A 57,671-nucleotide genomic window follows, 5' to 3' on the forward strand; every position below is an offset into this window, starting at 1 on the left:
GCCCTACTGACGCTGTTGGCATCGATGCCTCTTCGTCGAGTAATTCGTCGGCATCTTCCCGAACGCCAGAAAATCGATCCCTGAACCGTCAGCAGTGTTCAGTTCACCGGAGCGGCCGGCGCTGTATCGGGGGCGATTCCGTCGTGAGCTATCAGTGCATTGCTCTTCTCGAGCGCGGGGCCTGATGCAAGTAGGTCGAGCATCTGCCAAGGCGCGCGATCAGGCGTTCGCGTCAATCCGAGCGCGCGAGCGGAGGTTTCGTCCGGTACGCCGTACTTCACACCGGTATCGGCTACGTAGAACACTCCGTCGTGCCTGGTGCTGTTCGTCTCGATTCCGGTCGCTTGAACAAATCCGCCGAATCCCTGTTCGACATGGACGTTGTCGAGATTGTCACCCGATCCGTCCGCCTGCGCCAAGGACACCAACTTGCCACCCTCCGGGATCGGAACCTGCAATCCAGCGACAAGTTTCAGCGTTGCAGAACTACTTTCGCCGCCCTCGACTGCAGGTGCGGGAGCCCATTCCAGACAGCCGACAGGTGCGCCGTGATCATCGACGATCTCCGGAACCACCCGCGGCAACAAGTCGACGGCCAGCTCACTCACCGAGGGAATACGACTGATGGCATCAGGGGTGACGCTCGCGATCCCGGTGGCGCCCTGCGAATCCGAAAAGTAGATCAGTTGGGCGAGCGCCGCACCGATCTTCTGGATCCCGTTCTCGAGTACCACGTAGTACTGCGGGTCCGCACCCACCGAAACCTGGACGACGGAGCCGACAGTCTTGTTCTGCAGAGGAAACCGGGGCGCCGATCCCAGTTGGCGGATTCGCGGAGCCTCGATGCGCGGAACTTCGGGAATCGAATTGAGGAATCCGATACTGATCGGTCGCGCCTGTGCTCCTTCCAGGCCCAAAGCCCGCATTATCGCCGGATCGTCCACATCGATTTCCGCTCGCTTCCCGTCGTACACGAGAAAGTGATCGGAACCCGACTTCACCAGGAATGCACGGTCATTCGTCAGATATGTCGTGTTTTCGCCGACATTGGACGAGCCGACCAGGACCGAAGTCGTCAACGATTTTCTCCCGTCGGATCCGACGGAATCGCACACCGTCCACGCGGCGTTGGTAGGGTCGGCCGATTCCGGCAGCGCGGACGGTGCGCCGGGAATGCCGACGAGCGCGCCCCGGGGTTTCGCCTCGACCTCGGATGCCTTGACTATTGCCGGTTTTCCTGGCGAACCCAGAATCAGTCGTGCGGAGGCCAAGTTCAGCACAGGGCGAAACGTACCCTCCATGGCGACGAACATCGCGCCCGATTCCTTTGCAACGACGATCTCTGCATCGCCGATTCTGTCCTGTGGCCGAAACAGAGCGAGTACAGCGCAACCCGCCAATCCCAGTGCAGCGAGGACTATTCCGACGGTGAACGCGCGCGACTGTGATCGCATCGGATCGTGAAGCATCCGCACGTCTCGTCTGACCAGCGCATGTTCCATCCGCCTGACCAAGAATCGGTACCCGTTGACCTGCCAGCGCGTGGTAGGTGTCGCAGCCATCATTCCCCCCGTGCCTTACATCCCCTTGCGAAGACACAGTACAGTTCCGCTGGGGCGGAAATTTTCGGGTAGTTCGCAGGTCAGGTATCGGGGAGGAACCGTGGACCGATCGCGGTTGAAGCATTGGCCGTCGTCACACAGGATTTCGACGCGCGAGTTCGTGCCGGCACAGATTTTCGGAATCGGTGCGGGCGGAATCGCGATGGCCAGTGGGCTCGATTGGTTCTGGGCGCTGGCAATCGGTTGTGTGGTTGCCGGATCAATGCTGCTTCATGTGGGCGGTTGGTCGGTAATGTCCTGGATTGTCAGGTACTTTCGCTATCTGCACCGCAAGGACGTCGACCGCAGCACGATCGTCAGTTTTCACACTCCCTCCGAGCAGTCCATCGGGCTCCGAGTGGACGGATCTTCGCTCGTCGCTGTCGTCGAGATCGCTCCCCCACGCGACTACCTGACCAGGATCGGCCGACATTCGTTCGACGCTTCCCACCTTCTGCCCACGGCAGCCCTCGCCAATTGTCTCTATCAGCACGACATCTCACTCACCGGCATCGACATCGTCAGTCACGGATACCGCGCCGCGTCGGGAACGCCTGCCACCGAAGTCTACGAACGTCTCATCGGACCACTACCAGCCACCGCCACCAGAAGTGTTTGGCTTGCACTACGTTTCGACGCGCTGGAGGGTGGTGCAGCAGTCGAACGCCGGGGCGGGGGCGAACAGGGCGCCGGCCGCGCGATAGCTGTTGCCGCCAATCGTGTCATCCGGGTGCTCGATTCAGCGGGGTGCAAGGCGCGGATCCTGACCGCACCGGAGATCGCGTCGTCCACTGCCCAGGTGACAAGAGGAGTGGCCGGCCACGAGGTCACCGAAACGTGGCGAAGTACCCCCTTGCCTGGCGTGTCCAACGTCGGATTTGGGATCGAACCCCGTTTCATCACCACTGCGACCCTGACCCGAGTGTGGGCAGTGGCAACGGTCGGGACGTCCGTGACAATTCGGTTACGACCCACCGGACAACGCGGAGAGGCGAAGGTCAGTGCGACATGTCGCTTCACCACGCGCAATCCACCTGAGAACGCACCGCTGGCCGGTTTGGTCTCGCTACGCGGGCGCCAGCGCGACGGATTGCTGACCAACTTGCCAACCGCATTGGCCGCGCTGGACGGCATCACGCCGGGCGTTCGCATGGACGGGGGCACACTCGACTCACTCGCTCTACCCCTTGCCGGGTGCGGCCAACTCATCGGCTCGGACCGAAACGGGCACGGTGTCGCGGCCAGAATTTCGGGGCCGGGCGTCAACACCGTTCTTGTCGCCGGCGAACTCTATCTGGCTCAGCAGTTGATCTTTCGAGCCATCGCGACCGGCGCACTGGTACTCGTCCACACCGATCGACCGCAAGCGTGGACCGCGCTCACCGACTCGATGGGAGTGCCTGACCGACTCCGCGTGTCCGGGCAGGGCGGTGGGCCTGAGGGCGCCTTCAACACTGTCGTGTTCGACGGCGTCGAGGGGTTATCTCCGCGTGCCGGCGTGACCGCAATCTATGTGTACGGACATCCACGCCAATGGCCTCGGGTCGACCCTGAAATCTCGATAGTCCAGCCATTCGCACTCGGTGACAAGATCACGGTCGAAACCGGCCGTACACGCGTCGACCTGACTCTGGTGACCATCGCTTCCGAGACATCGTTCATCGGCCGTCCACGAGCCGGCGACGCTCACCAGATGGCGTGATCGCGTATGTCCAAGATCAGCCGGGATAGGGATCACTTGCACGTTGCATCCGCAATCCGCTTCCCCACCAATCCAATTCACGAATCATCTTCTCGCTTGCATCGATCGCAATCGAATCGACGCCGTACGGCTCGTGTCCGAATTGCTTACGCACCCGGTGGATGGTCACGCTTTGACGCACCGAGACCATGTGCAACTCCGCCACCACTTGCCTCAGTTGCTCGACGGCCCGAACACCACCTGAAATCCCGCCGTAGGACACGAATCCGATCGGCTTGGCACGCCACTCGTGTTTCACCGAATCGAATGCGGTCTTGAGAGCAGCCGGATACCCGTGGTTGTATTCGGAGGTCACGGCGACAACAGCGTCGGCGCGCCCGATTCGCCGGCGGAAAACCTCCGTGGCAGGTGAATCCGAGAAATCCTGGGGCAACGACAGCTCTCTGAGGTCGATCACCGATACGTTCCACGACGGGTTCGCGGTTGCGCGCTCGACAAACCAGTCCGCCACTGCTCGTCCCATTCGCCCCTCGCGGACCGAACCTACGATGACTTCGACGTTCAAAGGTGCCATGAACGTCGATGCTAGCGACTGATCACGCAGTGATCCCGTCCGTGATGAGTGCTGCCAGTTCCCGATAAGCGCTGGCATCGTCCAGACCAGTTGCCCGGTAGACCGCGCGTTGCTGGATCCGAACCATCGTCGCCGCAGCGGCATCGGCGACAAATGATGCGTGTACCTGCCGGAAGGCGCCCGAATCGACTCCCTCGACGATGAGCGATCGCACACGATCAGCAGCGATCGACGTGTTCTTCTCGTAGACCTGGCTCGCCGACACCGATTCGGCCAGGTCTTCCATGAACTGACTGGACGCCGCGGACAGCCGATCACCCACTGCTTCGAGATACACCGCGACTCGACGAGTCGGGGCCGTTTCGGCGGCGACTGCACTCTCCACTGCATCGGTCGCCGCCCGGAAGAAGTGCACTGTCACAGCCCGCACCAGATCCTCTTTGCCGGCCGCCACGGTGTACAAGGTGCTCTTGGAGCAGTGCAGACGAGCTGAGATCTCGTCGAGCGTGAGGTGGGCGAAACCCTCACTCAAGAACAGTTCTACCAATTGATCGAACAACTCTGCCCTGCGCGCAGTCGTCTTGTGAACCAGCCTTGCCATACCTAGAACAGTACTGCAGTATCGTTCTCAGTACTATTACCTAGCTAGGAGCCGACCGTGCCCGTCGAACGCCTGATGCCCAGCCAAGAAGCTCGCGATCTCATCGAACTGACGCGTGATGTCGCGGACAAGGTACTCGCGCCCAAGGTCAACGAATACGAGAAGGCCGAGAAGTATCCAGACGGAGTGTTCCCCGCACTCGGACAGGCGGGTCTGCTGAGCCTTCCGTATCCCGAGGAGTTCGGCGGCGGCGATCAGCCGTACGAGGTGTACCTCCAAGTGCTCGAAGAGATCGCCTCACGCTGGGCAGCGGTTGCAGTGGCGGTGAGCGTGCACAGCCTGTCGTGCTTCCCGCTGTTCACCTTCGGCACCGACGAACAGAAGAAGCGCTGGCTACCGGACATGCTGGGCGGCAACACCATCGGCGCGTACAGCCTTTCCGAAGCGCAGGCCGGATCCGACGCCGCCGCGTTGTCGTGCAAGGCGACGCCCACCGACGGCGGCTACCGCGTCAACGGCTCGAAAGCCTGGATCACCAACGGCGGCAAGGCGGACTTCTACAATCTCTTCGCACGCACCAGTGACGACGGTTCACGCGGCGTCTCCTGCCTCCTGGTGGACAAGGACACCGAAGGCCTCAGCTTCGGAAAACCCGAAGAGAAGATGGGGCTACGCGCGGTCCCCACTGCCTCCGCGAATTACGACGACGCCTTCATTCCTGAGGAGCGATTGATCGGTCAGCGCGGCCAGGGGCTGCCGATCGCCTTCAGCGCTCTCGACTCCGGCCGACTCGGAATCGCCGCCGTTGCCGTCGGAATCGCTCAAGGCGCGCTCGACGACGCGGTCGCTTACGCGAAGGAGCGCAAGGCATTCGGCAAGCGGATCATCGATCACCAGGGACTCGGTTTCGTGCTCGCGGACATGGCTGCCGCAGTCGACTCCGCGCGAGCCACCTACCTCGATGCAGCCCGCCGCCGCGACGCCGGAGTTCCGTATTCACGCAACGCGAGCGTCGCCAAGCTCGTGGCCACCGACGCGGCAATGAAGGTCACCACCGACGCCGTTCAGGTATTCGGCGGGTACGGATACACCCAGGACTTCCCCGTCGAGCGCTACATGCGCGAGGCCAAGATCACGCAGATCTTCGAGGGCACCAACCAGATTCAGCGATTGGTCATCGCGCGCCAACTGGCGGGATAGCCCCCCGGTACGAATGCCCTCCCACACAGAGTGGGAGGGCATTTTGCATGGTGAAGTTCAGTCGCCGCAGCATCCACCCGAAGACGGAATCTCGCGGGTCTCACGGGTAATCGCGTTGCGGGCAGCCAGTTCCGAGTAGTCGGGGTAGTCCACGCGGACCAACGAAAGTCCGTGCGCCGGCGCAACGAGGATGGAACTGGACCGCGAAGTTTCGTCGAGCAAACCTGCCACCCAGTCGGCGGTGCGCCGTCCCTCACCGACGGAGAGGACTGCGCCGACAAGACTGCGAACCATCGACCAGCAGAACGCATCGGCATTCACGTACGCCGTGAACACCGTGCCCTCTTGGGTCCAGTCGAAACGCTGCAGCTCCCGCACCGTCGTGGCGCCTTCTCGACGCTTGCAGAATGCCGCGAAGTTGTGCAGACCCAGCAGCCGATTCGACGCTTCCTGCATCGCTCCGAGATCGAGTGGTTTGGGATACGAGACGGTGTCGCGTGCGCGTAGTGGTTCCACTCCGAACGCCGCGTTGGTCACCCGGTACTCGTAATAGCGTCGCATCGCGGAGAAGCGCGCATCGAAGTCACCCGGAACCACCGATATCTGTTTGACCCGAACGTCCTTGGGCAGAAATCGTGCAAGTCTGCGCACGAGTCGCGACGGATCGTCCGGGAGCAACTCTCCCGGAACGTCGACGTGCGCTACCTGACCGGTGGCGTGGACACCGGCGTCGGTTCGACCGGCAACGGTCAACTGAACCGGGCGTCGAAGCACCGTTCCCAACTTGTCTTCGATCTCACCGCACACGGTGCGCAGATCGGTCTGGCGGGCCCAACCCGAGAAGTCGGTGCCGTCGTAGGAGATGTCGAGCCGCAATCGAGCGAGCCCGCCGTCCCCGATGGGGGCGGCGGGCTCGTTCGATTCAGCGTGTGCCGAAACCAAGGGAGACTAGTCCTTCTTGGCCTCTTCGGCCTCGGGAGCGTCGGCCGCAGTTGCGGTCTCGTTCTCGATGGCCTCGACGACTGCGTCAGCGTTCTCGACCTCAGCGTCGGTCGCGTCGGCCTCTACGGCCTCGACGACGTTCTCTGCGGCGGGAGCTTCCTGCGAGGACTTGACGCGACGAGCGCGGTCAGCCTCGGAGGTGACGGTCTTTTCCTTGACGAGCTCGATGATTGCCATCGGAGCGTTATCACCCTTGCGGGGGATCGTCTTGATGATGCGGGTGTATCCACCGTTACGGTCCGCGTAGAACGGGCCGATCTCGGCGAACAGGGTGTGAACGACATCCTTGTTGCGGATGACCTTCAGCACCTCACGACGGTGAGCCAGCGTGCCGGCCTTCGCGTGCGTGACGAGCTTCTCGGCGTAGGGGCGCAATGCCTTGGCCTTGGACTCGGTGGTGGTGATGCGACCGTGCTCGAAGAGCGCGGTAGCCAGATTGGCGAAAATCGCCTTCTGGTGGGAAGCCGACCCGCCGAAGCGGGCACCCTTCTTGGGCTTGGGCATGATGATCTCCTAGTAAAGGACCTGAGCTGCTACAGCTGTTCGGTCTCGGCGTAGTCCTCGGTACCTTCGGCATCGCCGAAGGAACCGGCATCAGTGTCACTCCACGTTCCGGTGGCGGCGTCGTAGCCGGCAACGGTGGTGGGATCGAAGGATGCGGGGCTGTCCTTGAGGGACAGGCCGAGCGAATGCAGCTTGACCTTGACCTCGTCGATGGACTTCTGTCCGAAGTTGCGGATGTCGAGCAGATCGGACTCGGTACGGCCGACAAGCTCACCGACGGTGTGAACACCTTCGCGCTTGAGGCAGTTGTAGGAGCGGACCGTGAGGTCCAGATCCTCGATGGGGAGTCCGAAGGAAGCGATGTGATCGGCCTCGGCAGGCGAGGGTCCGATCTCGATTCCTTCTGCTTCGACGTTCAGCTCACGGGCCAGGCCGAAGAGCTCAACCAGGGTCTTGCCCGCCGAAGCGAGCGCGTCCCGTGCGGTGATGGAGTTCTTCGTTTCCACGTCGAGAACGAGCCGATCGAAGTCGGTGCGCTGTTCGACGCGAGTGGCCTCCACCTTGTAGGTGACCTTGAGCACCGGCGAGTAGATCGAGTCGACCGGGATACGGCCGATCTCTGCGCCGGACGCCTTGTTCTGAACGGCGGGGACATAGCCACGACCGCGCTCGACTACGAGCTCGATCTCCAGCTTTCCCTTGTCGTTCAGGGTGGCGATGTGCAGATCAGGGTTGTTCACGGTGACGCCTGCCGGGGGCACGATGTCGCCTGCAGTAACAGCGCCGGGGCCCTGCTTGCGGACGTACATGGTGACCGGCTCGTCCTCTTCGGAGTTCACGACGAGGCCCTTGAGGTTCAGGATGATGTCGGTGACATCTTCCTTCACGCCCGGGACGGTGGTGAACTCGTGGAGAACGCCGTCGATACGGATGCTGGTGACAGCAGCGCCGGGGATCGACGAGAGCAGCGTGCGGCGCAGCGAATTGCCGAGCGTGTACCCGAAACCTGGCTCCAGGGGCTCGATGACGAACTTCGAGCGGTTATCAGCGATGACCTCTTCGGTCAGCGTGGGTCGCTGAGAAATGAGCATTGGTATTTCCTCCTGTACGGACGTCCACTATTTGACGCCCACGATGGGAAAGGGCCTGCGGCCCTGTGAGTGGTTGAGGAGTCCGGAGACTCCTCAACCACTCACGGGGTGCGAAGCGCCTTACTTCGAGTAGTACTCGACGATGAGCTGTTCCTGCAGAGCGATGTCGATCTGCGCGCGCTCGGGAAGCTGGTGAACCAGGATCCGCAGACGCGAGCCGACAACCTGCAGCCACCCGGGAACCGGGCGATCGCCGACGGTCTCACGCGCAACCTGGAACGGAAGCGTGGAGAGCGACTTCTCCTTGACATCGATGATGTCGTACTGCGAGACGCGGTAGCTCGGGATGTCGACCTTCTTGTTGTTCACGAGAAGGTGACCGTGCGTGACCAGCTGACGTGCCTGACGGCGCGTGCGAGCGAGGCCTGCGCGGTACACGACGTTGTCGAGACGCGACTCGAGGATGCGAAGCAGGTTCTCGCCGGTCTTGCCGGGGCGGTTGTTCGCCTCCTTGTAGTACAGGCGGAACTGCTTCTCCATGACGCCGTAGGTGAAGCGAGCCTTCTGCTTCTCCTGCAGCTGGAGCAGGTACTCGCTCTCCTTGATACGCGCGCGGCCGTGCTGTCCGGGCGGGTACGGGCGACGCTCGAATGCCTGGTCGCCTCCAACGAGGTCGACGCGCAGACGACGCGACTTGCGGGTGATGGGTCCGGTATAACGTGCCATTTTCTTCTACCTATCCTTCCCGCTATACCCGACGCCGCTTGGGCGGACGGCAGCCGTTGTGCGGCTGGGGGGTTACATCGGAAATGGTGCCGACCTCGAGGCCAGCAGCCTGGAGGGAACGGATTGCGGTCTCGCGACCGGATCCCGGTCCCTTGACGAAGACGTCAACCTTCTTGACACCGTGCTCCTGCGCCTTACGGGCAGCGCTCTCAGCAGCAAGCTGAGCGGCGAAGGGAGTCGACTTACGCGAACCCTTGAAGCCGACGTGTCCCGAAGACGCCCAGGAAATGACATTTCCGGCGGGGTCCGTGATGGACACGATGGTGTTGTTGAAGGTGCTCTTGATGTGAGCGGCGCCGTGCGGGATGTTCTTCTTATCCCTGCGACGCGTCTTCTGGGTCTTCTTCGGACCGGTGCTACGTGACTTCGGGGGCATTACTTCGCCTTCTTCTTGCCGGCAATGGTGCGCTTCGGACCCTTACGGGTACGGGCGTTGGTCTTGGTGCGCTGACCACGCACGGGCAGACCACGACGGTGGCGCAGGCCCTGGTAGCAGCCGATCTCGATCTTGCGACGGATGTCGGCCTGAACCTCGCGGCGAAGGTCACCCTCGACCTTGAGCGACTCCTCGATGTACTCGCGGAGCTTTGCCAGGTCCTCGTCCGAGAGGTCCTTGCTCCGGAGATCCGGGCTGACGCCGGTGGCGTCAAGGATTTCCTTGGAGCGGGTACGGCCGATGCCGTAGATGTATGTCAGTGCGATCTCCATGCGCTTTTCGCGAGGAAGATCAACACCAGAGAGACGTGCCATGGTGGCATTTCCTTATCGGTGTGCGGAGGTCTGCTCCCAGCCCTTCCCCTGTGCCTCTTGCCGAGTACCGACGCCCGAAGGCGCAGATGATCTCATCAACTAACTCAGTGGGGCCCCGGCCTCCGTGCCGGGGGTGAACCATTGTCCGACCTTGGCGATCGGTGAACGATCGCGTGGGGTCTCGTCAACAATGGCTGGTACTGGGAGGTCTTCTTTGCTTGTTGCCAAGCAGATCTTCGAAAAGCTAGATCTAGCCCTGACGCTGCTTGTGACGCAGGTTCTCGCAGATCACCATGACTCGACCGTTACGGCGAATCACTTTGCACTTCTCGCAGATCTTCTTGACGCTCGGCTGAACCTTCACGTCTTCTGATCTCCTGTTTTGTCGCAGCCCGCCGCGATGAACCGCGGCAGACATACTTCTCCCTGACCCAGGTCAGGTCCGGGAAGTTCGTTACTTGTAGCGGTAAACGATGCGTCCGCGCGACAAATCGTAGGGCGAGAGCTCTACGACAACGCGATCTTCCGGGAGGATGCGAATGTAGTGCTGACGCATCTTTCCGCTGATGTGGGCGAGGACCTTGTGGCCATTCTCGAGCTCAATGCGGAACATCGCATTGGGCAGCGGCTCGACTACTCGTCCTTCGACCTCGATGGCCCCGTCTTTCTTAGCCATATCCTCCGCGATCCGTTTGGTTTGGCATGCTTCGTGCATCGGCTTCCGTTACATTGGCACGCAATGGAAAGATCGTCGGCAGTTCGAAAGCCCGATCCCGGAGTGATCCGAGCGTAGGCACACGAACTATCGACGCGCATAGCGCACCGCCTAGCCATGTTACGCGATGTAAACGACCAGGCCAAATGCGCCTCCGGTCAGGGTGACGACACAGACCGCTCCCCCACCGAAAAAGTCCCAGCCTCGAAATGAGGCTGGGACTTCTCGAACATGAATCATGCTCGCTGCCAACACTTGTCAGCGACTGTGTCGACTACTCCGGCCGGAGTGTCAGAATCCGCGGACCGTCTTCGGTCACTGCGACAGTGTGTTCCCAGTGCGCCGCACGGGACCCGTCGGTCGTCACAACGGTCCAGTCGTCGTCGAGAATCACCGTGTCGGTGGTGCCGAGCGTGAGCATCGGCTCAATCGCCAGGCAAGATCCGACAACCAGTTCAGGACCCTTACCCGGGGCACCTTCATTGGCGAGGAACGGATCCATGTGCATTTCCCGGCCGATTCCGTGTCCGCCGTATCCGTCGACGATGCCGTAGGAACGACCGTGCAACTTCTCGGCGGCATGAGTACCGACCTCGATCGCGTGCGAAACATCCGTCAGACGGTTGCCGGCGATCATTGCCGCGATCCCGGCTTCCATGGAAAGCCGAGTGGCTTCGCTGAGCTCCTGATCGGCGACGCTGATCTCACCGACACCGAACGTCCAAGCGGAGTCACCGTGCCATCCGTCGAGGATCGCGCCACAGTCGATGGAAACCAGGTCGCCTTCAGCCAGGATGTCCTGAGCTGAAGGGATTCCGTGAACGACGCGATCGTTGACCGAAGAGCAGATCGAGCCGGTGAAGCCGTGGTACCCGAGGAACGAGGGCACGGCGCCGGCGTCACGAATGACGGATTCAGCGACCGCGTTCAATTCCAAAGTGCTGACACCGGGCTTCGCCGCAGCGCGAACCGCCACCAGCGCCGAACCCACGATCGCGCCGGCAGCAGCCATCGCGTCGAGTTCGCCCGCGGAGCGGAACGGAACAACCTTGCGTTTGCGCCCGAAGACCATTACTTACCCAACGCTGCCAGTGCGCGAGCGTTGACCTCTTCGACCTCGCCGATCGCGTCGACGGAGACGATGCTGTCCTTGTAGTAATCGAACAGCGGTGACGTCTCGTCGCGGTAGACCCGGAGTCGGTTGCGAATGACGTCCTCGGTGTCGTCTGCACGACCGCGGGCGAGCATACGCTCGACCACGATGTCCTCGTCGACGACGAAGGAGAGGACACCGTCGAGCTTGGTGTCGAGATCCTTCAAGATTCCCTCGAGTGCCTGAGCCTGTTCGACCGAGCGCGGAAATCCGTCGAGAAGGAAACCGTTTGCTGCGTCCGGTTCTGCGACGCGAGCCTTCACCATGTCGTTGGTGATCGAGCTCGGTACGAGTTCGCCGGCGTCGATGTACTTCTTTGCTTCCACACCGAGAGCGGTGGCCTGACCGATGTTCGCGCGGAAGAGATCACCCGTGGAGATATGGGGAACGCCGAACTTCTCGGACAAGATAGCGGCCTGGGTGCCCTTGCCGGCACCGGGAGGACCAAGGAGGACAAGTCTCACTTGAGGAACCCTTCATAGTTACGCTGCATTAGCTGACTCTCGATCTGCTTCACGGTGTCCAGGCCGACGCTGACCATGATCAGCACCGCGGTGCCACCGAACGGCAGGTTCTGCGCGCCGCCGCCATTCCCGATGTCGAGGAACAGGTTGGGCAGAACAGCAATGGTGCCGAGGTAAATCGCACCCGGAAGGGTGATGCGACTCAGCACGTAGTTGAGGTAGTCCGCGGTCGGCTGACCGGGTCGGATACCGGGGATGAAGCCGCCGAACTTCTTCATCTCGTCGGCGCGCTCTTCGGGATTGAAGGTGATGGCGACGTAGAAGTACGTGAAGAAGACGATCAGGCCGAAGTAGATCGCGATGTACACCGGGTTGGCCGGATTCACCAGGTAGGTGTTGATGAGGCGCTGCCACCAACTGGGGTCGACCGCTGTACTGGCCGAAGTCAGCTGTGCAATCAAGTTCGGGAGGTACAGCAGTGAAGACGCGAAGATCACCGGGATGACGCCGGCCTGGTTCACCTTCAGAGGCAGGTAAGTCGAGGATCCGCCGTACATCTTGCGTCCGACCATCCGCTTCGCGTACTGCACCGGGATACGACGCTGACCCTGCTCGACGAAGACGACACCGGCGATGATCAGCAGCGCTGCGAGGCAGACGAAGGCGAAGACCAGCGGACCACGGCTGTCGAGGATTGCCTTGCCCTCGCTCGGGATACGCGATGCGATACCGGCGAAGATGAGGAGGGACATACCGTTGCCGACGCCACGTTCGGTGATGACCTCGCCGAACCACATGACCATGGCAGCACCGGCAGTCATGACCAGCACGATGATGACAAGTCCGAAGATCGACTTGTCGGCGATGATGTCGTCACAGCCCTGGAGCAACTGTCCGCGTGCCGCAAGAGCGACGATGCCGGTCGACTGCAGGATTGCCAGAGCAATGGACAGGTAACGCGTGTACTGCGTCATCTTGGCCTGGCCGGACTGGCCTTCTTTCCGAAGTTCCTCGAACTTCGGAATCACCACGGTCAGGAGCTGCACGATGATGCTCGCCGTGATGTACGGCATGATGCCGATCGCAAAGATCGACATCTGCAGTAGAGCGCCGCCGGAGAACAGGTTGATCAGCGAGTAGATACCTGCTGAGTCACCGGAGTTGGCGATATCGATGCACTGACGCACACGGCCGTAGTCGACACCTGGGGACGGGATGAGAGCGCCGACCCGATACAGAGCCACCAAGCCGAGGGTGAAGAGGATCTTCCGCCTCAGGTCTGGGGTCCTGAGGGCCGAGACGAAGGCGGAAAGCAAAGATCCTCCTGGCACGACGGTAGGGAGACAGATCGTTTTGACCTGTCGAACTTTTGAACTCTAACAGTGAGCATTTGGGAACTAGGCGGGCAGACCACGAAAACCGGGTAAGCCGAAGATACATTTGCCACTCGGTGACCAGAATACTGGCCCGTCCGAGCATGCACGACCAATCTGTGACACGACCTCGTACCTGTGACACGACCTCGTAGACGCCGATGGCCGCACCGCAGCAAACGCTGCGCTGCGGCCATCGGACTAGCTACGCGTGATCACTCACAGCTCGGTGGCGGAACCACCGGCAGCAGCAATCTTTTCCTTGGCGGAACCGGTGAACTTGTCGACGGTCACCTGAACGGCAACTGTCAGTTCGCCGTCGCCCAGAACCTTGACGAGCTGGTTCTTGCGGACTGCGCCCTTGGCGACGAGATCCTCGACCGTGATTGCTCCACCTTCGGGGAACAGACGGGCGATGTCGCCGACATTGACGACCTGGTACTCGACGCGGAACGGGTTCGTGAAGCCCTTGAGCTTGGGCAGACGCATGTGAAGCGGCATCTGTCCACCCTCGAAGCCCACGCGCACGGTGTTACGTGCCTTGGTGCCCTTGGTACCGCGACCTGCGGTCTTACCACGCTTGCCGCCCTCACCGCGTCCAACACGAATCTTGTTGGACTTGGATCCCGGAGCGGGGCGCAGGTGGTGCAGTTTGATGGTCATGGTTAGACCTCCTCAACTGTTACGAGGTGGCGCACCACGTTGATCAGACCGCGGTTCTGTGCGTTGTCCTCACGAACAACGGTCTGACGGATGCCCTTGAGACCCAGCGTGCGCAGAGAATCCTTCTGGTTCTGCTTGGTCCCGATGATGCTCTTGATCTGAGTGACCTTGAGATCTGCCATTACTTCACACTCCCAGCAGCCTGTGCGCGAGCGCGAAGCATGCCGGCGGGTGCAACCTCTTCGAGGGTGAGGCCGCGGCGAGCCGCAACTTCCTCGGGACGCTGCAGACCCTTGAGCGCAGCAACGGTCGCATGCACGACGTTGATGGCGTTGTCGCTACCGAGCGACTTCGACAGGATGTCCGCGATACCAGCGCACTCCAGCACGGCGCGCACAGCGCCACCGGCGATAACACCGGTACCGGGGCTTGCCGGGCGAAGCATGACGATGCCGGCAGCAGCCTCACCCTGAACGGGGTGAGTGATGGTGTTGGCGATCATCGGGACGCGGAAGAAGCTCTTGCGAGCCTCCTCGACACCCTTCTGGATGGCCGCGGGAACTTCCTTGGCCTTTCCGTAGCCGACGCCGACCAGTCCGTTGCCGTCTCCGACGATCACCAGAGCGGTGAAGCTGAAGCGACGACCACCCTTGACGACCTTGGAAACGCGGTTGATCGTGACAACGCGCTCGATGAACTGTGACTTCTCCGCAGCGTTTCCGCCACGGCCACCGTCGCGACGGTCACGGCCGCCACCACGGTTGTCCCCACGAGCGTTGCTGTTGTCACCGCTGTTGGGGCCATTCTGTCCGGCGGGTCCGCTTCCGCCGTCACGCCTTTGACGTCCCGGCATCAGGCTGTCCTTCCGTTGAAAATGTTGGTCATCAGAACTTCAACCCGCCTTCGCGAGCCGCGTCTGCCAGGGCCGCGATGCGACCGTGGTAGCCGTGTCCGCCGTGGTCGAAGACAACTGCTTCCACGCCGGCAGCCTTGGCGCGCTCGGCGATCAGCTGACCGACCTTCGCGCTCGCAGCCTTCTTGTCGCCTTCTGCCACGCGCACGTCTGCTTCGATGGTCGACGCGGAGGCCAGGGTGTGGCCGGCCAGGTCGTCCACGAGCTGGACGTGGATGTGGCGCGAGGACCGGTTGACGACCAAGCGGGGACGCTCGGGCGTGCCGGAGACCTTCTTGCGGAGACGGAAGTGACGACGCGTCTTCGAGAGACGACGCTTGGTGGACGCATCCTTGCCCAGCGGAATCCGCTTGGCTTTCTGGTTTGCAGTCTGGCTCATATCACTTACCCGTCTTTCCGACCTTGCGGCGGATCTGCTCACCCTCGTAACGCACGCCCTTACCCTTGTACGGGTCCGGACGACGGAGACGACGGATGTTGGCCGAGATCTGCCCGACCTTCTGCTTGTCGATGCCGGACACCGAGAACCGGGTGGGCGACTCGACGACGAAGGTGATGCCTTCAGGAGCCTCGATCGGCACCGGGTGGCTGAAGCCGAGCGCGAACTCGAGGTCCTTGCCCTTCAGTGCCACACGGTAACCAACACCGTGGATCTCCATCTTCTTCGTGTAACCCTCGGTGACACCGGTGATGATGTTCGCAACCAGGGTCCGCGACAGACCGTGCAGCGCGCGGCTACGACGCTCGTCGTCGGGGCGCGTGACGCTCAGCGAGCCGTCCTCTGCCTTTTCGATTGCGATGGGCTCGGAGATGGTCAGCGCGAGGGTGCCCTTGGGACCCTTGACGGTGACATCCTGGCCGCTGATCGTGACGTCAACGCCCGCGGGGACGGTGACCGGAATCTTTCCAATACGCGACATTGTGGTGGCCTCCCTTACCAGACGTAGGCGAGGACTTCCCCGCCTACTCCTTGATTGGCCGCCTGGCGATCGGTGAGCAGACCGGACGACGTGGAGATGATGGCCACGCCGAGGCCTCCGAGGACCTTGGGCAGGTTGGTGGACTTCGCGTAAACCCGGAGACCGGGCTTGGAAACGCGACGCACGCCGGCGAGGCTACGCTCGCGGCTGGGACCGTACTTCAGATCGACGATGAGGGTCTTGCCGACCTCTGCGTCTTCGGTACGGAAATCGGAGATGTAGCCCTCGCGCTTGAGGATCTCGGCGATGTTCGCCTTGATCTTCGAGTGGGGAAGCTTCACCTCATCGTGGTACGCCGTGTTGGCGTTGCGCAGACGCGTCAAGAAGTCTGCGATGGGGTCAGTCATGGTCATAGGTCGACCTCGACACCTTTCTCGCTGTGGTTCCCATGCAACACCGGACGAATCCGATCGTGGGCCTCCAGCAATTCGGCTGGGCCGTCCGACTTGTGTCAGACGGCGTAAGTTACCGCACCGAGCTGAACGCATGCGTCAGCCACGGCAACCGCTCTAGTGTAGGGAACTTTGGCGCAGGTGTCCACCGGGATCCCATGTCGCCTCCCCCACTGCCGCCCGAAGGATGCGATCGGGAAGCTATCGACGCACCCCGAAATCTGAACTGCTCGTTCGGCACCGAAGAACGACACCGACGAACGATGATCGCTTTCAACCAGAGTCGCAGCGGGGCAGTTCTTTTCAGGATCGGCACGATTCACATCTCGATGAAAACCACGAATGGGCGTGGGTTCCAAAGGAACCCACGCCCATTCACATGCGTGGTGTGACGAAGCCCGAGGGCCTCAGATCACCAAGAGCTCTTGCGAACTCCGGGAAGCTCGCCGGCGTGAGCCATCTCGCGAACGCAGATACGGCACAAGCCGAACTTGCGGAACACCGAGTGCGGGCGACCGCACCGCTGGCAGCGGGTGTAGGCGCGAACCGCGAACTTGGGCTTCTTGTTGGCCTTGTTGACCAATGCCTTCTTAGCCATGCGCTCAGTTCTCCTTGAACGGGAAGCCGAGGTGCTTGAGCAGTGCACGGCCTTCTTCGTTGTTGGTTGCGGTGGTCACGACGGTGATGTCCATGCCGCGGGGGCGATCGATCTTGTCCACGTCGATCTCGTGGAACATCGACTGCTCGTTGAGGCCGAACGTGTAGTTGCCGTTGCCGTCGAACTGGTTGCCCGAGAGACCGCGGAAGTCGCGGATACGGGGCAGAGCGACAGACACGAGGCGGTCCAGGAACTCCCACATGCGGTCACCACGGAGGGTGACGCGTGCACCGATGGGCATACCTTCGCGGAGCTTGAACTGCGCGATGGACTTACGTGCCTTGCGGATCTCGGGCTTCTGGCCCGTGATCAGCGACAGGTCATGGACAGCGCCGTTGATCAGCTTGGCGTCACGGGCAGCGTCGCCGACGCCCATGTTGACGACAACCTTGACGACGCCGGGGATCTGCATGACGTTCGAGTAGTCGAACTCGCTGTTGAGCGCGTCCTTGATCTCAGCGCGGTAGCGTGCCTTGAGGCGCGGCTGGACCTTGTTTTCGGTGGAGGTCATGTCAGATGTCCTTCCCGTTCTTCCGGGAAATCCGAACGCGCTTGCCGGACTCTTCGTCGGTGCGGTAGCCCACGCGGGTGGGGTTTCCGTCCGAGTCGACGACTGCAACGTTGGAAACGTGGATCGGGGCTTCCTGCGTGACGATGCCGCCGGAGGATGCTCCGCGCTCGTTCGCGGAAACCGCGGTGTGCTTCTTGATTCGGTTCACGCCTTCGACGAGGACCTTGTCGGTCGCGGGGTAGGCCTGAATGACCTTGCCCTTCGCGCCCTTGTCCTTGCCGGCGATGACCAGAACGGTGTCACCCTTGTGCACCTTCATCACAGCACCTCCGGGGCAAGCGAAACGATCTTCATGAACTTCTTCTCGCGCAGCTCACGGCCGACGGGTCCGAAGATGCGGGTTCCACGGGGATCACTGTCAGCCTTGATGAGCACTGCAGCGTTCTCGTCGAACTTGATGTAGGAACCGTCCGGACGACGGCGCTCCTTGGTCGTGCGAACGATGACGGCCTTGACGACCTCACCCTTCTTGATGTTTCCACCGGGGATTGCGTCCTTGACGGTGGCGACGATGACGTCACCGATCCCGGCGTAGCGACGTGACGAACCGCCGAGAACGCGGATGCAAAGGATTTCCTTGGCACCCGTGTTATCAGCGACGCGAACTCGCGACTCCTGCTGAATCACTTGATCTCCCTAGACCTGGAATTTCGTGCGCAACGGATTACCGACCCGGTGCGCGCGGTCATTGTTGCCACCTGCGTCGTGTCTGAGCTGCAGTCCCACCGACTGACGTCGGGAGACGATCACTGCAAGCACCGTTCGAGCTGCGCACGTGAAGACACACCTCTGCCACAGGCAACCGTTCTATTGTAGGGAAGGGTTCACCGAATACCAAATCAGCCGTACTCGACGCAACTCGAACCCTTCGCCCGGAAAGCCCCGAAAGCCCCCGGAAAGCCGAATGGCCCACTCCCCCAAGGGGAAGCGGGCCATTCGGTGATACTCGATCAGCTCGAGGATTCGATCAGGCTTACTTGGCCTTTTCGAGGACCTCGACCAGACGCCAGTGCTTCGTCGCGGACAGCGGACGGGTTTCCATCAGCTGAACGCGGTCGCCGACGCCGGCAACGCCGTTCTCGTCGTGCGCCTTCACCTTGGTCGTACGGCGGATGATCTTGCCGTAGAGCTTGTGCTTGACGCGGTCTTCGAGCTCGACCACGATCGTCTTTTCCATCTTGTCGGACACGACGTATCCGACACGGACCTTACGGCTCGCGCGCTCTTCTGTGCTCACTGCTTTTTCCTCACTCATGCCGCGTCACCTGCATCCGGACCCACAGCGAGTCCGAGCTCACGCTCACGCAGGACGGTGTAGATGCGCGCGATCTCGTGACGAACGGTGCGCAGTCGTCGGTTGTTGTCCATCTGGCCGGTAGCCATCTGGAAACGAAGGTTGAAAAGCTCTTCCTTCGACTCACGGAGCCGGGTGACCAGCTCGTCTTCACTGAGCTCGCGGAGCTCTGCTGCTGGGGTTCCAGTAGCCATCAGAACTGCTCCTCTCTGGTCACGATCCGGCACTTGCACGGGAGCTTGTGCATCGCGCGGCGCAGGGCCTCACGAGCAATCTCCTCGTTGGGGTATGTCATCTCGAACAGAACGCGTCCGGGCTTGACGTTGGCAATCCACCACTCGGGCGAACCCTTACCGGAACCCATTCGGGTTTCGGCCGGCTTCTTCGTGAGGGGGCGATCCGGGAAGATGTTGATCCAGATCTTGCCGCCACGCTTGATGTGCCGAGTCATGGCGATACGAGCGGACTCGATCTGCCGGTTGGTGATGTAGGCAGGCTCGAGAGCCTGGATGCCGTAGTCACCGAAGGTCACCTGGGTACCGCCCTTGGCGGCACCCGAACGGCTCGGGTGGTGCTGCTTGCGGTGCTTGACCCGCCGTGGGATCAACATGCGTCAGCCCTCCTGATTCTGTTCAGTTGCGGGAGCATCGGCGGTTGCGGTCGCTGCGCGGCCGGCCTCGGTGCTGGTCGCAGTGGTACCGGTGGCACCGGAACGACGCGGACGGCTCGGACGCTCACGACGCGGGCGATCCCCGGCCGGTGCGGCCGTGTTGGCGGCGAGCTCACGCTTGCCACCGACGATGTCGCCCTTGTAGATCCAGACCTTGACGCCGATGCGACCGAAGGTGGTCTTGGCCTCGTAGAGGCCGTAGTCGATGTCCGCACGAAGCGTGTGCAGCGGCACACGGCCTTCGCGGTAGAACTCCGACCGGGACATCTCGGCGCCGCCGAGACGACCGGAGCACTGAACGCGGATTCCCTTGACGTTGGGCTGACGCATGGCCGACTGGATGGCCTTGCGCATTGCACGACGGAAGGCAACGCGGTTCGAGAGCTGCTCGGCCACACCCTGTGCGACGAGCTGTGCTTCAGCTTCTGCGTTCTTGACCTCGAGGATGTTCAGCTGAACCTGCTTGCCGGTCAGCTTCTCGAGCTCGGAGCGGATGCGATCGGCTTCGGCGCCGCGGCGGCCGATGACGATGCCCGGACGTGCAGTGTGGATGTCCACGCGAACACGGTCACGGGTGCGCTCGATTTCGACCTTCGCGATTCCTGCGCGCTCCATGCCGGTGGCGAGGAGCTTACGGATCGCGACGTCTTCCTTGACGTACTCCGCGTACTGCTTGTCTGCGTACCAGCGAGACTTCCAGTCGGTGGTGATGCCGAGACGGAAGCCGTGCGGGTTGATTTTCTGGCCCACTACTGAGCACTTCCCTTCCGGCGATTACGGGTCGATGTTCCGGTCTTCGGCAGGCTCTCCACGATCACGGTGATGTGACTGGTGCGCTTGCGAATACGGAACGCACGTCCCTGTGCACGCGGCTGGAACCGCTTGAGGGTCGCGCCCTCGTCCACGAACGCCGTAGCAACGACAAGCGTGCTGGGGTCGAGGTCGAGGTTGTTCTCGGCGTTGGCTGCTGCGGAGGCGATCACCTTGGCGACCGGCTCGCTCGCTGCCTGCGGCGCGAACTTCAGGATGTTCAGGGCGTCTTCAACCGAGCGCCCGCGGACCAGGTCCACAACTCGACGTGCCTTCATCGGCGTAACGCGAACGTGCTTCGCTACAGCCTTGGCAGTCGGGTTGGCGGTTTCGGTGTTGCTCATCGCCTCTTCGCCTTCCGATCATCCTTGATGTGACCCTTGAACGTGCGGGTCGGTGCAAACTCTCCGAGCTTGTGTCCGACCATGGAGTCGGAAACGAACACGGGGACGTGCTTGCGGCCGTCGTGAACTGCAAACGTGTGGCCGATGAAGTCCGGGATGATTGTCGAACGACGGGACCAGGTCTTGATGACCTGCTTGGTTCCCTTTTCGTTCTGTACATCCACCTTCGCGAGGAGGTGGTCATCGACGAACGGGCCCTTCTTAAGGCTGCGTGGCATCCTTCACTCCCTCCTAGCGCTTGTTCTTGCCGGTGCGGCGGCGACGGACGATCATCTTGTCGCTTGCCTTGTTCTTGCGGGTACGGCCTTCAGGCTTACCCCACGGGCTGACCGGGTGGCGTCCACCTGAGGTCTTGCCCTCGCCGCCACCGTGCGGGTGGTCGACCGGGTTCATCACGACACCACGAACGGTCGGGCGCTTGCCCTTCCAACGCATACGGCCGGCCTTGCCCCAGTTGATGTTCGACTGCTCGGCGTTGCCGACCTCGCCGACGGATGCGCGGCAGCGCACGTCGACGCGACGGATTTCACCGGAAGGCATACGCAGCGTGGCGTAGCTGCCTTCCTTACCGAGGAGCTGGATGCTGGCGCCTGCGGAACGAGCCATCTTGGCTCCGCCGCCGGGACGCAGTTCCACACCGTGGATGGTGGTACCAGTCGGGATGTTGCGCAGCGGCAGGTTGTTGCCCGGCTTGATGTCGGCGCCTGCACCGGACTCGACCGGTGAACCCTGCACCAGGCCCTTGGGGGCGATGATGTAGCGCTTCTCACCGTCTGCGTAATGCAGGAGTGCGATGTTCGCTGTGCGGTTGGGGTCGTACTCGATGTGAGCGACCTTTGCCGGGATGCCGTCCTTGTCGTTGCGACGGAAATCGATCAGTCGGTATGCACGCTTGTGTCCGCCACCCTTGTGACGGGTGGTGATACGACCGTGTGCGTTACGTCCACCGCGACCGTGCAGCGGGCGAACCAGCGACTTCTCGGGGGTCGACCGAGTGATCTCGGCGAAGTCCGAGACGCTCGAGCCACGACGGCCCGGTGTTGTCGGCTTGTACTTACGGATTGCCATGAGTCTTCTCGTCCTCTATGTCTCGTCAAGTCCCGGCGCTTACGCGACCGGTCCTCCGAAGATCTCGATGGGCTTGCTGTCAGCGGACAGGGTCACGAGCGCGCGCTTGGTGTCCTTGCGCTTGCCGTAACCGAATCGGGTCCGCTTACGCTTGCCCTGACGGTTGGCGGTGTTGACGCTGGTCACCTTGACGCCGAAGACCTTCTCGACGGCAATCTTGATCTGCGTCTTGTTCGAGTCCGGGTGCACCAGGAAGGTGTAGGTGCCTTCCTCGATCAGTCCGTAGGACTTCTCGGAGATGACCGGAGCGAGCAGGATGTCGCGGGGGTCAGCGATGGTGCTCACTTGGCGTCCTCCTTGTTCTGAGCGCTCTCTGCGGGCCCGTGGATGAACGCGTTGAGTGCCTCGACGCTGAACACGACATCGTCTGCATTGAGCACGTCGTAGGTGTTGAGCTGGTCGGGTGCAATGGGATGCACGCCTTCCAGGTTCTGCACGCTCTTCCAAGCGGCTACATCCTGGCGACCCACGACGAGCAGCAGCTTCTTGCGATCCGAAATCTCGCCGAGGAACGCGATTGCGCCCTTGGTCGAAGGCGTCTGCCCTGCAACCAGTTCGGTGATGACGTGGATGCGCTCGTTGCGTGCGCGGTCAGAGAGGGCTCCGCGAAGAGCGGCTGCCTTCATCTTCTTGGGGGTGCGCTGGCTGTAGTCACGCGGCTGCGGGCCGTGAACGGTTCCGCCGCCGACGAACTGCGGTGCGCGAGTCGAGCCCTGGCGTGCGCGGCCGGTGCCCTTCTGGCGGTACGGCTTCTTGCCACCGCCGCGGACGTCGCCGCGGGTCTTGGTGGAGTGGGTTCCCTGACGAGCAGCTGCGAGCTGCGCGACGACAACCTGATGGAGAAGCGCGATGTTGGCCGGAGCGTCGAAGATCTCAGCGGGGAGATCGACGGTGCCGTTGGTCTTGCCGCCGGCGACCTTGACGTCCAGGGTCAACTTGGTCTCGGTGCTGGTCATGCCCGTGCACCACCCTTCACTGCACTCTTGACGATCACGAGGCCGCCCTTGCGGCCGGGGATCGCACCCTTGATCAGCAGCAGGCCGTTCTCTGCATCCACCTTGTGGACCGAGAGGTTCTGCGTCGTGATGCGGTCGCTACCCATGCGTCCGGACATGCGCATGCCCTTGAACACGCGGCCGGGAGTTGCACAGCCACCGATGGAGCCCGGGCGGCGGTGAACAGCCTGGGTACCGTGCGACGCGCCCTGTCCCTTGAAGCCGTGACGCTTCATGGTTCCGGCGAAGCCCTTGCCCTTGCTGGTTCCGGTGACGTCGACGTATGCGCCGTCCTCGAAGACCTCGGCGGTGAGCTCCTGGCCGACCTCGTAGTCGGAGGTGTCCGCAACGCGGAGCTCCACTACGTGGCGACGCGGGGTCACACCAGCCTTGGTGAACTGGCCGGAAGTCGGCTTGTTCACCTTGCGCGGGTCGATGGCGCCGAACGCGAGCTGAACGGCGCTGTAGCCGTCACGCTCTTCGGTACGGATCTGGGTTACGACGTTCGGCCCAGCCTTCACGACGGTGACCGGGACAACCCGGTTGTTCTCGTCGAAGACCTGGGTCATGCCGAGCTTGGTGCCCAGGATTCCCTTGATCTTGGTATCAGTCATTGTTTTTGTCTCCGCCGTCACTGAATGTTCACGTCGACACTGGCCGGAAGGTCGATGCGCATGAGCGCGTCAACCGTCTTCGGCGTCGGGTCGAGAATGTCGATCAGCCGCTTGTGAGTACGCATCTCGAAGTGCTCGCGCGAGTCCTTGTACTTGTGCGGCGAGCGGATGACGCAATATACGTTCTTCTCGGTCGGCAACGGCACAGGTCCAACGACGCGGGCACCCGTACGGGTTACCGTCTCGACGATCTTGCGCGCTGACGCGTCGATCGCCTCGTGGTCGTAGGCCTTGAGCCTGATGCGGATCTTTTGTCCCGCCACGCTTAGTGTCCTTTTCTTGCCGCGTTTCGTAGCCCGCCTGGTCAGGCTCGAGCTACCTCGTCTGCACAGTCCTTGCCTGGACGATGACACGACGAACACTGAAGCGATCGGGACCAAGTCCAAGTTCTCGGGAGTACCGAGATTCGGATCGAGATCAGGATCTGCTGCCGCTGTTCGTTTGTCATTGTTCTCCGGTACACGCGGTCGGGCGTGTCGCCTTCTCACTCATCCTGCGCCGGACAATCTTTCGATTATCTGGCGCGTGATGCGTACCGGACGTGTTCGATGTCGAACACAAAGTAGGTACTGCTTCCGTCCTGCATTACTTCTCGTCTTGCATGGTCACAGTCGTTGACCCGATTACCCTGACGGGATCTGCGATCGATCGTCTGTGACGTCTTACCCTTACCCGATCACGGCCGCAATCGACCGCGTCCCGGACAAGGCAACCCGACCAGTATGCCGTACCTGGCCCAAATCCTCAACTCCCCCGAACTGCCTTTTCCGAGTGAGCTGCGCGACAACAAACTTACTCAGAAGTAAGATAGGCCTATGACTACCTCCAGCCCTACCTATCGCGGATGGCAGAAATTGCCGGACAATGCCCTCGGACATGCAGTTTTCTCGGCGGCGATGTCCATTCGCGTGCCCTATTTCGCCTCTGTTCTCCCCCGGGTGACCAAGTTGGAACCAGGGCTCTGCGAGGTCCGCTCCCCCAAATGGTGGGGCGTCCACAATCATCTCGGCACTTTCCACGCGATCGCTGCATGCAATCTCGCGGAGGTCGCAATGGGCATGCTGAGCGAAGCGACGGTTCCGAACTCGCACCGCTGGATCCCCAAGTCAATGAAGGTCGACTACCTCGCCAAGGCCGAGACCGGCCTGCGGGCGGTCGCCCGACTCGAGACTTTGCCGGACTTCGCGGCGATCGAGAGTGGCACGGAACTTCTCGTTCCCATCTCGATCTTCGACCGGGGCGGCAAGGAAGTAGTCCACGCCGAAATCACCACCTGGGTCTCCCCCAAGTAGGCACTCACGAACCCGCCTGCATCGCAACCTGATTCGCCCGCCAAACAGGTTTCGCGGAATTAGGCACCACCGCAGGTTTCGGCGAATGACGATCGTGGAACACCTCCCCGAACGGCGATGGTCGGTCGGGGTGCCGGTGTCCGGAGGTGGGTTGCGTTCCGGGCACCACATTGTCGACCTCGCGTCACGCCGAGCACCGGGAGGCCTCGTGGAAGAGTTCTTGACCACAACGAGTTCCGAAGCAGGCACGCAGACCTCGTCGTATCCGGACGAGGCCGAGGGATTGGACAGCTTCCGGCGCGACCTCGACGCCATCGACGCTCTACTTCTCGAGACGGTGCGGCAGCGGCTGGAACTCTGCCTGCGCATCGGCGAGTGGAAGCGCTCCCGCGAGGTTCCGATGATGCAACCCGGCCGCGTCCGCCTCGTGCAGGAGCGGGCGCGTGAATTCGCCCGTAGACACGACCTCTCCCCCGACTTCTTCAACGCCCTGTACGAGCTGATGATTGCCGAGACCTGTCGACTCGAAGACCTGGTGATCAACGCACCTGTTGAGGAGGAGGACACTGTTCGGGAATCCGTCGGACCGAGATCAGGATCATCGACATGAGTTCCCGCACCCTTCTGGTGGACAATTACGACTCGTTCACCTACAACCTGTTCACCCTGTTGACCGAGGTCAACGGGGTTGTGCCGACCGTGGTCCGCAACGACGCGGATTGGGATTCCCTCGATCTCGCGTCGTACGACAACGTGGTCATCTCCCCAGGTCCCGGCCGGCCGGATCGCGACCGTGATTTCGGAATCAGCCGCCGTTTCATCGAAGAAGCGCCTCTCCCACTTCTCGGTGTCTGTCTCGGCCACCAGGGCCTGTGCGAGTTGTTCGGCGCGGACGTGGTGGTTGCGCCCGTCCCGATGCACGGCCGGATTTCGCTGATCGATCACGACGGTTCGGGCATCTTTGCCGGACTTCCGTCGCCGTTCCGAGCTGTTCGCTACCACTCGTTGACCGTCGAGAATCTGCCGAACGCCTTCGTTCGTACCGCGTGGACGTCCGACGGTCTGCTCATGGGTGTCCGGCACCGGACCAAGCCGATGTGGGGAGTTCAGTTCCATCCGGAGTCCATCAGCACCGAGTTCGGCATAGATTTGCTCGCGAACTTCCGCGATCTGTCCGTCGGACGCACTCTGGATTCGGTGATCCGACCCGAACCTGTTCCGCAAACACCCGACCTGCGGCCGGCGATCAACTACGACGTCGACGACGTGACTCTCGATTTTGCAGTGGACCCGTCGGCGGCCTATGCAGCACTGTTCGCCGACGGCCCGAACGCGTTCTGGCTGGACCGCGCGGCAACCGCAGAGCCGAGTGCGCGCTTTTCGATTCTCGGCGATTCGTCGGGGCCACTGGCCGAGTTCATCACGTACGACGTGCAAGCCGAGGTACTGACTGTCAGCCGAAAAGGCTTGTCCGACGAGCACATTCGAGTTCCTTTCTTCGATTACTTGGACGCACAACTCTCGACACGCTTCGTGCCCTCGCATCCGGAACTCGACTTCAACCTCGGCTACGTGGGCTACCTCGGCTACGAACTGAAAGCACAGACCGGAGGAAGGGCAGTCCATCCGGCACCCACTCCTGATGCCGCTCTGGTGTTTGCCGATCGCGCCGTCGTCATCGATCACACCGCGGGCCGCACTCACGTTTTGAGGTTGCGCGAGAAAGTCCGGGACGCCGGCTATGACGATTGGCTCGAATCGACCGTCGACACCCTGGCGCGGATCGGCGCGGACCTTCCGGAACGCACCCCCGTTCCGCTGATCAGCGACACCGTCTGGACGCAGGCTCGCCTTCGGCATGATCGCGATCAGTACCTGTCGTTGATCGGAACGGCCCTCTCGGAGATCCGGGCAGGTGAGTCCTACGAGGTGTGTCTGACCAACATGGCGAGCGTCGACGAGACGATCGATGCACAGCAGGCGTTCGAGTATCTGCGCTCGATCAATCCGACGCCGTACAGCGCACTTCTCGACTTCACCGGTATCTCGGTGGTCTCGGCCTCGCCTGAGCGGTTCCTTCGTGTCGACTCGGCCGGCAACGTCGAGTCCAAGCCGATCAAAGGGACCCGCCCGCGCGGCGTCACCCGAGCGCGTGATGCTGCCCTACGGCAGGACCTGCTCGACAGCGAGAAGGACCGCGCCGAGAACCTGATGATCGTGGACCTCACCCGCAACGACCTCACCAAGGTCTGCGTTCCGGGAAGTGTCCACGTTCCGAGGCTGTTCGCGATCGAGTCGTACTCGTCCGTTCACCAAATGGTGTCGACGGTGCGCGGACACCTGAGTCCGGGGTCGTCGGCGGTGGACTGTGTGCGTGCCGCGTTCCCCGGTGGATCGATGACCGGCGCCCCGAAGGTACGGACGATGGAGATCATCGACCGCCTCGAATCAGGCCCACGTGGGGTCTACTCGGGATCGATCGGGTACTTCGCGCTCGGTGGCGCCGCGGACCTCTCGATCGTGATCCGGTCGCTGGTCTGCACCGAGAGCGGCGTGACCTTCGGAATCGGCGGTGCCATCACAGCGTTGTCCGATCCGGAAGAAGAATTCGACGAGACCACGGTCAAGGCGTCGACGCTGCTCCGTGCGCTCGATGCGGTGTCCTCACGGGTCCTCGAGTACGGCGGGTAGATCCAGCCATGACGGCGTCATCAGGCACAGCGACGGTTGTCGGCGGGCTGGGTGCCGTCGGATCCATGTTCGTCGAACTGCTTCGCGCCGGGGGGTCGACCGTCACCGTCGTCGACCCAGCAGGCAGCGATCCCGACGGAGATGTAGTCGTCGGAGACATCACGAAACCCAGTGAGCAAGTCCTCGCGCACGTGGAGTCCTCGCGCATCATCGTGCTCGCGGTTCCCGAACAGGTCGCTCTAGCCGCACTACCGAGCCTTCGGACATCCGGCGCTCTCGTTGTGGACACGCTGTCGGTCAAATCGCGGATGGACGCAGCAATCGCCGACGCCGGCCGAGAAGGGGAATTCCTCGGACTCAACCCCATGTTCCGTCCGTCGCTCGGGCCACGCGGTCGGGCCGTCATCGCAGTGCCGTACGTCGGCGGTCCGCAGTCCGACAGATTCCTCGACATCGTGCGCTCGTGGGGAGCGTCGGTCGCGGTGATGGACGCCGATCGTCACGACCGGTTGGCTGCGGCCACCCAGGTTCTGACACACGCGTCGGTGCTGGCTTTCGGCGTTGCCCTGGCCGAACTCGGAGTTTCCGCGGACGAACTCCTCGCGGTCGCCCCTCCCCCGCATCGGGCCTTGCTCGCGCTCCTGGCGCGTGTAGCCGGCGGCGAACCGGAGGTGTACTGGGACGTACAAGCGGGCAATCCGTACGCAGGTGCGACACGAAAAGCACTGTTCGATGCCACCGCACAGGTGGACAGGGCGGCCGAGACCCTCGGCGACTTCACGACGCTGATGAAAACCGCCGACGCAGCGCTCGACAATCGCTCAGGCGAATTGAACGCGGAGTGCCAGAGCTTGTTCGATCGCATTTCCGAAGGGCACGGAGAGATCGCCGAAGGGCACAGAGAGTAGGGCACGATGAGACCTGGAGTGAGTCCGCCCAGCCTCCCGGAGTACGACGCCTCCGATCCGGTCGAGAGTGCAATCGTCCGCCGCCTTGCGAGCAATTGGGCGCGCCGGGCAACCGTGAAGAAGGCGGAACCGGAACTGGACGATCTCTTCGATTCGTCGCTGTCCGACTACCCCGAAGCACTTCTCCCGTTCGCGGAGCATCCGACCTACCTGGCATTGAGCCCCGAGCAGAAGCAACGCCTGCAAGCCTGGGCATGGATCGCGTTCAACAAGAACGTCATGGACATCGAGAAGTACGTCGTCAATCCCGGCTTCGACGTTCTCGCCGAAGACCGACTCGGCGTCGGTCTCGGAGATTGGGCTGCAGTGGCGGTCAATCAGGCGATGGTCGACGAGCAATATCACACGCTCATGCACTTCAATGCCAGTTCAGCGACCCGTCGAGGCAGGGGCTGGGGGCTGCCGGCGAAGGCACTGCCAGACGTCCTGACGGTCCGCACGCGGGCGCAAGCTCTCGACGCAGCCGAGGGGCCTCGCAAGATTGCCCTGACACAGTTGGCGTTCATGACCGTCGCCGAGGTGTCGATCACCGCATACCTCGACCTGATCTCGGACGACCCGGGCGTGCAGTCGATCAACCGCGCGACCATTCGGTTGCACGCTCGCGACGAGTACTGCCATGCCTCGATTGCCGGGGAACTGGCGGTACTGGTCTGGGATTCCTTGAATCGTGGAGATCGCAGCTATCTACTGGAAGGCTTCGAGGGCGCCATGCGCGCTTTCAGCGGGACCGACTTCGGCGCGTGGCGAGCAATCATGGAGATCGAAGCCGTAACCGGCGGACAGAAGATGCTCGACGACATCGAATCGGGACGGCGCAACAACCTGTTCGTCCAGGACTTCAGCGGTATCGAGAGGTTGTACAAGACCTTGAATCTGGACAGGATGTAGCCGACTCTCACGAATCCACGGGCATAGTGCGGGCTCCGGAACCTGACAGCAGTTTCCGCCATGACAACCGATCGGTTTGCCGGTCGTACATTCGGTACGCCGGCCACAACAGAGCATGCAGAATTGACGTCTTGAGAATCATCAAACGAAGTCGTGTAGTCATAGCCTGGTGATACTCGAGCGTTGTCACCGAAGCCTTGTTGTATGACAGAAACTCGATGGGTCCAGTCTCTCCCCTACGACCGGAGATTTCGCTGCGCATGTCCAGGTCAGTGCCGAACTGCATCCCTGCCTTCATCAGGCACAGCGACAGATCCACGTCTTCGTGAATGTCGGTGCGATCACTGACCTTGTCGCGGATCGAGCGCCACGACGTCGCCCGAATCGCCATATTCGAACCAGTCAGTGCGTGCGCCGGTTTGATTCCGTGGAAATCGCCACGGGCCTCGGCTTTGTTCACCGCTGCTCGTTGAAGACCCGAAAACGGTGACTCGTAAAACAACGAGAAACCGGTAACGGCATCAAGATCATGAGAAGCGAAGGAACTTCGAACCGCTCGCGCCCACCCTGGTGCGACACGCGAATCCGCATCGACCCTGCCGATGAATTCACCCACTGCGATGTCGAACCCGGCATTACGTGCATGAACAACGCCCTGACGCGGTTCTACAAGATATCGAATTCGAGAATCCCGCTGCTCGAAAGAACGCGCGATTTCAGGGGTGCGATCGGTGGAATTGTTGTCGACAACTATTATCTCGAGGATCTCGTCCCCTTGACAAGCGAGGGACTCCAAACACCCGGCGATGTAGTCCTCCTCGTTGTACACGGGAACCACCACTGACAACGTGCCGATATCCATGAGCAGTAGGTTACCTCGCCAGAGGGAGTCGACTTGATGATCGAGTCAGGGGTGCCCGTCGATCGAGTACGAACTCGTAGTATTCGACGAGCATTCAGGACGCGCGAACACGGTTCACACCTGTCGGCGACCCGAAATCAGGCCCGGTATCGGACACTGTGCGATATCGCACATTCCCGTCGGTCGGCCTGACCGCGGCTTATCGCCAAGCTGCACATTTGCATCGATCCCCACCGCGCGAAGGCCGGAACGAGGTTGTCCCTCCGGTAACATCCACTGTGCATCCGGAGATAGACGTACAAGGTTCCCGCAACCACTGGGGTCCTTACCAGTGACTCCGGCTCGGGCTACGGCTTGCTCGAGAAAGGACAGTGCCGAGAGGCCCTGTCCAAGCACAGCTCGGCCCGAACACCCATGTAGACAGCGGAGAATTGATGCCCTTATCGACGGACGCGGCGGTAGTCGTGGAGGACGTTCACAAGTCCTTCAAGGATGTGCACGCATTGCGTGGCATCAACTTCCAAGCTCCCAAGGGCACAGTGCTCGGCATCCTTGGACCCAACGGCGCAGGTAAGACCACCACCGTCAAGGTTCTGTCCACGTTGATTCGGCCTGACCGCGGCGTCGCAATGGTTGCCGGATACGACGTCGCTCGCAACCCAGCCGACGTTCGCCGTTCGATCATGATGACTGGCCAGTTCGCCGCACTCGACGACGCACTCACCGGACGCGAGAACATCGAACTGTTCGCTCGCCTGATGGGCCTCGATCGCGCATCCGCCAGGCAACGCGCCGTGGACCTTCTCGAGGAATTCGATCTCGTGGAAGCTGGGGGGCGAGCCGTTGCAGGCTACTCCGGCGGCATGCGACGACGCATCGACATTGCGTGTGGATTGGTAGTGAGGCCAGAAGTCGTATTTCTCGACGAGCCGACGACTGGACTGGACCCCCGCAGCCGCCAGAGCGTGTGGAACCTCGTGCAGACTTTGAAGGAGCAAGGCATCACGGTTCTGCTGACCACTCAGTACCTCGAGGAAGCTGACCTCCTCAGCGACAACATCATTGTCATCGACAAAGGATCTGTCATCGCGGAAGGGACGGCCAACGAATTGAAGGCACGAACCGGCGCCAGCTTCTGCGAAATCGTTCCCGCCGAGGCAAGCTTGCTGGGGCCAGCAGCCAACGCGTTGGGTAATTTGGTTCCGCCGGACTTCCGCTTCGATCTGGCAGTCGAGAACGGCCGAATTGCAATTCCCGCACCCCGTGGTTCTGCGACCCTTGCAGAAGCTCTGCGGCGTCTCGATCACGCACGGATACCACTCGCGGACATCGCCCTGCGCAGGCCTTCACTTGACGACGTGTTCCTGTCGTTGACGGGGCAGTCGCGTCCGAGCGAAACAAGCGATGCGACGTGACCACGACGACGAAATACGCAACTCAAGATCTTGCCTTGAAACAGGTAGGTCAACGGTCCATCACGGTGCCGAATGCAGCTCGGATCGGACGCCATCGTCGTCCGCAGCCATCCGCGGTCACACAGTGGTGGACCCTTACCGGCCGTACCGTTCGCGCAATGATTCGCCGGCACGAATTGCTAGTCGCAATCGTCGCGCCATTGATCTTCACGGTCGGCTTTTACCTGCCCCTCAAGTTCGTAATGCAGCTGCAGGGAATCAATTACGCACAGTTCTTGATGCCGATCATCGTCTTGCAGGCGATGGCCTTCACTTCGATCTCAGCGGCGCAGATGTCGGCGACCGAACGCATCACTGGCTTCAGCAGTCGGATGCAAACCATGCCGGTTTTCGGCCCGGTTCCACTGTTTTCGCGGATGAGTAGTGGATTCCTCCGATCCGTCGTCTCCCTGACGGCAGCAGTGATCTACGGATACGCGATCGGATTTCGCTTCGTCGGTGGTCTGTCACAGGCCATGCTCTTCTGCGTGATCGCGTTGACTTTCAGTACGTGTTTGTCGCTCGGCGGTGATGCAATCGGCTCGCTGTCGAAGAGCCCACAAGCAACCAGTCAGGCATTGACACTTCCCCAATTGATCCTCGGAATGCTCTCGTGTGGATTTGTTCCGGAGAGCGGATTCCCGGAATGGATCCGGCCGTTCGTACGCAATCAGCCCGTATCTCAGTTCTCCTACGCCATGCGGGACCTGGCTGCCGGCACCCTCACCCCGAATACGTTGGTGCCAGTTGCGGCTTGGTCGATCGGTTTGATAGCGGTATGCGGGCCACTCGCATACTGGGCAAGTACGAGGCGAGCGTGATGAGTTCTCTCGAGAAGCGTGAGGAGATACGCAGTGGGAGGGCGCTCGCGTTCCCTCTTCCCAACGCGGCACTACCCGAGAACTCGGCCAGCGCGCTCTGGACCCACAGCCTTATTCAGGCGAAGCGGCTTCTGATCAACTGGGCGCGCGATCCTTCAACGACTGTTCAGGCGCTCGTTTATCCCGCGTTGACCTTGATCATGTTTCGCGTTGTTCTGGGAAATTCCATCACAGCTGCCACCGGGCAGCCGAGTATCTATGGGACTGTCCCGCTCATCATTCTCGTGGGGGCGATGTTCGGTTCGATCGCCAGCGCAGTTGGCTTGCGGGGCGAGCGGAAGAGCGGTCTGCTCGGTCGATTCTGGACGCTGCCCGCACACCGAGCATCGGGCCTGGTGGGCCGGATGATCGCTGAAGCCGTTCGAGTTCTACTGACAACGATCGTCATCATCGGCGTTGGTTATGCCGTCGGCTTCCGGTTCACTCAGGGCCCGCTTGCGGCAGTGGCAATGATACTTCTACCCATCGCATTCGGCATTGGGTTCGCGGTGATGGTCACGGCTCTCGCCACGATGTCGGAAAATGTCCCGCTCGTCGAATTGGTTTCCATTGGGTGCACCCTGTTGATGTTCTTCAACAGTGGTTTTGTCCCGACAATGGCATATCCGGTCTGGCTTCAACCCGTAATTGCCGCACAACCGATGTCCGTCGCAGTCGACGCTATGCGCGGACTTTCGCTCGGAGGCCCGGTCCTGGTGCCAGTTCTGAAAATGCTTGCCTGGTCAGCGGGAATGATCGCTGTTTTTCTATATCCTGCGATTCGGGGTTACCGCCGGGCTGCGGAGACTTCATGACAGACGCATCCAGCGAGTGTGGCCTTATACCAGAATTTAAATATCTAAATACGGTAACAGTCCACAAACAATAACCGACTCAATTCTCTGAATGCGACAAGGTCGCAATCGACAATGAATCAACCGAAAGGTATGAGGTCTTGACGCGAAATTCTACGACCTGGCGACGCACCGTACAGATCGGTGCATTGGCCGTTGCCGGCTCACTGCTCACAGCCGGTCTCGCGCAGGCCACCCCCGCGCGCGTCGGTGGCGACTCATCCGAAACAGCGTCGACGGGCTCCTACATCAAATCCGTCGAGAAGGTCAATGACCGTCAGCTCGTCGTCAACGTCTATGCGGCGTCGATGGACAAGGACGTTCCGATTCAGGTGATCACCCCGGCCGACAACTCCGAACCTCGCCCGATCGTCTATCTGCTGAACGGTGCCGGCGGCGGAGAAGATGCCGCGACATGGGAACTACAAACTGATGTAGTCGATTTTTTCGCTGACAAGAACGTGAACGTCGCCACGCCTGTCGGTGGGCGTCTCTCCTACTACACCGACTGGGAGAAGGACGACCCCAAGGCCGGACGCAACAAGTGGTCGACCTTCCTGGGCAAAGAATTGCCCCCGTTGTTGAACGAAGAGCTGGGGAGCAACGGTAAGCAAGCCATCTCGGCCATCTCGATGTCCGGTACGTCGGTACTGAACTTGGCGATCGAGTACCCCGGTTTCTACAGTTCTGTTGCCGCTTACAGTGGCTGCGCACAGACCAGCGATCCCCTCGGACAAGCATTCGTCCGGACGACCACGGAATGGATCGGCGGCGTCGACGACATCACGAATATGTGGGGACCATTGGACGGACCGGGATGGGTCGAACACGATCCGCTCGTCAACGCAGAGAAGCTGCGTGGGACGCCCATCTACATGAGCACCGGAAACGGGCTTCCTGGAATTCCGAACGACACATTCCTCAACCCACGTCTGAGTGATGGTCGCGCATATACGGAGAACCAGATCATCATCGGCGGCCCGATCGAAGCAGCGACCAACCTTTGCACTTCGAACATGGCCAAGCGCCTGTATGAATTGAATATTCCGGCCGTTGTCGACTTCCAGCCGGTCGGGACCCACTCGTGGGGCTACTGGCAGGATCAGCTACACAAATCATGGCCGTTCATCGCCGGTTCGCTCGGAATCTGAGACAACCGCAGGAACATTCTCAACCAGCCAGCCTGTTCTTCTCGATCAAATGCGAGAAGAACAGGCTGGCTTTCCTCTATACCTCAGTCCGTAGGTACATGGCTTGCGGAATAGCTGACATCAACGAGGGCTTCGCCAGAAAAAGTGACTGAAGTGATCGAAGTGTGAGCCACATCGCGTTCATGCTGCCGACGCCACAATGATTCGCTCCTCAACGAACGCCGCAAGGTACAGATGGGCAGCTCGTGGCTGAAGCACACGCCCTCCTTGCCCGCGCTCCGACGCCGAGCCGAATCCAGGGCAGCAGACATACGTCTGACCATCGATTTGTAGCTCTCCCCCCACGAAGGCGTCACTGGATTCCACGTTTTGAGCAGCAACCCGACCGACGGCTTCAGTCTCGGGTCTCCCGCTGCGATCCCGTCGAACCTTCCCTCCCACTCCACAAGATCTTCGTTCTTCTCGATGGGTAGATTCAACAAATCGGCTAGCGGAGTGGCAGTTTCAATCGCGCGTTCGAGCGGGCTGGAGAAGATCGAAGAGATTGGACGATCACCGAGAATCTCGGCGACTGCCTTCGCCTGGCGATTGCCCAATTCGGAAAGCGAGTATCCGGGTAGCCGGCCGTAAATTACTTTCGACGGATTGAACACCTCTCCGTGACGTACAAAATGCACGACAGTGCGAGGTTCGGCCGACCGAGCCGGGGTTTCATCAGTCATGACGAGCGCTTCTCCTGCGTACGTAGGTACTCGGCGACGATCGGCCCGATCAACTCGAGCTTGTCCGGATGCATCATCGACGTGTGATTGCTGTCGATATCGATGTCAGTGATCTGTCCACCGATCACCGATCTCCATTCGTCTGTCACTGTGAAGTCCATGTCCATGCCCGCAGCTGCCCGGAACATCACCACGTCGCCATCATATTTGCGCGGCTCATACCCGGAGATCAATTCACCACTCGCCGAAGCGAAGTCGTAAAGTGCGCCAATCTGTGTCTCAGTCATGAACGACACCGAGTCCAGCGTTTTACCGATGGCGATGATCTGGCTGCGATCAAGAGAATTGACGTCGGCACCTTCACCGAGTTCCACTCCCCAACTAGCTGCCATGTCACGGGTGTTCTCGAGCGCTACATCATCGTCGACCTCCCTCGGATGACGTGGATCCACCATGAACAGAGAGACCTCGAAACCTTGCTCGCGTAGAAGAACAGCACATGCATGGCCGATGAACCCTCCAACTGAGTGGCCGATTATGTTAAACGGCCCAGTCGGATTCACATCGATCATCTCACGCACGTAACGGTGCGCTAGCTCGTCGACAGAGGTCGGTAATGCCCACGCCTCCGTCATTACGGGAGTTTGCAGGCCGTAGATCGGTGTATCTGCCTCTAGATACGGAGCGAAGCCCGAGGCCTTCCACGCCAGACCACTCATTGCATGGATATAGAAGAGCGGTGGCCGCTGTCCCTCGATGCGAACGGGAAAGAGCACGCCGATCGCATGATCGTCCGGTGTCGCCGAACCTGATTCCCGAGCCTCTTCGATCCTGGCAGCGAGTAATTCGGGTGTCGATGCACCGAAGAGCATGCGGACAGGAACATCGAAATCGAGTGTGCTGCTCAAGTTGGCGGTCAATTTCATCGCGATGAGGGAGTTGCCACCCAACTCGAAGAAATCATCATCCAACCCCACCCGATCAACACCCAACACACCCACAAACGCCGACGCCACCACCAACTCCACCGACGACACCGGAGCCCGAAACACCCGAGCCTCGAACACCGGCTCCGGCAACAACGCCCGATCCAACTTCCCCGACGAATTAAGTGGGAACGCATCCAACACCACCACAGCAGCCGGAACCATATAACCCGGAACCCGCTCCCCCACAAACCCCCGCAACACCGACACATCCACAACCGACCCCACCGCCGGCACCACATACCCCACCAACTGATCACCCATCACCGACCCACGCACCACCACCGCAGCCGACAACACCGACCCATGCGACACCAACGCCGCCTCGATCTCCCCCAACTCGATCCGCTGACCACGGAACTTCACCTGAAAATCAGTACGACCGATGTACTCCAACTCACCAACTGTGTTCCAACGGACCAAATCACCCGTCCGATACATCCGCTCACCCGAACCGAACGGCGACGCCACAAACCGATCCGCACTCAAATCCGGACGACCCACATACCCCCGAGCCAACTGCACACCCGACAAATACAACTCACCCGCAACACCCACAGCAACCGGCCGAAGGCGCGAATCCAACACAAACACCCGGCAATTCCACTCCGGCACACCAATCGAGACCACCGACCCCGACCCGGCAGCCGTCACATCCGCAAACGTAAACGACACCGCCGCCTCAGTCGGACCATACAAATTATGCAACCGCGCCGACGACACCAACCCGAACTCACGCACCGCCTCCACCGGCAACGCCTCACCGATCACCAACACATCACGCAACGAACCCAACAACCCCGGATCCACCAACGACGAAAACGTCGACAACATCGTCGGAACAAAATCCGTCACCGACACACCCTGATCATCAATCACCGACGCCAAATACCCCGGATCCCGATGACCATCAGCCGACGCCAACACCAACACCGCACCCACCCGCAACGGCATGAAAAAACCCCACAACGACACATCGAACGTCGTCGCCGTCTTCTGCAAATACACATCAGACGACATCAAGCGATACTCGCCCTGCATGAACTCGAGCTGATTCACAATCGCCGCATGCGAGACCGCCACACCCTTCGGCCGACCCGTCGACCCCGACGTGAAAATCACATACGCCGTATTCGACGCCCGCAACGGCGAGCGCCGATCCACATCAGAAACCCGCGCACCCGAAAAACCAGACACATCAACAACATCCACACACACAACCCGACGACCCGACGCCACGAAACCATCACGCTCCGTCGACACCACACACACCGGATCAGCCGAATCCAACACATACTCATTACGCGAGGACGGCGCATCAGGATCCAACGGCACCCACGCCCCACCCGCACGCACAATCGCATACAAACCAACCAACAAATCAACCGACCGCCGAACAGCCAACCCCACCAACGACTCCGGCCCAACACCCAAACCAATCAAATAACGCGCAAACCTATTAACCCGCTCATCGAACTCCCCATACGAAAGCACCACATCCCCACACACCACCGCACGCGAACCCGAACAAACCCCCACCACAGAATCAAAACCATCCAACAACAACCCACCCACAACCGGACGAGACGTGTCGTTCCACGACTCGAGCACCAAAGCACGCTCAGACACAGTCATGACCTCGACGTCACCGACCGCTGAACCGGGATCTGCGACCATCGCGCGCAGTATGCGGACAAACCGATCGGTGAAGGCGGACATGGTCGAGGCATCGAACAGATCCGTAGCGTAGAGCCAGGACAGCGCGATCCCTGCGGCATCCCCCGACTCGTTTTCCCGTGGAGCTGCGGTCAATTGCAAATCGAACTTCGCGATGTCGACGCCCGCGTCGAATCCTGAGACACGCAGTCCGGGGAATTCCAGTGCGTCGTCGGCCATGTTCTGGAAGAACAGCGCAACTTGGAACAACGGGTGGTGCGCTTGGGATCGTGCCGGGTCGAGCACTTCGACAAGCCGCTCGAATGGCACATCGGCGTTGGCAAAAGCCCCCAGATCGATGTCACGCACATGGTCGAACAAATCGGAGAAGCTTGCTCCTGGATTCACGGCCGTGCGTAACACCAGGGTGTTTACGAACATGCCGATCAGATCGTCGAGTTCGGGTTCCCCTCGTCCAGAGATTGGTGAACCGATCGCCACGTCACCGCTGCCGCTCGACCTTGCCAACAGGACCGCCAGCGCCGCATGGACGACCATGAACAGTGACACGTTGTGGTCAAGTGCGAGTTGCTCCAGGGCACTGTGCAATTCAGCGTCCACGTCCGAACGGTGGACGCCGCCTCTGGTGGAGAGAATTGAGGGTCGTGGACGGTCGGCCGGGAGTTCGATCTTCTCCGGCAGGTCTCGCAAGGTCGTCTTCCAGTACGCGAGCTGCTCGGACATCAACGATGTCGGATCGGAATCCACGCCGAGAACCTCACGCTGCCACATCGCGAAGTCTGCGTACTGCACCGGCAGCGGTGTCCACTCCGGACTCCGGCCGTCCACACGCGCAAGGTAGGCGAACGCAACGTCCCGAACCAACGGCGCTACGGAAACGCCGTCCGCTGAAATGTGGTGAACGACCATCGCCAGGACGTACTCGGACGGATCCGTCTGGAAAAGCTTGACCCGCAACGGAACTGCCGAGCTGACGTCGAATCCGGCGGTAACGAGCGCCAACAGTTCGCCGAGAAGTGCCGAATCGGCCAACGGAACGGGATCGAGGTCGATGTCTGCGGTCGATTCCGGCAGAATTTGCTGATAGCCCACACCGTCGATTCCTGGGTAGACAGTACGAAGGACTTCGTGCCGAGCTAGGACGTCACCGACCGCTGAGGCGAGCGCAACCGTGTCAAGCTCACCACTCAGGCGGAGGACGATCGGAATGTTGTTGACAGCAGATTCGGAATCGAACTGGCTCAGGAACCACATCCGTTGCTGCGCCAGCGACAACGGCACATGTTCCGGACGAATCACCGGCGCAAGCTGTACTCTGGCGGACCCCTCCGCCTCGGCTTCGATTCGGGCAGCCAATGCTTCGACCGTCGATACCTCGAAGAGGGTTTTCACCTGAATGCGTGTCCCGAACGCAGCTCCGAGACGTCCAGCCAGCCTTGCTGCAACAAGTGAGTTGCCGCCGAGTTCGAAGAAGTCGTCTTCGGCACCGACCCTCTCGACTCCGAGCAGGTCGGCGAAGGCCGCTGCCACGAGTACCTGTGCAGGCGTTGATGGTTCGCGGTACGCACGCGAGATGAAGATCGGCTCGGGAAGGCTGCCGGTGTCCAACTTACCCACAGGGGTGAGAGGAATCCGGTCGATGACCATGATCGATGCAGGCACCATGTGGCGAGGAAGAACGGCCCGAGCGCTGGCGGTCAACGAGTCTGGGTCCAGGTCGACGTCGGCATTCGCCATGACATACGACACCAGCGCGGCGTCACCTGAGGAACCGGTGATCGCAACGGTGGCGACGAAGTCGACTCCGGGTTGAGCGGCAAGGACGGCATCGATCTCGCCCAGTTCGATCCGGAAGCCGCGAATCTTGACCTGTGAGTCCCCCCGCCCGAGATATTCGAGGTCGCGCTCACCACTGGTCTGATCGGTGGCTCCGCCATCGCCGCCGGTGCGGATCCACCGCACGGTATCGCCGGTCCGGTAGAGCCGCTCCCCGGCGCCGCCGAACGGATTTGCGACAAAACTTGCCGCAGTAGTTGCGGACAGGCCGTTGTACCCGCGGGCAAGGTGGGTGCCCGACAGGTAGAGTTCGCCGGCGGTTCCGGTGGCGACCGGCTGAAGTCGAGAATCGAGGACGAACACGCCGACACCACGGACGGGACCACCGATCGTCACGGGACGATCGACGGTCAACTCGGCGATGTTGCTGGCGACGGTGGCTTCCGTGGGTCCGTATGCGTTGAAGAACCGTCGGCCGGGTGCCCAGGTGGACAGCAGCGCGGGTGAACACGCTTCACCGCCGACGACCACCACGGCGAGATTGTCGAACTGGTGGGCGCCGTCAACGAAAATCGAACCCAGCGCTGCCGGGGTCACAAACGCGTGCGTGATCTTTTCCGACACCAGAAGTTCCGCGAGTTCGTCGCCGCCGAACATGTCCGGACGCGCGATCACCATCGTCGAGCCTGCACCGACGGCGAGCAGCAGTTCGAGCACGGAAGCGTCGAAACTCGGCGAAGCAAAATGCAGTGTCCGCGACGTAGAGGTGAGCGCATACCGTTCGACCTGTTCCGCACACAGGTCTGAAAGCCCGGCGTGGGTGACGACGACGCCCTTGGGCCGTCCTGTCGACCCCGAGGTGTAGATCACGTATGCCGGATGATCCACGCGAAGGGTTCGAACGCGTTCGGTATACGACACCGGATCCGGGGAGATACCGGACAACTCGGCCGTCAACACGTCGCCGTCCACTTCCAGCCATTGGACGCTGCGAGGAAGGTCGATAGCGTACGCGGCCGTGGTCAGCCCTATCGAGGCTGCAGAATCGGTGATCATGTGTTCGACGCGGTCTGCAGGATAGCTGGGATCGACCGGCACGAAAGCTGCGCCGGTCTTGGCCACCGCCCACACCGCACAGACCGACTCGACGGAGCGGGGAATCGACACCGCCACCCGGTCCTCCGGCCCGATTCCGCGGCTGATGAGCAACCGAGCCAGACGCGAGGACAGCGCGTCCACTTCGGCATAAGTGAGGGTTTGACCCCCGAATGTGATCGCCGGTGCTGCTGGGTTGAGGTCTACTGCAGCTGCGAGTAACTGAGGCAGCAATGGCACCCGCGCGCGCCTGGTGCGTGCCGGTCGTTCGTTCCTGCCGGCGCGAGATGTCTTCCGCCGGGTCGCGTCGTCAGTACTCATACGACCGCCACCTGCGGTCGAACGGTGTGTACGGAGACCCAACGCTGCATCGAGCAACTCACCTTCGCGTCATACTTCTGAACTGTCACTACCGGTCTGTCCAGACTGGACGCCGGGGAACCCACAATTGCATCAGTGGGCTCCCCCAACACATCCAACCCCTACCGCCCATTGTTACAGCCGGTAACACCGATCCGGGCAACGGCACGATCACCTATGAATTCGGCCACTGGCACGGTCGCCGACGGAGCCCGATCTCACCACCCGAGTAGTTCGCCCGTTGCGAGGACGTACTCGAGATCGGGTAAGTCGGTTCGATCGACGGCCGAGCGGACCTCGTCCGGAAGCACCACATGCGTCACCCAGTCGTCAGCAAGTGAGTCTTCGATTGCCTCGTCGTCACCGAGAATGACGACAGCCGCTCCGGCTGACGCCGCCAGGAGGACCGCGACCGAGTGCTCCGGCGAGCCGACCGCGCCGGCGAATGCCAACCTCGACTCGAAGTCGACGGAATACCGCTTACGCAGCTCCGCCAGAGAGTCCGACAGGTCGCCGTACGTCAGCACTCGGTCACCGTCGACGATCGCCGGATCGTCCGCCATTGTCGACCGGGCGCGATCGACGTAGCTGATCGGACGATCCGACATCGTCGCCAGCCGAGACTCGATCTCCGGTGACGTCAAGAGCAGCGTCGAGGTGTCGGAGTCATTCGACAGGGTCAGGCTTGCCGGATCCGACGGATGCGCCCCGGTAACGGCTGCGCCGGTCTTCACCACAGACCAGTAGGCGATCACGGCATCGACACCACCACCGATGGAGATCGCAGTGCCGGGACCTGCACCTTCCTCGATGAGCAGGCGAGCCAGACGCGAAGACTTCGCGTCGAGTGCCGCGTAAGCGGTCTCCTCGCCGTCTGTTACCACCGCAGGCGCGTCCGGGTCGCTTTCCACGACGGAGGCGAGCAACTGAGGCAGCAACGTCGTGCTCGCGACTGCGCTGGCTTCGCGAACGCCGTCGGCGACCTCGGACTTCTCCATGTCGGTCAGCAGATCGAGATCGCCGACCTGCCTGGTCGGATCGTCGGTGACCTGCTCGAGTACACGAACGAACCGCTGTGCGAACGACTCGACCGTGGTCTTGTCGAACAGGTCCTCGGAATACAGCCACAGGCCGGAGAGTCCGAGGCCGTCCGCTGCGGTGGTCAGGGTGAGCTGAAGGTCGAACTTCGTGGTCAGGACTCCGCTGTCGACGGCGCCTATGGTCAGGTCTGCCAATGCAAACTCGGTCTGGGCGGTCGGTTCCAGCGACAGGACGATTTGGAACAGGCCCCCCGCCCGAGGCGGCAGCGCCTCCACGATTTCCTCGTAAGGAACATCGGCTTCGCCGAACGCGGCCAGGTCGACGTCGCGCACATGCGAAACGAGATCCTCGAAGCGTGCACCGGCATCGACCGTGGTGCGAAGCGCGAGTGTGTTGACGAACATACCGACGAGATCGTCGAGGGCGCGCTCGCCCCTGCCGCCGACAGCGGTACCGATCGCGAAGTCGGAGCCTCCACCCAACCTCGAGATCAGGACCGCCAGTGCGGCGTGGATTGTCATGAACACCGTGGCGTTCTTTGCTCGGGCGATGTCGCTCAGTCGCGAGTGGACATCAGCGTCGACGGTGAACTGGACTGCCCCCGCTGCGGCGGACTGCACCACGGGACGCGGTCGGTCTGTCGGCAAGCCGACATCGGTAGGCAGATCGTCGAGCGCTGTGCGCCAGAAGTCGAGTTGGCGCGCGGCGATCGTTCCCGCGTCATCTACCGATCCCAGTACGTCGCGTTGCCACAGCGCGAAGTCTGCGTACTGCACTTGGAGTGGGCTCCACGACGGTGCACTGCCCCGGGTACGCGCTTCGTAGGCCACCATCACGTCGCGGGCCAGTGGCCCCATCGACTGCCCGTCGGCCGCGATGTGATGCGCGACGAGTACGAACACGTACTGATCTTCTCCGATCTGGAGAAGATCAGTACGTACCGGAACCTCCGATGACACATCGAATCCGGCGGTCGTCGATTCGACTACCTTCGTGTACATCTGCGCGCCGTCGTGGACCGCTGTCGGTTCCCCGAACATGGGCACGAGGTCGGCGCCGACGATCCGCTGCACCGGCCCCAGCCCGTCGGACGGGTAAAGCGTTCGCAGTGACTCGTGGCGCGAGATCACGTCACGCAGAGCAAATTTCAGCGCGTCGACGTCCAACTGCCCGGCCAGACGCAGCGCCATCGGGATGTTGTAGGTCGAGGCGTCGGTGTCCATCTGGTTGAGCACCCACATACGCTGCTGCGCCAGTGACAGCGGAATGCGCTCGGGGCGATCTTGGGCAACGAGCTGCTTTCGCGAACCGGTTCCGACGTGGACTTCGATCGCGCTCGAGAGTTCTTCGACTGTCCGGGTGTCGAACAGAGTCCGTACGGGGACTACGGCGTCGAGGGATCGGCTCAGTCGTGCCGCCGCCCGGGTCGCGATCAATGAGTTACCACCGAGTTCGAAGAACTCGTCGTCGAGTCCGACCTGAGGAACCTCCAGCAATTCGGCGAATACCGTCGCCACGGCCTTCTCGGTGTCGGACACCGGCGCTCGATATTCGGCGGAAGCGAAGACGGGTGCAGGCAGCCGAGCGGAGTCGAGCTTCCCGTTCACCGTGAGGGGCAAGGCGTCCAACAACACTGTCGCGTCGGGAACCATGTAGCCGGTGAGGAAGTCGGCCGCACTTGTGCTGACCGTGCTCGCGTCGAGGTCCGAACCGGCTTCGGGCACGACGTACGCGATGAGCCGATCGCCCAGATCCGCGTCCTTGCGGACGACGGCCACGGCACGGGCGACACCACCGACTCGGAGCAGGGCCGTTTCGACCTCGCCGAGTTCGATCCGGAAACCTCGAAGCTGAACCTGCGAATCGGAACGCCCCAGGTATTCGAGCTGGCCGGCGCGGTTCCAGCGCGCCACATCACCGCTTCGGTACATCGACTCGCCGTGCGATGCAAACGGATTCGCGACGAACCGCCCGGACGTCAATCCGCTCTGCCCCAGATACCCGCGTGCCAGTTGTCCGCCGGCGACGTAGATCTCGCCGGCCGTGCCGATCGCAGCGGGCTGCAAACGGTCGTCGAGTACGTACACCCGAAGGCCGTCGAGTGGTCGACCTATCAACGACGCCGTTGCGGTCTCCGCGCTCGCACGATCGAGCGGGAGATAAGAGACGTGCACCGTGGTCTCGGTGATTCCGTACATGTTGACCAGTTGCGGCGAGTCGTCCGGATGACGGTCGTACCACCGGGTCAGCTGTGCGAGATCGAGTGCCTCGCCACCGAAGATCACGTACCGGAGCGCAAGATCCGACGCGGTACCGTCCGATCCTCCGGAAACACGGTCCGCCTCCGCAAGCTGGTAGAAAGCCGACGGAGTCTGATTGAGCACCGTGACGCCCTCGGTGGTCAGCAATTGTCTGAACTGGTCTGGCGAACGCGACGTCTCGAAGTCGACGACCACGAGTACACCGCCGTGAATGAGCGGACCCCACAGCTCCCACACCGAGAAGTCGAATGCGTAGCTGTGGAACAAAGTCCACACATCCGAGGAATCGAATGCGAATTCCGTCTGCGCGTTGGCGAACAACTCCACAACATTCCGATGAGTGACCGCAACACCTTTGGGGCGGCCGGTAGATCCTGATGTGTAGATGACGTACGCCAGGTCTCTCGAACGCAAAGGCCGCACGCGGTCTGCGTCGGTCACGGGGCGGGAGTCGGCTGCGGCGTCCCGGGGCGAGACAGAAGGGCAGGGCAGTTCCCGCAGCGAATCCGGAGCGACGATCGCACACACCGGAGACGCGTCGGCAAGGGTATATGCGATCCGCTCATCCGGATAGCTCGGATCGATCGGCAGATACGCGGCACCAGACTTGACGACGGCGAGCAGCGCCACGACCAGATCGACCGATCGCGGCAAGAGGACCGCTACCAGGTCCTCGGATCCGACTCCCGAATCGATCAGCGTGCGGGCCAGACAGTTTGCGCGGGAATCGATGTCCCGATACGTCAATCGCTCGTCTCCGAAGACCACCGCAATCTCGTTCGGTGATCGGGTCACCTGTGCATCGAACAGTCCGGCCAGAGTGGTCGAGTCGTCGACGACCGCCCCGGGCGTGGCCCACCCTTCGAGTATCGTCCGGCGTTCGTCCTCACCGAGAATGTCGATGTCGCCGACTGCATTGGACGAATTGGCGACGACGGATGTCAGCACGGCGTTCAGTCGTGACTCGAGGCCTGCAATCGTCGATTCGTCGTAGAGATCGGTGGCGTAGGTGACGGCGAAGGTGAGCCCGCCCGCCTGAGCCGGAGTCTCCCAGACCGTGAACTGCAGGTCGAACTTGGCCAACGTCGGCGCAATGTCGACACCGGAAATGCTCAGGCCCGGAATCTCTACGGATCCGTTCGCGCCCTGACCGAGATTCTGGAACGAAAAGCCCACCTGGAAAAGCGGATTACGCGCCTGCGACCGTTCGGGGTCCAGTGCTTCCACCAGACGCTCGAACGGAACGTCAGCGTTCTCGAAACCGGCCAAATCAGTGTCCCGTACCTTCGACAGGAGTGCAGTGAACGACTCGCCCGGGTCGACCTCGGTCCGCAGGACCAAAGTGTTGACGAACATGCCGATCAGATCATCGAGAGCCTGTTCACCTCGTCCGGCCGCTGGTGTACCGATCACGATGTCGGCGGTGCCGGACAGCTTCGCCAGCAGGACGGCCAGCGCGCTGTGCAGAACCATGAAGAGTGACACATTATGTTCTCGTGCAACATGATTCAATGATTCATGCATGGCCGCTTCGATATCGAAGCAGTACTCGGCACCGGAGTGTGAAGCGACTCGCGGACGCGGCCGATCCGACGGCAGGGTCAGTTCGACGGGCAATCCGTCCAGTTGCGACTTCCAGTATTCCATCTGTTTCGAGATCAACGATCCCTGATCGGACTCGACACCGAGTACCCGGCGCTGCCACAGCGCGAAGTCCGCGAATTGGATCGGTAGCGGCTTCCACGTCGGAGCGATTCCCTGCGACCTCGCGGCGTACGCCGAGACGACGTCCCGGACCAGCGGCCCCATCGAAAAGCCGTCACCGCTGATGTGATGGATGGCGAACACCAGAACGTACTGCGAGTCGGCGAGATCGAACAAACGTGCCCGGACCGGCACGTCTGCAGTGACATCGAATCCGGCGAGTACGTATTCCGCCACCCGGTCGGTGACGACGGACTCGTGGATACGTACTGGCGACAGATCAGGCAGTGCATCCGCGGTGTCGAGGACTCGCTGGTATCCGATACCGTCGACTTCCGGATATGTGGTCCTGAGAATCTCATGTCGCTCGAACAGATCACGAAGAGCTGCCTGCATGGCCTCGATGTCGAGATCCCCCGTCAACCGGATCGCGATCGGAATGTTGTCCACTCCGGACGCCGAATCGAATCGGTTCAGGAACCACATGCGCTGCTGCGCGATCGACAGCGGAACCAACTCAGGGCGCTCCTGTGGTTCGAGCGGCGGACGGCCGCCCCGCCCCACGAGCACGTCGATTCGCGCCGCGAGCGACTCCACTGTCGATGCATCGAACAAGATGCGGACCGGCACAGTGGTGTCGAGTGCATGCCCGAGTCGAGCGACGATCTGCGTCGCGATCAGTGAATTACCGCCCAGCGCAAAGAAGTCGTCGTCCAAGCCGACCTGACCGATACCGAGGAGGTCGGCGAAAATACGCGCAACTTCGACCTCGACCACAGATTCGGGTTCCCGGAAGACCGCGATCTCGACCTCAGGATCGCGCAGTTGCTTCCGGTCGAGTTTTCCCGAGGCGTTGAGCGGCAGTTCGTCCAGAACAACATGTGCCGTGGGCACCATGTATGACGGAAGATGTTTCCCCAGTATCGATTCCAGTTCCAGCCAATCGATCAGAGACTCACCGGCCGCCGTCAGGTACGCGACCAGTTGATCGTTCCGGACGGCAACCACCACCGAACCGACCGACGGATGATCACGCAGGATCGACTCGATCTCCCCCAGCTCGATGCGTAGTCCGCGTAGCTTGACCTGAAAGTCGGTACGTCCGATGTATACCAACTCACCCGACGCATTCCATCGCACCAGGTCTCCGGTCCGATACAGGCGTGAGCCGGCAGGTCCGAACGGATCGGCGACAAACCGGTCCGCGGTGAGGTCCGGCCGAGCCACGTACCCCCGGGCCAACTGCACTCCCGCGAGGTAGAGCTCGCCCGCGACCCCGACGGGCACCGGATGCAGTCGTGAGTCGAGTACCAGAACGCGTGTGTTCCAGACCGGCGCGCCGATCGGCATGGTGGTGGTGTCGGCGTCCGTCACCTCATGGAAGGTCACGTCGACCGCGGCCTCCGTCGGTCCGTACAGATTGTGCAGTTCAGTTCCGGGAAGAACCGTCCGGAACTGCACGGCCACCTGCGGGGCGAGCGCCTCACCCGAGGCGAAGACTCGGGTAAGGGTAGAAGACCTCGTGACAACCGTATCCGCGAGGAACACTTCCAACATCGACGGCACGAAGTGAATGGTGGTCACTCGTTCGGACGCGATCAGCGCGGCCAGATAGGCCGGATCTCGGTGGCCGTCGACGGCAGCGATCGCAAGTCGAGCTCCGACTTGCAACGGCCAGAAGAACTCCCACACGGAGACATCGAAGGTAAAGGGAGTCTTCTGGAGGACCACGTCGTCGCCGAGGAGGCTGTACTCGGCCTGCATCCAGATCAGCCGGTTGACGATCGCGCGGTGTGACACCGCAACGCCCTTCGGTTTGCCCGTCGACCCGGAGGTGAAGATCACGTACGCCGTGTTCTCCCCTCGCAGCGGGCCGAGGCGGTCCGCGTCGGTGACCGGTGCGTCGGAACAACCGGACAGGTCTACGGTATCGATCCTGACTACCAGCACTCCCTCAGCGTCGAATCCATCTCTCTCTGTTGTCAACACACAGATCGGAGCTGCAGTCGACACGACGTATTCGTTGCGCTCGACGGGCTGATCGGGGTCGATGGGCAGATAGCCGCCGCCGGCCTTGACTACCGCGTACATCGCCACCAGCAAATCGAAGCTTCGGCGAATGGCCAAGCCGACCAGGGTATCCGGGCCGACGCCTTCCGACACGAGTTTGCGGGCGAGTTGATTGACCCGCCGGTCGAATTCGAGATACGTCAGCTGATGCCCATCGAAGGTCAGCGCGATCGAATGGGGAGAGCGGACGACCTGTTCATCGAACAGATCCACCAGCGTCACATCGCGAACATCGTGACCGGTGCTGTTCCAGCGCTCGACGACCAGCCCTAGATCGGAGTCGCCGACGACGTCGACGTCCCCGACCGGCCCAGCGGGGGCAGCCGCGACCGCCGAGAGAGTCGCCGTCAGATACTGGACGAAGGAGGCCACCGTCTTACGGTCGAACAGATCCGTTGCGTAAGTGAAGAGTCCACGGAGTTCACCGTCATGCTCGGTGATCGTCAATTGCAGATCGAATTTCGCCACGGACGCATCGACGTCGAGGGCCGATACCGTGACGCCGTCGATGTCGGCCGATTCGTCGCTGCCCTGGGCGACGTTCTGGAACGTGAGCATGACCTGGAACAGCGGATTGCGTGACTGCGATCGTTCCGGGTTGATGATTTCGACGAGGCGCTCGAACGGCACGTCGGCATGCGCGAACGCTTGCAGGTCCGACTCACGCGTGCTGCGAAGCAATTCCGTGAACGACAGCGACAGATCGACGTTCGTCCGCAACACGAGTGTGTTGACGAACATTCCGATCACATCGTCGAGTTCCTGCTCACCACGCCCCGCGACCGGAGTACCGATCACGATGTCGGAGGTGCCGGACAGGCGCGCCAGCATCACGGCGAATGCACTGTGCACGACCATGAATCGCGAAGCCTGATGCTCACGCGCAATTCGGTCGAGGGAATCGACGACGCCCTGCTCGATGGCAAATTGGTACTCTGCACCACCGTTCGTTGCTACGGCTGGACGTGGCCGATCGGTCGGCAGGTCCAGCTGATCCGGGATTCCCGCGAGCCGGCTCTTCCAGTAGTTGACCTGGCCCGAGATGATCGAGTGCGGATCGTCCTCGCTGCCGAGCACCTCACGCTGCCACAGGGTGTAGTCGACGAACTGGACAGCCAGCGGCGACCAGGACGGCGCACGCCCGTGCGATCGCGCCGCATACGCTGTCACCACGTCACGTACCAACGGCACCATCGAGAAACCGTCTCCGCTGATGTGATGGACGACGAAGACAAGCACGTACTCATCGTCGGCAAGTTGGAAGAGCGCGGTACGGAGAGGGATCTCCACCGTGACGTCGAATCCGGGCTGGATCAGCTCCCGCACACGGAGTTCCACAGCCTCGGCCGGAACTCGAACCGGTGACAGATCGAGATCGACTGCCGCCGAACCGAGAACCTGCTGGTAACCGACGCCGTCGATCTCGGGATAGATCGTGCGTAGGCTTTCGTGACGGTCGATCAGGTCCCGCACGGCCCCCGCCAGAGCCGCCGTGTTCAACGGACCGGTCAACCGCACGGCGACCGGAATGTTGTCGACCCCGGATTCCGGCTCGAACCGGTTGAGGAACCACATTCGCTGCTGCGCCAACGACAGCGGGACTCGCTCGGGACGCTCCTGTGGGACGAGAGGCATCCGCCCCGCGTCGCCGGTGTGAGTGCTCAGTCGTGCGGCCAGGGCCTCGACCGTCGACACGTCGAACAGCAGTCGTACCGGCACTACGGTGTCCAAGGACTGACCGAGCCGTGAGACAACTCGCGTGGCAATCAACGAGTTGCCGCCGAGTTCGAAGAAGTCGTCGTCGAGACCGACCTGAGCTACACCCAGAACATCCGAAAAGATCTGGGCCACAGTTTCTTCGACCACAGTGGTCGGAGCGCGGTATGACAGTGTCGCGAACGTCGGCTCGGGCAGGGCCCGCCGATCGACCTTTCCGTTGGCGTTCAATGGAACCGTCTCGATCGCCACGAACGCAGACGGCACCATGTAGTCAGGCAGACGCGCCGCGACGGTCGAACGTATCGCCGCGATGTCGACGTCGGCCCCGTGTGCTGGTACCAGATAAGCCACCAGGCGGTCTCCGACCAGGCTGTCCTTGTGTACCACCACGACAGCAGCCGATACCGAATCGAGTGCCACCAGGGCCCCTTCGATCTCGCCGAGTTCGATTCGGAGTCCACGGATTTTGACCTGGAAGTCGGTGCGGCCCAGATAGTCCAGCTCTCCCGAACCGTTCCACCGGACCTGGTCTCCGGTACGGTACAGCCGCGAGCCTGCCGACCCGAACGGATTCGCCACGAACCTCTCGGCAGTAAGGTCGAAGCGTCCGCCGTATCCGCGGCTGACTCCCACACCTCCCACGTAAAGCTCACCGACCACTCCGGCCGGGACCAGCTGCAGGCGCGAATCCAGCACGTAGAGTTCGATATTCGGAATTGGAATCCCGATGGGGACTCCGTTGACGTCTCCCGGTGCCGCCTCCTGGAAGGACACTACGTCGGAGGCCTCAGTGGGGCCGTAACTGTTGACGACGCGCACACCGGCGGCCATCAGATCTTTGAGCCGACCAACCTGAATGGGCTCACCACCGAGGAACACGACGTCGAGTGATTCGAGGACGCCGTCCACGTCGGCATCGACCAGTGCATCAAATGCACTCGGCGACATGTTCGCGACCTGGACGTCGTCGTCGGAGACGGCGCGAAGGATCTCGGCGGGGTCGAACCCCGCTGCGGCGACGTGAACACTGCCACCGCTGGTAAGCGGTCCCCACACATTCTTCTGCGTGAGATCGAAACTCGGTGACGACGCAACGACCACACCAGCGGCGTCCGGAAGTTCGGATCGGTACCAGGCTGTCGTATTCTCGATGCCCGCCATCGGTACGACCGTGGGCTTGGGCCGACCCGTCGAACCAGAGGTCGAGATGACGTATCCCACGCGCTCACCTGCGCCCCGCTCACGCCAATGGTCCACCCATTCCGGAACAGAATCGCCGGATTCCGCCCCATCAGTGCTCTCGACCCGCAGCACCGGGAGCGCCGTCTGGACGCCGCCGGACGCGATCACCACGCGGGCACTGGTGTCTTCGCGCAATGTATTCACGCGCTCGGTCGGCAACGTGGGATCGATTGGTGTGTAACCGGCGCCGGTCTTCCACACCGCGAGCATTGCCACTACCCACTGCCACGACCTGGGCAGCACCAGCGCAACCACGTCGTCCGCTCCCACACCCGCAGCGAGCAAGTCCTGAGAGAGCACCGACGACCGCGCATCGAGTTCCCCGTAGGTGAGGGTCCGATCATCGGCCACGACTGCAACCGTCGACCGGTCGCGACTGACATGCCGGGCAAAGAGTGCAAGTGGCGATCTGTCGCCGATCGACACACGCTGCCCCACCGACCAGTCGAGCACGCAGGCTGCCTCGCCGGCGCCGAACAGATCGATCTCGCCGACGAGAACGGCCGGATCGGCAGCGACCGCACCGAGCAATACGGACAGCCTGGAACCGAACGTCTCGATGGTCGAGGCATCGAAAAGGTCACGCGCATAATCGATGACGACTGACAGCCCGCCGACCTCGATGTCTTCCCACACCGTGAACTGGAGGTCGAACTTGGCGACTGCGGACTCGAGCTCGAAACCGCTTACCTCGAGGCCGCCGAGCGTTGCGCCACTTTGTGTTTTCTGGCCGAGATTCTGGAACGCGAGCATCACCTGGAACAGCGGATTGTGTGCCTGCGAGCGTGCCGGGTCGAGCACCTCTACCAGGCGCTCGAACGGGACGTCAGCGTTACCGAATGCATCGAGGTCTGCAATCCGTGCCTGGTTCACCAGCTCGTCGAATGTACTTGCCGGATTGATCTCGGTACGCAGCACCAGGGTGTTGACGAACATGCCGATGACGTCGTCGAGTGCGCGATCGCCACGACCCGCCACCGGGGTGCCGATCGCGATGTCAGTGGTTCCGGACAAACGCGCCAACAGCACGGCGATTGCGCTGTGCAATACCATGAACACCGTGGCCTTGTTCGCCTGCGCAATCGACTCGAGGCGCGCGAGTACGTCCGCACCGATAGTCATCGTGTGCGACGCTCCGCGATAACTCGCGACGGGCGGGCGGGGTCGATCCATCGGCAGGTCTAGCCGCTCGGGGAGCCCGTCGAGCTGCTGTGTCCAGTAATCGATCTGGCGCGATATCACCGATTCCGCGTCGTGCTCGCTGCCGAGGACTGTTCGCTGCCAGATCGAGAAGTCTGCATATTGCACGTCCAGCGGCGTGAATTCGGGTGCGCTGCCAGCCGCCCGACTCGCGTAAGCGGTCACGACGTCGCGCACCAAGGGGCCCATCGAGAAGCCGTCACCACTGATGTGGTGGACGACGAATACAAGGACGTATTCCGACGCGGCCACCTGGAAGAGCTTGACCCGCAACGGCACCTGTGAGGTGACGTCGAATCCCCCGGTGATCTCCGTGATGACACGCTCGGTGATCTCGGATTCGGCCACAGCGACCGGCGACAGATCGAGCTCCACGTCGGAGACGGTCAAGATCTGCTGGTAGCCGACGCCGTCGACCTCCGGGTACACAGTACGCAGGCTCTCGTGCCGCTCGACGAGATCATCGATCGCCGAACGGAGCGCAGCGGCATCGAGCATTCCGGTCAGCCGGAGAACGACTGGGATGTGATCGACGGCTGACGTGGAATCGAACCGGTTGAGGAACCACATACGCTGCTGCGCAAGCGAAAGCGGGATCCGGTCGGGACGTTCCTGTGCAACGAGAGGAGCCTTCGTACCGCGGCCAGCAGAATCGCCTACGAGAGAAGCTAATTCGGATACCGTCGGAGCATCGAAGAAAGCTCGCATGTCGAGTTCCACGCCGAGTTCGGCGTTCGCGCGCGCCACCACTCGCGTCGCGAGCAGTGAATTGCCCCCGAGGTCGAAGAATCCGTCGTCGATGCCGAGGTCGTCCCGACCGAGCAGATCGGCAAAGATCGCAACCAACGTCTTCTCGACCGGCGTACTCGCTGCCCGGTATTCGACAACCTGCGCTGTGAACTCGGGCGCCGGCAGCGCCTTGCGGTCCAGCTTGCCACTGGCATTGAGCGGAAACGCCTCGAGTTCGACAAACAGCGACGGCACCATGTAGTCCGGCAGGCGTCCACCCAATTCACGTGCAAGAGCGTCGGTGTCGAGCACAACTCCCGATGCGGGAACCACGTATGCCACCAGATTGTCGCCCAAAGCCGCATCGGAGTGGACGAGAACGGCCGCTTGTGCGATTGCGTCGTTGTCGAGTAGCGCTGATTCGATTTCGCCGAGTTCGATGCGCAGTCCCCGCAGCTTCACCTGGAAGTCGGTGCGGCCGAGGTACTCGAGCAGGCGGTCGGCGCCGGCACCGCGCCATCGGACCAGGTCGCCGGTTCGGTACATGCGCTCGCCGTCCGAGGTGGAATGCGCGACGAACCGATCCGCCGTCAGATCGGGGCGGGAGACATACCCTCTGGCCAGCTGGACCCCCGCGAGGTAAAGCTCGCCGGGGACGCCGGGAGGTACTGGACGCAGTGCGTCGTCGAGGACGAGTAGCTCTGTTTCGGCGACAGCACGGCCGATCGGAATGGAGACCTCGTCCTGCGGTCCGGTTGCGTAGTACGTGACGTCGACGGCTGCCTCGGTCGGTCCGTACAGATTGTGCAGTTCCGCGGTGCTGACGTCGCGCAGCCGCGCGGCGGTCTGGGCGGGAAGCGCTTCACCCGAGGCAAAAACGTAACGTAGCGAGGTGATCTCGGAAGCGCGCGGTTCAGCGACGAAGACCGCGAGCATCGAGGGGACAAAATGTACAACGGTGACGCCGTACTCGATCATCGTCGCTGCGACGTAGGCCGGATCACGATGCCCGTCCGGCTTCGCGATCACGAGGCAAGCGCCGACCTGCAACGGCCAGAAGAACTCCCACACCGACACGTCGAACGTAAACGGCGTCTTCTGCAGGATGACGTCTTCGTCGGTGAAGGGATATTCGCTCTGCCTCCATCGGAGGTTGGCGACGATTGCCTCGTGTGACACACCGACGCCCTTTGGCCTGCCGGTCGAACCCGACGTGAAGATCACGTACGCAAGATTGTCGGTGCGCAGCGGTGACAGCCGGTCACCGTCGGCAAGCGGCGCGCCTGAGTGCGCCGAGACATCGATGTCATCGATCCGCAGTACATCGACGTTTTCGGGAATGCCGACCGCGTCCACTGACGTCGTCAGCACGAGGACGGGCGCGGCGACGTCGATCACATACGCCAGACGCTCAGCGGGATGGTCGGGATCGAGTGGTAGGTACGCACCACCGGCCTTGACGATCGCGTACATCGCAACCAGCAGTTCGACGGACCGACGGATACCCAGGCCGACGAGTGTGTCCGGTCCGACGCCACGGGCGACGAGCTCGCGGGCGAGCTGATTGACCCGGCGATCGAATTCCGCGTAGGTCGACGCCGTGGAGCCGAAACGAAGGGCGACGGCATCGGGGGTACGCGCGACCTGCTCCTCGAACAGACTTACGAGAGTCGACTCGACGACCGACGGAGCCTCGAAAGCAACGACGGAAGTCGCGTCGGCGATGAGCGCACCGACGACGGATTCAAGGCCACCCTCTCGTGTGGCGAGCAACTCCGGCAGCAGCGTGGAGATCACGACCGGTACAAGTGCGTCCGGGCCGAGCGCACCACCCATCGCGGAGTCGAGTGTGGTCAGTTCCGAGTGCAACCGTTCGTAGGTGACCTCGGCGTCTGCATGAACAAGCGCTGTCCGGTCGGGCTCCGCCTCGGCTACTGCAGCGATCAATCTCGGCAGTTCCTCGATCGTCAGCGACTGTGGTCCCGGCATACCGACGGACATCAACACTTCCTCCAACTGACGACAGCACGGCGCAGATCCAACGCACGACTGGTCGTACAGATCAACGCCCATGGGGCAAATACTGCATATTACCCGTCCGTACCGGAACCCTTCCCCAGCGTGGCCTGCGCGTCAGTTATCAAAGACTGGACGAGCGAGGTAGTACCGTCGGCGCCTAGTGCCGGAAGAATGCCCGGAACCAGACCGTTCAGCGAAACCGAGACCAATGCGTCGGCAGTGAGCGCCGCACCCATCGTCTGCTTCATCACAGCCAGTTTTTCGGCCAGCTGTGTGAAGGTCACCGCGGTGTCACCGTGCGTGAAGGCAACCGCCGTCGGATCTGCTGCGGCGGCCGCTGATGCGAGGTCCGGAAGATCGGCGGCGGTCTTCGGCTCGGCTGCCTCGATCAGCGCGCGTTCGAAGTCCGTCACGATGTCGATGGTCCGCAGAACCACCGTCGGATCTGCGGCAACGGCGTCGACCACGGCCCGCAACCTGGCCGCGAACAGTTCCATGGTTGCGGCGTCGTACAGATCGGTTGCATAGGTGAATCGCATCCGGATATCGGACAGCGTACCGCCCTCGTCGAACTCCTCGATACCGGTGAGCTGCAGGTCGAACATCGCCGAGTCGAATCCGTCGTCCACCGCCGACAGTTCGAGCCCTGGCAGCGCAAACGTGCCAAGTGCCATGTTCTGGAACGTGAGCATCACCTGGAACAGCGGTGAGTATGCCTGTGAGCGCTCACGGCCGACCTGCTCGACCAGACGCTCGAAGGGCACGTCTGCGTTTCCGAACGCCGCGAGGTCCTTCTCCTTCACCTGCTGCAGCAGGTCGACAAACGTGGTTGCCGGTTTCACCTGCGTGCGCAACACCAGCGTGTTGACGAACATACCGACCAGGTCGTCGAGGACTCGCTCGCCGCGGCCCGCCACCGGTGTACCGATCGCGATGTCGTTCGAGCCGCTGAGCTTGGACAGCAGCACCGAGAACGCGGCATGCACGACCATGAACACGGTCGAGTTCTGCTCGCGCGCGATTTCCGCGATTCGACGCGTGGAGTCGGCGCCGAGAGTGAACAGGAAGTCCGCCCCCTTCATCGACTGCGTCGGCGGACGAGGACGGTCCGTCGGCAGTTCCAGAAGTTCGGGAACGCCGGCGAGTTCCTGCGTCCAGTAGGCAAGCTGCGTCGACAGTTCACTGTCCGGATCGCCCTCGGAACCCAGAACGTCGCGCTGCCATAACGTGTAATCCGCGTACTGGACTTCGAGCGGAGCCCATTCGGGTGCCGCTCCCCCGGTACGCGCCGTGTACGCGACCATCGTGTCTCGGATCATCGGCGCCATCGAGAACGCGTCGCCGCTGATGTGGTGGACCACCACGATCAGGACATGCTCAGTGGGCGTGATCTGGAAAAGGCGAACGCGCAGCGGAACACCGGCAGTGACGTCGAAGCCCTGACCGACGACCTTCGCGACCTCGGCCCCAATCGTGTCTTCGCCGACATACAGCACGGCCATGTCGACAACGGCTGCCGACTTCGACTGAATCGACTGCGTCGGGCCGTCCCCGAGATCGGGATAGAACGTCCGCAGGATCTCGTGGCGAGCAACAAGGTCGGAGACGGCCGACTGCAATGCTGCGACGTCGAGATCGCCGGACATCCGGATCGCGACCGGGATATTGTACGCGGCAGACCTGCGGTCGATCTGGTTGAGAACCCACATCCGCTGCTGAGCGAGCGACAACGGAATCTGCGACGGCCGTTCCTGCGCCACCAACTGTGCCCGCGAACCTGAACCGGCATGTTCGAGCACCCGCGACGCCAGCAGTCCGACAGTCGACGCTTCGAAGATGATCCGCACCGGAATCTGGGCGTCAAGTGCCTGACCCAACCTGGCCACGACCTGTGTGGCGATCAGCGAGTTTCCGCCGAGATCGAAGAAGTCGTCGTCCAACCCGACTCGTGGAACGCCCAGGACTTCGGCAAACACCGAGGCCACGATCTCTTCGACCGGATTGCTCGGGGCACGGAACTCCGTTGCCTCGAATTCGGGTTCCGGCAGCGCCTTTCGATCGATCTTGCCGTTGATGTTGAGCGGCAATTCGCTCAGCACCATCAACGCCGACGGCACCATGTAACTCGGCAACTCGCGGACGAGTTCCGCCTTCACGCTGTCGACGTCGACGGTGGCCCCGGCCTGCGGAACGAGGTACCCGACCAGTCGATCCCCCAGTCGCGGATCGGTTTTCGCGACGACAACCGCTGCGTCCACGGACTCAGCAGCTCTGATAACAGCTTCGATCTCACCGAGTTCGATGCGGTAGCCGCGGATCTTCACCTGGAAGTCGGCACGATCGACGTACTCGAGTTCACCGCCACTGCGCCAGACAACG

52 protein-coding genes (2 of these 52 cut by a window edge) are annotated in these 57,671 nt (G+C 61.8%); 12 read left to right on the forward strand and 40 right to left on the reverse strand.

What is annotated here, in order from left to right:
* Positions 1–84, forward strand: partial view of a type VII secretion-associated serine protease mycosin gene (gene mycP, locus M1L53_RS16945; RefSeq protein WP_054188120.1) — the end only. 1,329 nt of this gene lie to the left of the window's left edge; only the last 84 of its 1,413 coding nucleotides appear in the window; its start codon lies beyond the left edge, outside the window; its stop codon occupies positions 82–84.
* Positions 85–98: 14 nt separating this feature from the next.
* Here mycP and eccB read toward each other — a convergent pair whose 3' ends face one another.
* Positions 99–1,565 (reverse strand): type VII secretion protein EccB, encoded by a 1,467-nt coding sequence (eccB, locus tag M1L53_RS16950; protein WP_081377635.1) that lies wholly within the window; start codon positions 1,563–1,565, stop codon positions 99–101.
* A 97-nt stretch (positions 1,566–1,662) separates the two neighbouring features.
* Here eccB and eccE point away from each other — a divergent pair, with 97 nt between their 5' ends.
* Complete coding sequence (gene eccE / locus M1L53_RS16955) at positions 1,663–3,303, forward strand: type VII secretion protein EccE (protein WP_054188119.1); 1,641 nt, start codon at positions 1,663–1,665, stop codon at positions 3,301–3,303.
* Positions 3,304–3,319: 16 nt separating this feature from the next.
* Here the strand turns inward: eccE and M1L53_RS16960 are convergent, their stop codons facing one another.
* Together M1L53_RS16960 and M1L53_RS16965 are read right to left on the reverse strand one after the other, a co-directional pair.
* Positions 3,320–3,877: an NADPH-dependent FMN reductase gene (locus tag M1L53_RS16960; protein WP_003940967.1), complete on the reverse strand. Its 558-nt coding sequence runs from the start codon at positions 3,875–3,877 to the stop codon at positions 3,320–3,322.
* 22 nt (positions 3,878–3,899) lie between these two features.
* On the reverse strand, positions 3,900–4,478 hold the full coding sequence (locus M1L53_RS16965; RefSeq protein ID WP_003940885.1) for a TetR/AcrR family transcriptional regulator: 579 nt from the start codon (positions 4,476–4,478) through the stop codon (positions 3,900–3,902).
* A gap of 57 nt (positions 4,479–4,535) precedes the next feature.
* Here M1L53_RS16965 and M1L53_RS16970 point away from each other — a divergent pair, with 57 nt between their 5' ends.
* Positions 4,536–5,678: an acyl-CoA dehydrogenase family protein gene (locus M1L53_RS16970; RefSeq protein ID WP_019747558.1), complete on the forward strand. Its 1,143-nt coding sequence runs from the start codon at positions 4,536–4,538 to the stop codon at positions 5,676–5,678.
* Positions 5,679–5,735: 57 nt separating this feature from the next.
* Here M1L53_RS16970 and truA read toward each other — a convergent pair whose 3' ends face one another.
* From truA to rpsJ, 32 genes are all read right to left on the reverse strand, one after another.
* On the reverse strand, positions 5,736–6,620 hold the full coding sequence (gene truA, locus M1L53_RS16975; protein ID WP_054188118.1) for a tRNA pseudouridine(38-40) synthase TruA: 885 nt from the start codon (positions 6,618–6,620) through the stop codon (positions 5,736–5,738).
* 6 nt (positions 6,621–6,626) lie between these two features.
* Positions 6,627–7,184: a 50S ribosomal protein L17 gene (rplQ, locus tag M1L53_RS16980; protein WP_054188117.1), complete on the reverse strand. Its 558-nt coding sequence runs from the start codon at positions 7,182–7,184 to the stop codon at positions 6,627–6,629.
* 29 nt (positions 7,185–7,213) lie between these two features.
* Positions 7,214–8,275: a DNA-directed RNA polymerase subunit alpha gene (locus tag M1L53_RS16985; RefSeq protein WP_003941016.1), complete on the reverse strand. Its 1,062-nt coding sequence runs from the start codon at positions 8,273–8,275 to the stop codon at positions 7,214–7,216.
* Positions 8,276–8,395: 120 nt separating this feature from the next.
* The gene (rpsD, locus tag M1L53_RS16990) at positions 8,396–9,001 is read right to left on the reverse strand and encodes a 30S ribosomal protein S4 (protein WP_003940769.1); all 606 of its coding nucleotides are present in this window, start codon (positions 8,999–9,001) and stop codon (positions 8,396–8,398) included.
* A 22-nt stretch (positions 9,002–9,023) separates the two neighbouring features.
* A complete protein-coding gene (gene rpsK, locus M1L53_RS16995; protein WP_003940683.1) occupies positions 9,024–9,437 on the reverse strand; it encodes a 30S ribosomal protein S11 in 414 nt (137 codons plus the stop codon).
* Positions 9,437–9,811 (reverse strand): 30S ribosomal protein S13, encoded by a 375-nt coding sequence (rpsM, locus tag M1L53_RS17000; protein WP_003940834.1) that lies wholly within the window; start codon positions 9,809–9,811, stop codon positions 9,437–9,439. Before rpsM ends, rpsK begins: the two co-directional genes overlap by 1 nt.
* Before the next feature lie 250 nt (positions 9,812–10,061).
* On the reverse strand, positions 10,062–10,175 hold the full coding sequence (gene rpmJ, locus M1L53_RS17005) for a 50S ribosomal protein L36 (RefSeq protein WP_003938068.1): 114 nt from the start codon (positions 10,173–10,175) through the stop codon (positions 10,062–10,064).
* A 90-nt stretch (positions 10,176–10,265) separates the two neighbouring features.
* Positions 10,266–10,487: a translation initiation factor IF-1 gene (infA, locus tag M1L53_RS17010; protein ID WP_003418601.1), complete on the reverse strand. Its 222-nt coding sequence runs from the start codon at positions 10,485–10,487 to the stop codon at positions 10,266–10,268.
* 313 nt (positions 10,488–10,800) lie between these two features.
* A complete protein-coding gene (gene map, locus M1L53_RS17015) occupies positions 10,801–11,598 on the reverse strand; it encodes a type I methionyl aminopeptidase (RefSeq protein WP_003940806.1) in 798 nt (265 codons plus the stop codon).
* Entirely contained in the window at positions 11,598–12,143 is a 546-nt protein-coding gene (locus M1L53_RS17020) for an adenylate kinase (protein ID WP_003940868.1), read from the reverse strand. Before M1L53_RS17020 ends, map begins: the two co-directional genes overlap by 1 nt.
* Complete coding sequence (secY, locus tag M1L53_RS17025; protein WP_003940773.1) at positions 12,140–13,459, reverse strand: preprotein translocase subunit SecY; 1,320 nt, start codon at positions 13,457–13,459, stop codon at positions 12,140–12,142. The genes M1L53_RS17020 and secY overlap by 4 nt, the downstream gene beginning before the upstream one ends.
* 276 nt (positions 13,460–13,735) lie before the next feature.
* Positions 13,736–14,179, reverse strand: coding sequence for a 50S ribosomal protein L15 (gene rplO, locus M1L53_RS17030; RefSeq protein WP_003940829.1), 444 nt, complete (start codon positions 14,177–14,179; stop codon positions 13,736–13,738).
* Between the two features lie 2 nt (positions 14,180–14,181).
* Positions 14,182–14,361 carry a 50S ribosomal protein L30 gene (rpmD, locus tag M1L53_RS17035; protein WP_003940751.1) on the reverse strand — a complete coding sequence of 60 codons (180 nt, stop codon included), beginning with the start codon at positions 14,359–14,361 and terminating at the stop codon, positions 14,182–14,184.
* Positions 14,361–15,032 carry a 30S ribosomal protein S5 gene (gene rpsE, locus M1L53_RS17040; protein WP_003940718.1) on the reverse strand — a complete coding sequence of 224 codons (672 nt, stop codon included), beginning with the start codon at positions 15,030–15,032 and terminating at the stop codon, positions 14,361–14,363. Before rpsE ends, rpmD begins: the two co-directional genes overlap by 1 nt.
* A gap of 31 nt (positions 15,033–15,063) precedes the next feature.
* Positions 15,064–15,471, reverse strand: coding sequence for a 50S ribosomal protein L18 (rplR, locus tag M1L53_RS17045; protein ID WP_003940996.1), 408 nt, complete (start codon positions 15,469–15,471; stop codon positions 15,064–15,066).
* Position 15,472: 1 nt separating this feature from the next.
* On the reverse strand, positions 15,473–16,012 hold the full coding sequence (rplF, locus tag M1L53_RS17050; protein ID WP_003940970.1) for a 50S ribosomal protein L6: 540 nt from the start codon (positions 16,010–16,012) through the stop codon (positions 15,473–15,475).
* Between the two features lie 14 nt (positions 16,013–16,026).
* Positions 16,027–16,425 carry a 30S ribosomal protein S8 gene (gene rpsH / locus M1L53_RS17055; protein ID WP_003940873.1) on the reverse strand — a complete coding sequence of 133 codons (399 nt, stop codon included), beginning with the start codon at positions 16,423–16,425 and terminating at the stop codon, positions 16,027–16,029.
* Between the two features lie 451 nt (positions 16,426–16,876).
* On the reverse strand, positions 16,877–17,062 hold the full coding sequence (locus M1L53_RS17060; protein ID WP_003940698.1) for a type Z 30S ribosomal protein S14: 186 nt from the start codon (positions 17,060–17,062) through the stop codon (positions 16,877–16,879).
* Positions 17,063–17,066: 4 nt separating this feature from the next.
* Positions 17,067–17,633: a 50S ribosomal protein L5 gene (rplE, locus tag M1L53_RS17065; protein WP_003940924.1), complete on the reverse strand. Its 567-nt coding sequence runs from the start codon at positions 17,631–17,633 to the stop codon at positions 17,067–17,069.
* A gap of 1 nt (position 17,634) precedes the next feature.
* Positions 17,635–17,952 (reverse strand): 50S ribosomal protein L24, encoded by a 318-nt coding sequence (gene rplX, locus M1L53_RS17070; RefSeq protein WP_003941019.1) that lies wholly within the window; start codon positions 17,950–17,952, stop codon positions 17,635–17,637.
* Positions 17,952–18,320, reverse strand: a complete 369-nt coding sequence (gene rplN, locus M1L53_RS17075) for a 50S ribosomal protein L14 (RefSeq protein WP_003940951.1) — start codon at positions 18,318–18,320, stop codon at positions 17,952–17,954. The genes rplX and rplN overlap by 1 nt, the downstream gene beginning before the upstream one ends.
* Positions 18,321–18,666: 346 nt before the next feature.
* The gene (rpsQ, locus tag M1L53_RS17080) at positions 18,667–18,948 is read right to left on the reverse strand and encodes a 30S ribosomal protein S17 (protein ID WP_003941020.1); all 282 of its coding nucleotides are present in this window, start codon (positions 18,946–18,948) and stop codon (positions 18,667–18,669) included.
* A complete protein-coding gene (gene rpmC / locus M1L53_RS17085; RefSeq protein WP_003940734.1) occupies positions 18,945–19,181 on the reverse strand; it encodes a 50S ribosomal protein L29 in 237 nt (78 codons plus the stop codon). The genes rpsQ and rpmC overlap by 4 nt, the downstream gene beginning before the upstream one ends.
* Complete coding sequence (rplP, locus tag M1L53_RS17090) at positions 19,181–19,597, reverse strand: 50S ribosomal protein L16 (protein WP_003940899.1); 417 nt, start codon at positions 19,595–19,597, stop codon at positions 19,181–19,183. Before rplP ends, rpmC begins: the two co-directional genes overlap by 1 nt.
* A 3-nt stretch (positions 19,598–19,600) precedes the next feature.
* Complete coding sequence (rpsC, locus tag M1L53_RS17095) at positions 19,601–20,407, reverse strand: 30S ribosomal protein S3 (RefSeq protein ID WP_003941003.1); 807 nt, start codon at positions 20,405–20,407, stop codon at positions 19,601–19,603.
* A complete protein-coding gene (gene rplV / locus M1L53_RS17100; protein WP_003940717.1) occupies positions 20,407–20,811 on the reverse strand; it encodes a 50S ribosomal protein L22 in 405 nt (134 codons plus the stop codon). The genes rpsC and rplV overlap by 1 nt, the downstream gene beginning before the upstream one ends.
* On the reverse strand, positions 20,808–21,089 hold the full coding sequence (rpsS, locus tag M1L53_RS17105; RefSeq protein WP_003940820.1) for a 30S ribosomal protein S19: 282 nt from the start codon (positions 21,087–21,089) through the stop codon (positions 20,808–20,810). The genes rplV and rpsS overlap by 4 nt, the downstream gene beginning before the upstream one ends.
* Positions 21,090–21,102: 13 nt before the next feature.
* Entirely contained in the window at positions 21,103–21,939 is an 837-nt protein-coding gene (gene rplB / locus M1L53_RS17110; protein WP_003940895.1) for a 50S ribosomal protein L2, read from the reverse strand.
* Positions 21,940–21,978: 39 nt separating this feature from the next.
* Positions 21,979–22,284, reverse strand: a complete 306-nt coding sequence (gene rplW / locus M1L53_RS17115; protein WP_003940990.1) for a 50S ribosomal protein L23 — start codon at positions 22,282–22,284, stop codon at positions 21,979–21,981.
* Positions 22,281–22,955: a 50S ribosomal protein L4 gene (gene rplD, locus M1L53_RS17120; protein WP_003940723.1), complete on the reverse strand. Its 675-nt coding sequence runs from the start codon at positions 22,953–22,955 to the stop codon at positions 22,281–22,283. The genes rplW and rplD overlap by 4 nt, the downstream gene beginning before the upstream one ends.
* Positions 22,952–23,608, reverse strand: coding sequence for a 50S ribosomal protein L3 (gene rplC / locus M1L53_RS17125; protein WP_003940826.1), 657 nt, complete (start codon positions 23,606–23,608; stop codon positions 22,952–22,954). Before rplC ends, rplD begins: the two co-directional genes overlap by 4 nt.
* Before the next feature lie 17 nt (positions 23,609–23,625).
* Positions 23,626–23,931 (reverse strand): 30S ribosomal protein S10, encoded by a 306-nt coding sequence (gene rpsJ, locus M1L53_RS17130; RefSeq protein ID WP_003938093.1) that lies wholly within the window; start codon positions 23,929–23,931, stop codon positions 23,626–23,628.
* A gap of 552 nt (positions 23,932–24,483) precedes the next feature.
* Here rpsJ and M1L53_RS17135 point away from each other — a divergent pair.
* The 5 genes from M1L53_RS17135 to M1L53_RS17155 all read left to right on the forward strand — a co-directional run bounded on the left by M1L53_RS17135 (position 24,484) and on the right by M1L53_RS17155 (position 29,510).
* Positions 24,484–24,960, forward strand: a complete 477-nt coding sequence (locus M1L53_RS17135; RefSeq protein WP_003940943.1) for a hotdog fold domain-containing protein — start codon at positions 24,484–24,486, stop codon at positions 24,958–24,960.
* A gap of 85 nt (positions 24,961–25,045) precedes the next feature.
* A complete protein-coding gene (locus tag M1L53_RS17140) occupies positions 25,046–25,570 on the forward strand; it encodes a chorismate mutase family protein (RefSeq protein ID WP_019747551.1) in 525 nt (174 codons plus the stop codon).
* Positions 25,567–27,651, forward strand: a complete 2,085-nt coding sequence (gene pabB / locus M1L53_RS17145; protein WP_007728560.1) for an aminodeoxychorismate synthase component I — start codon at positions 25,567–25,569, stop codon at positions 27,649–27,651. Before M1L53_RS17140 ends, pabB begins: the two co-directional genes overlap by 4 nt.
* An 8-nt stretch (positions 27,652–27,659) precedes the next feature.
* Positions 27,660–28,559, forward strand: a complete 900-nt coding sequence (locus M1L53_RS17150; RefSeq protein WP_054188116.1) for a prephenate dehydrogenase dimerization domain-containing protein — start codon at positions 27,660–27,662, stop codon at positions 28,557–28,559.
* A 6-nt stretch (positions 28,560–28,565) separates the two neighbouring features.
* On the forward strand, positions 28,566–29,510 hold the full coding sequence (locus tag M1L53_RS17155) for a diiron oxygenase (protein ID WP_054188115.1): 945 nt from the start codon (positions 28,566–28,568) through the stop codon (positions 29,508–29,510).
* Between the two features lie 7 nt (positions 29,511–29,517).
* Here the strand turns inward: M1L53_RS17155 and M1L53_RS17160 are convergent, their stop codons facing one another.
* Positions 29,518–30,372, reverse strand: a complete 855-nt coding sequence (locus tag M1L53_RS17160; RefSeq protein ID WP_054188114.1) for a glycosyltransferase family 2 protein — start codon at positions 30,370–30,372, stop codon at positions 29,518–29,520.
* 434 nt (positions 30,373–30,806) lie between these two features.
* On the opposite strand from M1L53_RS17160, the gene M1L53_RS17165 reads away from it, so the two are divergent.
* The 4 genes from M1L53_RS17165 (at position 30,807) to M1L53_RS17180 (ending at position 34,691) form a co-directional block, all read left to right on the forward strand.
* Entirely contained in the window at positions 30,807–31,787 is a 981-nt protein-coding gene (locus tag M1L53_RS17165) for a daunorubicin/doxorubicin resistance ABC transporter ATP-binding protein DrrA (RefSeq protein WP_054188113.1), read from the forward strand.
* Positions 31,784–32,647, forward strand: coding sequence for an ABC transporter permease (locus M1L53_RS17170; protein WP_054188112.1), 864 nt, complete (start codon positions 31,784–31,786; stop codon positions 32,645–32,647). The genes M1L53_RS17165 and M1L53_RS17170 overlap by 4 nt, the downstream gene beginning before the upstream one ends.
* The gene (locus tag M1L53_RS17175; protein ID WP_054188169.1) at positions 32,647–33,501 is read left to right on the forward strand and encodes an ABC transporter permease; all 855 of its coding nucleotides are present in this window, start codon (positions 32,647–32,649) and stop codon (positions 33,499–33,501) included. Before M1L53_RS17170 ends, M1L53_RS17175 begins: the two co-directional genes overlap by 1 nt.
* Before the next feature lie 140 nt (positions 33,502–33,641).
* The gene (locus tag M1L53_RS17180) at positions 33,642–34,691 is read left to right on the forward strand and encodes an alpha/beta hydrolase family protein (protein ID WP_054188111.1); all 1,050 of its coding nucleotides are present in this window, start codon (positions 33,642–33,644) and stop codon (positions 34,689–34,691) included.
* Positions 34,692–34,774: 83 nt separating this feature from the next.
* Here M1L53_RS17180 and M1L53_RS17185 read toward each other — a convergent pair whose 3' ends face one another.
* The 4 genes from M1L53_RS17185 to M1L53_RS17200 all read right to left on the reverse strand — a co-directional run.
* Positions 34,775–35,413, reverse strand: coding sequence for a histidine phosphatase family protein (locus tag M1L53_RS17185; RefSeq protein WP_054188110.1), 639 nt, complete (start codon positions 35,411–35,413; stop codon positions 34,775–34,777).
* Entirely contained in the window at positions 35,410–41,268 is a 5,859-nt protein-coding gene (locus tag M1L53_RS17190) for a non-ribosomal peptide synthetase (RefSeq protein WP_261949242.1), read from the reverse strand. The genes M1L53_RS17185 and M1L53_RS17190 overlap by 4 nt, the downstream gene beginning before the upstream one ends.
* Positions 41,269–41,525: 257 nt before the next feature.
* The gene (locus M1L53_RS17195) at positions 41,526–55,346 is read right to left on the reverse strand and encodes a non-ribosomal peptide synthetase (protein WP_261949243.1); all 13,821 of its coding nucleotides are present in this window, start codon (positions 55,344–55,346) and stop codon (positions 41,526–41,528) included.
* A 17-nt stretch (positions 55,347–55,363) separates the two neighbouring features.
* Positions 55,364–57,671 carry part of the coding region annotated (locus M1L53_RS17200; RefSeq protein WP_397517562.1) for an amino acid adenylation domain-containing protein on the reverse strand (this coding region is incomplete at its 5' end). Its footprint extends 10,367 nt past the window's final position, so 2,308 of the 12,675 annotated nt are shown.

It is taken from the genome of Rhodococcus sp. T9N (genome assembly GCF_024436645.1).
Lineage (GTDB): Bacteria > Actinomycetota > Actinomycetes > Mycobacteriales > Mycobacteriaceae > Rhodococcus_F > Rhodococcus_F qingshengii.

Bases quoted from the DNA above. Each gene is read 5' to 3' on its own strand.
- M1L53_RS17160 (WP_054188114.1), bottom strand. From the start codon at position 30,372: ATGGATATCGGCACGTTGTCAGTGGTGGTTCCCGTGTACAACGAGGAG.
- rpmD (WP_003940751.1), bottom strand. From the start codon at position 14,361: ATGGCAGATCTCAAGGTCACTCAGATCAAGAGCATCATCGGGACCAAG.
- rplB (WP_003940895.1), bottom strand. From the start codon at position 21,939: ATGGCAATCCGTAAGTACAAGCCGACAACACCGGGCCGTCGTGGCTCG.
- rplV (WP_003940717.1), bottom strand. From the start codon at position 20,811: ATGAGCAACACCGAAACCGCCAACCCGACTGCCAAGGCTGTAGCGAAG.
- M1L53_RS17165 (WP_054188113.1), top strand. From the start codon at position 30,807: ATGCCCTTATCGACGGACGCGGCGGTAGTCGTGGAGGACGTTCACAAG.
- M1L53_RS17175 (WP_054188169.1), top strand. From the start codon at position 32,647: ATGAGTTCTCTCGAGAAGCGTGAGGAGATACGCAGTGGGAGGGCGCTC.
- rpsS (WP_003940820.1), bottom strand. From the start codon at position 21,089: ATGCCACGCAGCCTTAAGAAGGGCCCGTTCGTCGATGACCACCTCCTC.
- rpmC (WP_003940734.1), bottom strand. From the start codon at position 19,181: ATGGCTACTGGAACCCCAGCAGCAGAGCTCCGCGAGCTCAGTGAAGAC.
- M1L53_RS16965 (WP_003940885.1), bottom strand. From the start codon at position 4,478: ATGGCAAGGCTGGTTCACAAGACGACTGCGCGCAGGGCAGAGTTGTTC.
- M1L53_RS17195 (WP_261949243.1), bottom strand. From the start codon at position 55,346: ATGGGCGTTGATCTGTACGACCAGTCGTGCGTTGGATCTGCGCCGTGC.
- eccB (WP_081377635.1), bottom strand. From the start codon at position 1,565: ATGATGGCTGCGACACCTACCACGCGCTGGCAGGTCAACGGGTACCGA.
- rplD (WP_003940723.1), bottom strand. From the start codon at position 22,955: ATGACCAGCACCGAGACCAAGTTGACCCTGGACGTCAAGGTCGCCGGC.
- M1L53_RS17185 (WP_054188110.1), bottom strand. From the start codon at position 35,413: ATGACTGATGAAACCCCGGCTCGGTCGGCCGAACCTCGCACTGTCGTG.
- rplO (WP_003940829.1), bottom strand. From the start codon at position 14,179: ATGACCATCAAACTGCACCACCTGCGCCCCGCTCCGGGATCCAAGTCC.
- pabB (WP_007728560.1), top strand. From the start codon at position 25,567: ATGAGTTCCCGCACCCTTCTGGTGGACAATTACGACTCGTTCACCTAC.
- M1L53_RS17150 (WP_054188116.1), top strand. From the start codon at position 27,660: ATGACGGCGTCATCAGGCACAGCGACGGTTGTCGGCGGGCTGGGTGCC.
- M1L53_RS17140 (WP_019747551.1), top strand. From the start codon at position 25,046: ATGACGATCGTGGAACACCTCCCCGAACGGCGATGGTCGGTCGGGGTG.
- rpsM (WP_003940834.1), bottom strand. From the start codon at position 9,811: ATGGCACGTCTCTCTGGTGTTGATCTTCCTCGCGAAAAGCGCATGGAG.
- M1L53_RS17155 (WP_054188115.1), top strand. From the start codon at position 28,566: ATGAGACCTGGAGTGAGTCCGCCCAGCCTCCCGGAGTACGACGCCTCC.
- rplR (WP_003940996.1), bottom strand. From the start codon at position 15,471: ATGAGCCAGACTGCAAACCAGAAAGCCAAGCGGATTCCGCTGGGCAAG.
- M1L53_RS16960 (WP_003940967.1), bottom strand. From the start codon at position 3,877: ATGGCACCTTTGAACGTCGAAGTCATCGTAGGTTCGGTCCGCGAGGGG.
- infA (WP_003418601.1), bottom strand. From the start codon at position 10,487: ATGGCTAAGAAAGACGGGGCCATCGAGGTCGAAGGACGAGTAGTCGAG.
- M1L53_RS17060 (WP_003940698.1), bottom strand. From the start codon at position 17,062: ATGGCTAAGAAGGCATTGGTCAACAAGGCCAACAAGAAGCCCAAGTTC.
- rplE (WP_003940924.1), bottom strand. From the start codon at position 17,633: ATGACCTCCACCGAAAACAAGGTCCAGCCGCGCCTCAAGGCACGCTAC.
- rpsE (WP_003940718.1), bottom strand. From the start codon at position 15,032: ATGCCGGGACGTCAAAGGCGTGACGGCGGAAGCGGACCCGCCGGACAG.
- rplX (WP_003941019.1), bottom strand. From the start codon at position 17,952: ATGAAGGTGCACAAGGGTGACACCGTTCTGGTCATCGCCGGCAAGGAC.
- rpsH (WP_003940873.1), bottom strand. From the start codon at position 16,425: ATGACCATGACTGACCCCATCGCAGACTTCTTGACGCGTCTGCGCAAC.
- rpsD (WP_003940769.1), bottom strand. From the start codon at position 9,001: ATGGCACGTTATACCGGACCCATCACCCGCAAGTCGCGTCGTCTGCGC.
- rplQ (WP_054188117.1), bottom strand. From the start codon at position 7,184: ATGCCCAAGCCCAAGAAGGGTGCCCGCTTCGGCGGGTCGGCTTCCCAC.
- M1L53_RS17190 (WP_261949242.1), bottom strand. From the start codon at position 41,268: ATGAGTACTGACGACGCGACCCGGCGGAAGACATCTCGCGCCGGCAGG.
- rpsK (WP_003940683.1), bottom strand. From the start codon at position 9,437: ATGCCCCCGAAGTCACGTAGCACCGGTCCGAAGAAGACCCAGAAGACG.
- map (WP_003940806.1), bottom strand. From the start codon at position 11,598: ATGGTCTTCGGGCGCAAACGCAAGGTTGTTCCGTTCCGCTCCGCGGGC.
- M1L53_RS16985 (WP_003941016.1), bottom strand. From the start codon at position 8,275: ATGCTCATTTCTCAGCGACCCACGCTGACCGAAGAGGTCATCGCTGAT.
- rplP (WP_003940899.1), bottom strand. From the start codon at position 19,597: ATGTTGATCCCACGGCGGGTCAAGCACCGCAAGCAGCACCACCCGAGC.
- M1L53_RS17135 (WP_003940943.1), top strand. From the start codon at position 24,484: ATGACTACCTCCAGCCCTACCTATCGCGGATGGCAGAAATTGCCGGAC.
- rpsQ (WP_003941020.1), bottom strand. From the start codon at position 18,948: ATGAGTGAGGAAAAAGCAGTGAGCACAGAAGAGCGCGCGAGCCGTAAG.
- rplF (WP_003940970.1), bottom strand. From the start codon at position 16,012: ATGTCGCGTATTGGAAAGATTCCGGTCACCGTCCCCGCGGGCGTTGAC.
- rplC (WP_003940826.1), bottom strand. From the start codon at position 23,608: ATGACTGATACCAAGATCAAGGGAATCCTGGGCACCAAGCTCGGCATG.